Here is a 56,570-nt window from a genome sequence, read left to right on the forward strand (position 1 = left end):
GGCGGTGAACAGGCCGTCGCCACCGACCGCGCGCACGCGACGCAGCGAGCCGCGCACCGCCTTGTCGAACCGCTTCTCGTCGGAGAGCTCCTCGACCAGGTCATGGCCGGAGACGATGACGATCGGCGCACCCATCATGTCGAGCCAGAAGATCGGCCCGAGCTCCTTGGAAAGCCGCACCAGATCCTGCACCGGCGCGGTCGAATCCAGCGACAGCATGTTGCCGACAACCGGCTTCGTCGGCGGCTGCGGGATCGGACTCAGTCTGTTGCCGGACGCCATGTGTAGGATTGCCCCTGTCTTTTCCCTCTAGCCGTCATTGCGAGGAGCGAAGCGACGAAGCAATCCATCTCACCGTGTATGCGAGCCGACGGATTGCTTCGCTTCGCTCGCAATGACGGCGTTAGTGTCTCGTCGTCACCCAAACCGCTTTCTACGCCACTCGATCAGCTTGGCGCTGACTTCTTCGGGCTTTTCCTGTTGCGTCCAATGGCCGCTGTCCTTGACCAGGTACTTCTCGAGATCCGGCACCAGCTTCTCCATCCCGTCGGCGGCAGACGGCGGCAGTACCGCGTCGTTCTCGGCCATGATCATCAGCGACGGCACCCGCACGGTATGGTCCAGCCCCGCTGAGCGTTCCCAGTTGCGGGTGAAGTTGCGGTACCAGTTGATGCCGCCGGTGAAGCCCGTCCTGGTGAAGGTGTCGACGAACACCTTCTTCTCCTCCACTGAGAGGATCGGCGTCCGCGGATCGTGCTTGGCGTCGTAGTTCGCGATCATCTGCGGGAACGCCAGATTGAGCCGCGCAGAGGCACCAACGCCGGCGATCGGCGTTTCCTCCGGTGTGCCTGGCGGACGCGCGACCGGCTTGCGCATGAAGGCATCGAAGGTCTGCTCGACGCGGCTGCCGAAGATGCGGTCGGGCTCCCGCGCCGGATCCTGGAACTGGACGATGTACATCTGGTCGCCGAAGCGCTGGCGGAACAGCGCGATCGGGTCTACCGGCGCACGATCCCAGTGCGGCGTGTTGACGCCGACGACGCCGGCGACCCGCGACGGGTGCCGCAGCGGCATCTGCCAGACGACGAAACCGCCCCAGTCGTGACCGACGAAGATCGCCTTGTCGATCTTGAGGTGGTCAAGCAGGCCGACGAGATCGCCGGTCAGATGCTCCATGTCGTAGGCCTCGACCGGCTCCGGCCGGTCGGTCGCGCCATAGCCGCGCTGATCCGGTGCGATCACGCGGATGCCGGCTTCGCCCAGCGCCTTGAGCTGGTGACGCCAGGAAAACGCCATCTCCGGCCAGCCGTGGCATAACACCACCGGCGGTGTGTCGGTCTTGGGGCCGGCTTCGTAGAACCCCATACGGATGCCGTTCGTCTCGGCGAATTGCAGCGGCGGCATTTCAATCATGGACAGAACCCCTATTCGGCCGCGCCCTTGATATCGGCAGGCGGGGGCGCGAACGCCGCCTCGAGCACATCGAACTCAAGTGGCAGCATGTCGCACAAAACCTGCACATGGGGAATGATGTTGGCGCCCACGATGAAGCCGAAATCGAGCTGGTCGCGATAGCTCTGCACGGTGATGTTGAGTGCGATCCCGTGGGTCGAGATCGAGACCGGGAAGATGTGCAGCAACTCGGCGCCGGCGGCATACAGCGTCTGCCGCGGCCCCGGTACGTTCGACACCGTGATGTTGGTCGCCGGCGGCAGCACGTTGGACAGGTCGGAGCGGCTGTACAGCAGCGCCATGACCTGCACCAGGATCGGCGTGCCCAGCATCGAGATGTTGGAGATCTGCGGCATCAAAGCGCGCAGGGGATGCGACATCTCCTTGGACTTGGTGGATTGGGCGATAATGGTTTCCAGCCGCTTTCTGGGGTCTTCGATGTCGGTGGCGATCGAGCAGATCATGCCGAACACCTGGTTGTTGGAGTCGGCGTTGCCCTCCTCGCGCAGCGAGATCGGGACGCCTGCCGTGAGCGATTTGTTCGGCAGCGCGCCCTGGCTGATCAGATAGCGTCGCACCACGCCGGAGGCGAGCGCGAGTACGACATCGTTGAGCTTGCCGCCGGACGCTTTCGCCAGCGCCTTGGCGCGCGACAACGAGATCGAGGTCCCCGCAAAACTGCGCTCCGACGAGATCGCCTTGTTGAGGATGGTCGGCGGCGAGGACATCGCCTGCAGGCTCTCGCGCGACCTCGGATCGGCGACCTTGGCGACGACGTCGGACAGGCTCTTCAACACGGTCGGCATGCTGCCGGCGAATTTCACCGCGCTCTCGATCTGGAACATGGCGTTGTCGAACAGGATCGAGCCGAGGTCGCTTTTGCCCGAGCGCGGCAGCTCAAGGCTCTTCTGCGCGGCAGAAGCCGCCTCGAACGGCTGGGTCCAGAGCTGCTGATAGGCGTCGATCAGATTGGCCGCGATGTCGCGCGGCTCCGGCGCCACCTTCTTCGCCGCCGGCGGATCGATCTCGCGCGGCACCGGCGTCAGGTCGTAGATCATGCTGGTCAGCGCAGCGCCCGCGCCGCCGTCGATGCAGGCATGGTGCATCTTGGAATAGAGCCCGATCTCGTTGTCCTTCATGCCCTCGAAGACGTAGAACTCCCAGAGCGGACGTGCGCGATTCAACAATTTCGCATGCATCCAGCCGACGATGCGTTCCAGCGTGGCGCGGTCGCGCGGCGCAGGCAGGCTGGCGCGGAAGATGTGGCGATCGATGTCGAACTGGTCGTCCTCGACCCAGGACGGATGGTCGATGTCGAGCGGCGCCTTCTGCAGGCGCGCTTTGAGGATCGGCGCAACGTGCAGCCGCGCCGCGATCATCGCCTTGAACTCCTCGAAGAAATCGCCCTGGTAGCCCTCGGGCAGACGGAAGATCGCCATGCTGCCGACATGCATCGGCATTTCCGGCGTTTCCAGATAGAGAAACGATGCGTCCAGCGAGGACAGCTTCTTGGCGTCGCTCATGATTTCCTCCCGAGAATCGACTGATGCGGGCGCCTTGGCGGCGCTTCTCGTCATTCAGTCAGGATAGTGCCTGCAGTCACGATAGTGCCTGCAGTCAGGATAGTGCCTGTTCCGCAGGCCCATAGGCAATGGCAAAGGGGCCGGACCGGTCAAAATGCCGGAACTCGCCCTCCGGCTGCGCCAGGCGGTCGGCGATCGCCCACAGCGCCGCCGGGTTGACGCCAAGCCCGACATGGCTGGCGAAATGCACCTCGATGTTCTCCGCGGTCGCCGAGGGCCGCACCTGGGTGGTACGCCAGTTCACGACGCCGTCGGTGCGGGAATAGATCGAGGTCGCGGGCACCGGCATGTCGCCGGCGATCGCCTCGCGGATCTCGGGAATGTTGTCCACGACTTCACCGGACAAGAGCTCGTAGAGCCGCGTCGCATTGGTGGCGCGGATGTCGCCGGCAAACGGACTGCCGAGCGTAATGACCCCGCGCACCAGCTCCGGCGTGTGCAACGCGAGATCGCGCGCATAGACGCCACCTAAGCTCCAGCCGATGATCGAGACCTTGCGGCCGCTGCCATCGTGGATTCGCCTCAGCAGATCGCGCAGCGCGGCCCGCCTGGAGGCGACACCGCCGAAATTGCGGCCCATGTTCCAGGCATGGGCGTCATAGCCGAGCTCTTTTAGATAGCGCCGCATCGGCGCCATCGACAGGTCACTCGCCAGAAAGCCCGGCAGCGCGAGCACCGGATGGCCGTCGCCCTTGGGCGCCTGCATCAGCAGCGGCGACAGCAGCAGGCTCGTATTGAATTCGAAGACACTGCGCGCCTCAGCCAGCATCAGGAACAGGCCCGGCGGGCGCAACCGGCGTTCGGTCACCTCGGCGCTCCCGTCCGCGGCAGCCACTATTTCTTGTCCTTCTTGCCGATGCCACCGAGGCCGGCCATCGTCACGAACATGTCCTGGAAGCGTTCGGCGATCTTCGGGTCGAAGGTGAACCAGCTCTGGATCAGGGCTTCGGGCGAGACCTTGTCGATGTTCGAGATCATCTGCTGCTGCAGCCTGTCCATGACCGCGGTTTGCATCGGCGCCACGTCCGGCAAACCGAAGAACTGTCGCGCTTCGAGCGGCGTACAATCTATCTCGACATTGACCTTCATGTCCGCCTCCTCAAATGCGCCTGACCCGCGTCAGTATCACCGCGACAGGGTGAGTCATGCAAGCGACCAACCTGCCCCTCGACCCAGTCAGCCTCAATCATCCGTTATGGTCAACCAAACCGCTCCGCCGGCCCGCGGTTCGGTGACCCGTCCGAGCGTCGGGCAATGTTGCTGATGACCGAATTCCGACCCCGGCACTCCGAAAGTTGAATGTCACGCGCTTGCGCCGACCGCGTATCCTCAAATCCTAGTCGTTGCGCTGCGGCCACGCAAACCGGTTAACCCTTTGGGAAATCGCGCTTGCGCGTCGGGCAAACTCTGGCAACATGGACAATAATACCGGCCGGACGCGTGTAACCGGCGGACAATAACGGGAACGGGGTCAGATGTCGGTACGTTGGAGTGTGTTTGCAGCGACAACAGTCGCGCTGGTCGCATGGGCGCTGCCGGCATCAGCCCAGACGTTACGCTACGCCAACCAGGGCGAGCTCAAATCGCTGGATCCCTACACGCTGAAGGAAACCACCACGATTGCGCACCACGCTCATGTCTACGAAGGCCTGACCGCGCGCGACAAGGACCTGAAGATCATCCCGGCGCTGGCGGAAAGCTGGGAGAATCTGAGCCCGACCAAATGGCGCTTTCATCTGCGCAAGGGCGTCAAATTCCACAATGGCGATCCCTTTACTGCCGACGACGTGCTGTTTTCCGCCGATCGCGTCCGCGCCAAAGGCTCCAACTTCCTCAGCAACGTCCCGGCCGACGCCAAGTTCACCAAGGTCGACGACTACACGGTTGACGTGACACTGGACTCGCCCAATCCCATCCTGACTTCGCAATGGGATAGCTGGTACATCATGGACAAGAAGTGGTGCGAGGACAACAACGCAGTCGCACCGACGCCGGCCTCCGCAACGACGCCGAGCTATGCGGCGCTGCATGAGAACGGCACCGGACCCTTCACGATCGAGAGCCATCAGCCCGGCGTGAAGACCGTGTTCAAGGTGTTTCCGGGCTATTGGCGCAAGCCCGAGCATAATCTCAAGGAGATTATCTTCACCTCGATCGGCTCCGACGCCACCCGCGTTGCCGCGTTGCTTTCTGGCGAGGTCGACGTCATCGAGCCGGTTCCGCTCCAGGACATCCAGCGCGTCAATTCAAGCGGCGTCGCCACCGTCATGACCGGGCCCGAAATCCGGACCATCTTCATCGGCATGGATATGGCGCGCGACGAGCTGCTGTATTCCAACGTCAAGGGCAAGAATCCGTTCAAGGACATCAAGGTCCGCGAAGCCTTCTACAAGGCGATCGACGTCGATCTGATCAAGACCCGGGTCATGCGCGGCATGTCGACGCCCTCGGCGCTGATGATCGCCCCCGAGCTCTATCCGCTATCGAAGGATTTCACCCGGCCAAAGCCCGATCCCGACGGCGCCAAGAAGCTGCTCGCCGAGGCCGGCTATCCCAACGGTTTCGAAGTCACCATGGACTGCCCGAACGACCGCTACGTCAACGACGCCGCGATCTGCCAGGCGGCCGTCGGCATGCTGGCCCGCATCGGCGTCAAGGTGAACCTGTTGGCGCAACCGAAGGCGCAGTATTTCGCCAAGGTGCTGAAGCCCGGCGGCTACCAGACCTCGTTCTTCATGCTGGGCTGGACGCCCGCGACGTCTGACTCGCATAACGTGCTGCACGACATCCTCGGCTGCCGAGACGATCCAAAGGATTCGACCAGAGGCGAGGCCAATCTCGGCGGCTACTGCAACAAGGAAGTCGACGCGCTCACCGACAAGATTCTGGTCGAGAGCGACACTGCCAAGCGCGACCAGTTGATCAAGCAGGCCTACGAAATCGTCATCAAGGATTACGGTTACATTCCGCTGCATCAGCAACCGCTGGTGTGGGGCGTATCGAAAAAGGTCAAACTGGTCCAGCGCGCCGATAACCAGGTCCTGCTCTACTGGGCGACCAAACAGGGTGAGTGAGTGACGCCAGCGAGTTCGGTCCCGGAAGCCCATGCTTCCGGGACTTGTCGTTTTCCGTCCGCGCAATGCCGCGCGTCGGGTCTGAACACAAGTCTGAAAAGCAGTGAAAGGTAGAGATGCTCGCTTTCACTCTTCGTCGCGCGCTTCAGGCCATCGGCGTGATGCTTGCCGTCGGCGTCATTGCGTTCGCGATGTTCCGCTTCGCCGGAGATCCGGTGAACCAGATGGTCTCGATCGACACCTCGGCTGCGGAACGCGCCTCGATCCGGCAATCGCTTGGCCTCGACGATCCCGTCCTCGTGCAGTTCGGCCACTACCTCATCAATGCGGCGCAGTTCAAGTTCGGCGTGTCCTATCAATTCCGCCTGCCGGTCTCCTCGCTGCTGGCCGAGCGCATGCCGGCGACGCTGGAGCTTGCGATCTGCGCGACGCTGTTCGCCATGGGGGCCGGCATCCTGATGGGGGTCTATTCGGCGCTCAGACGCGACACCATGCTGGCCAAATTATTCCAGGCCGTTTCGCTGATCGGCATTTCGCTGCCGACCTTCCTGATCGGCATCTTGCTGATCTACCTGTTTGCGGTGACGCTGGGCTGGCTGCCCTCCTTCGGCCGCGGCGAGGTGGTGAAACTCGGCTGGTGGACCACCGGGCTCCTCACCCTCTCCGGCCTGAAAGCGCTGATCATGCCATCGATCACGCTCGGATTGTTCCAGATGACCCTGATCATGCGGCTGGTTCGCGCCGAGATGCTGGAAGTGCTGCGCACCGACTACATCCGCTTCGCCCGCGCCCGCGGGCTGACCACCCGCGCGATCCATTTCGGCCACGCGCTGAAGAACACGCTGGTTCCCGTCATCACGGTCGCCGGGCTGCAGTTTGGCTCGGTTATTGCATTTTCGATCATCACCGAAACCGTGTTCCAGTGGCCGGGCATGGGGCTTCTCTTCGTGCAGGCGGTGCAGAATGTCGATATTCCGATCATGGCCGCGTATCTGTTGATGGTCTCGCTGATCTTCGTCACCATCAATCTCGTGGTCGATTTGCTCTACACGGTGGTCGATCCGCGCCTGCGCGCGACCGTCAGCCGCGCGTCCTAGGGCAAGAGGGTGAACCATGTCTGACGCGGTCGTTCCCCACCACGGCGAAGAGGACGCACCGGCCCGGCCCGGCGCCGGCAGGTTGCGCCGAGCGCTCGACAGCGACATCTTCTATTCGTTCCGCCGCTCCAAGCTGACCATGGCAGCCGCCGTTGCGACGCTGCTGTTTTTCCTGCTCGCGATCTTTGCGTCCTGGCTCTCGGTGCAGAACCCGTTCGATCCGGCGCAACTGCAACTGATGAACTCGCGGATCCCGCCACTGTGGACCGCCGACGGCGCGAGCCCGTTCCTGCTCGGCACCGACGAGCAAGGCCGCGACGTGCTCTCGGCGATCCTCTACGGCCTGCGCATCTCGCTTGCCGTCGGCGTGCTCGGCGTCATCGTCTCCGGCGCACTTGGCATCGTGCTCGGCCTGGTCGCCGGCTATTTCGGCGGCGCGATCGACAGCGTGATCATGCGCATCGCAGATGTGCAGCTCACCTTCCCCGCGATCCTGATCGCCCTTCTGGTCAACGGCATCGCCAAATCGCTGCTCGGCAACCGGCTGGACGAAACCAGTGTGCTCGGCGTGCTCGTGGTCGCGATCGGCCTCAGCTTCTGGGTGCAGTATGCCCGCACCGTGCGCGGCTCGGTCATGGTCGAGAAGAACAAGGACTATGTGGCAGCAGCGCAGTTGATCGGCCTGCCCGCGCCGACCATCATGCTGCGGCACGTGCTGCCGAACACCACCGGCCCGATCCTCGTCATCGCCACCATCAACCTCGCGCTCGCGATCATCACCGAGGCGACGCTGTCGTTCCTCGGTTCCGGGATGCCCGACACCATGCCCTCACTCGGCACCTTGATCCGGATCGGCAACAACTATCTGTTCGCGGGCGAATGGTGGATCGTCGCCTTTCCGGGCATTGCGCTCGCGAGCCTGATCCTGTCCATCAACCTGCTGGGCGACTGGCTGCGCGACGCGCTCAATCCAAAGCTCCGATGACCCAGCCCGTCCTCTCCGTCCGCGACCTCGAGGTGGAATTTGTCACCCGCCGCGCAACCTTGCGCGCGATCAACGGCGTGTCGTTCGATATCGCCAAGGGCGAAGTGCTCGGCGTGGTCGGAGAATCCGGCGCCGGCAAGTCGGTGACGGGCCTTGCCGTGATCGGGCTGATCGATCCTCCCGGCCGTATCTCTGCCGGCCAGATCGAGCTCTCGGGCATGCGGATCGACCATCTGCCGCCGGAAGAAATCCGCCGCATCCGGGGCAAGCGGATCGGCATGATCTTCCAGGATCCGCTGACCAGCCTCAATCCGCTGTACCGGGTCGGCGATCAGATCATTGAGACCATCCGCACCCACACCAATCTCGGCGAGACCGCGGCGCGCAAGCGCGCCATCGACCTGCTCGCCGAGGTCGGTATTTCCGCGCCGGAAAAGCGGATCGACGGCTACCCTCACCAATTCTCCGGCGGCATGCGCCAACGCGTTGTCATTGCGCTGGCGATCTGCGCCGAGCCCGAGCTGATCATCGCCGACGAGCCGACCACCGCGCTCGACGTCTCGGTGCAGGCGCAGATCATCGCGCTGATCAAGCGGCTCGGGCGCGACCATGGCACCGCCGTGATGCTGGTGACCCATGACATGGGTGTGATCGCCGAAACCTGCGATCGCGTCGCCGTGATGTATTCGGGCCGCATCGCCGAGATCGGCCCGGTGCAGGACGTGGTCCGCAATCCGCTGCATCCCTACGCCAAGGGCCTGATGGGCGCGATCCCGACGCTTGCGGGAGACGACAAGCGGTTGGTGCAGATTCCCGGATCGATGCCGCGGCTGTCGGCGATCCCGCCGGGTTGCCCGTTCAATCCGCGTTGCGCCTTTGTCTTTGACCGCTGCCGCGTCGAACGGCCCGAGCCGATCAGGCATGGCGCACAAGCCGTCGCCTGTCATCTGTTCGAACCCGCGAAGGCAACGGCGGCATGAGCGCGGCACTGATCGACGTCAAGAACCTGCGCCGCGTCTTCGACGTCTCGAAGCCGTGGCTCAACCGCGTGATCGAAGGCGGTCATCTCGAATTCCTGAAGGCGGTCGACGGTGTCACCTTCGACGTCAAACGCGGCGAGACCTTTGCGCTTGTCGGCGAGTCCGGCTCCGGCAAGACCACGGTCGCGCGCATGGTCGTCGGGCTGCTGCCGCCAAGTTCGGGCGAAGTCGTCATTGATGGCGTCTCCATGACCGACCCGCGGCAGGCACAGGCGCGCCGCCGCCTGCGCCGCCGCATCCAGATGATCTTCCAGGATCCCTATGCAAGCCTCAATCCGCGCTTCCGGGTCGACGCCATCGTTGCCGAGCCGATCCGCGCCTTTGCGCTGATCCAGGGCGAGCGCGATATCAAAGCGCGCGTCGGCGAATTGCTCTCGCTGGTCGGATTGCACCCCGACGACGGCCTGAAATTCCCGCACGAATTTTCCGGCGGCCAGCGCCAGCGCATCGCGATCGCCCGCGCGCTGGCTTCCGAGGCCGAGTTCATCGTCTGCGACGAGCCGACTTCGGCGCTCGATGTCTCGGTGCAGGCGCAGATCCTCAATCTGATGCGCGACCTGCAGGACAAGTTCGGCCTGACCTATCTCTTCATCAGCCACAACCTGGCCGTCGTCCGCCATATGGCGACCCGGATCGGCGTGATGTATCTCGGCCGCATCGTCGAGATCGCCGAAGGCCGCAAGCTGTTCGACGACCCGCAAATGCCCTACACGAAGATGCTGCTCGGCGCGGTTCCCGATCTTGCGATGTCCGGCCGCCAGCGCATTCCGGTCAAGGGCGAAATTCCGAACCCGATCGATCCGCCGCCGGGATGCGCTTTCAATCCGCGCTGCCCGCTGGCGTTCGATTTGTGCCGCGAGAGGGCGCCGGACCTGATCGATGGCGTGGCCTGTCACGCCGTCAACAACACGGCAGCATCCGTTCCGGCCTGATCACGCGGATGCGAGGTGCCATGTCCACCAGACGGTTGGCATCCCAGCCCGCCTGTGATCAAGTGCGCGCGCTAGGAAGCCCGGATAATCGACTGTCATGAGCAACATCAATCCCGATCCGTTCACCACCCGGCCTGAAATCGAAGGCACATTCGGTGTCGTCACCTCGACGCACTGGATCGCCACCGCGGTTGGCATGGGGATATTAGAGAAAGGCGGCAACGCCTTCGACGCCGGCGTCGCGGCCGCCTTCACGCTGCAGGTGGTCGAGCCGCATCTGAACGGCCCCGGCGGCGATGTTCCTGTGATCGTGCACGATATCAAGCGCGGCAAGACCGAGGTGATCTGCGGCCAGGGTCCGGCGCCGGCCAAGGCGACCATCGCGCATTACCGCAGTGAAGGCCTCGAGATGGTGCCCGGCACCGGCCTGCTCGCCGCCTGCGTGCCCGGCACATTCGAGACCTGGATGCTGCTGCTGCGCGACTACGGCACTGTGAGACTGCGCGACGTACTGGAACCGGCGATCATCTATGCGCGCGACGGCTATCCGCTGGTCGAGCGCGCCGCCGCCACCATCCAGACCGTCGAGCAGTTATTCCGGAAATACTGGACCACGTCGGCTGATGTCTATCTGCCTGATGGCGAGGTACCGAAGCCCGGCTCCATCTTCACCAACAAGAAACTTGCCGAGACCTACACCCGCATCCTCAACGAGGCCGAAAGCGCCGGCGGCGACCGCGTCGCGCAGATCGAGCGTGCGCGGCAGTCCTGGTCAAAGGGTTTCGTCGCCGAGGCGATCGACAAATTCTGCCGCACGCAGGAGGTCATGGACGTCTCGGGCTCGCCGCATCGCGGCGTGCTGACCGCCGATGACATGGCGCGCTGGCAGCCGACCATCGAGGCGCCGCTCACCTATGATTACGGCCGCTACACCGTGCAGAAAGCCGGTGTCTGGAGCCAGGGCCCGGTGATGCTGCAGCAGCTCGCACTGCTGAAAGGCTTTGACCTCGACGGGCTCGACCCTGTCGGTCCCGACTTCATCCATCTGCAGATCGAAGCCGCCAAGCTCGCCTATGCCGACCGCGAGACGTTCTACGGCGATCCCAAATTCACCGAGATCCCGATCCAGACGCTGCTGTCGGACGCCTATAATGACGAGCGCCGCAAGCTGATCTCAAAGGACAAGGCGTCGCTCGACTTCGTTCCCGGCTCGGTCCAGGGCTTCGGCGCCGTCGTCAAGCTGCGCCGCGCCGAAGGCCATCGCGAGGCGGTCGGCGCCATGGGGGCCGGCGAGCCGACGGTCGGCCGCTTCGGCGAGGTGCGCGGCGACACCGTACATTTCGACATCATCGACAAAGACGGCAACATGATCTCGGCGACGCCGTCCGGCGGCTGGCTGCAGTCCTCGCCGGTGATTCCAGAGCTCGGCTTCTGCCTCGGCAGCCGCGCGCAGATGTTCTGGCTGGAGGAAAACCACCCCGCTGCGCTCGCGCCCGGCAAGCGTCCGCGTACGACGCTGTCGCCGACCATGGCGCTTCGCGACGGCGAGCCGTATCTTTCATGGGGCTCGCCCGGCGGCGACCAGCAGGATCAGTGGATCACGCAATTCTTCCTGCGCCATGTCCACGCCAAGATGAACCTGCAGGAGGCGATCGACGCGCCGGCCTGGCACTCCGAGCATTTCCCGATCTCGTTCTGGCCGCGCACCGCGCGACCCCGCGTGCTGGTGCTGGAAAATCGCGTGCCGAAATCGACCATCGACGAATTGAAACGTCGCGGCCATGTCGTGGAGATTGGCCCGGATTGGTCCGAAGGCCGCCTCACCGCGGCCTCGAAAGTCGGCCCCCGCCGCCGCGCCGCCGCCAACCCGCGCGGCATGCAGGGCTACGCAGCGGGCCGCTAGAGACGAGATGATCGCCAGGGCATGATGACGTCGCATCGAACCTCAGAGCGAGCCGCAAACTCCACCTCGCCCCGCTTGCGGGGAGAGGTCGGATCGCATCGAAGATGCGATCCGGGTGAGGGGGAGTCTCGGCGAACTCGATTTTTATCGTCTTCGCCGAACCAGCCCCTCACCCCACCCTCTCCCCGCGAAGAGCGGGGAGAGGGTGAAGAGACGTGAGATGACCTGGTCGATCATCGCCCGCGACAGCGCTACCGGCCAGTTCGGCATCGCCGTCGCGACGCGGTTCTTCGCGGTCGGCGCGCGCGTGCCCTACATCGCGGCCGGCATCGGCGCGATCGCGACCCAGGCGATGGTCAATCCCTATTACGGCATCGACGGCATCGCACTGCTGCGCGACGGCACCAGCCCACATGACGTCATCGCCACGCTGCTCGCCGCAGATAGCGGCCGCGAGAGCCGGCAGGTGCATGTCATGGACACCAAGGGCCGCATGTCAGCACATTCCGGCAAGGACTGCGTCGACTGGTTCGGCAACATCTCGGGCGATGGTTTTTCGATCGCCGGCAACATGCTGGTTGGTCCCGCGGTGCTCGACGACACCGCAAAAGCTTATGCCGCCAGTGAAACGCTGCCGTTCGCGCAACGGCTGATCAAGGCGATGCTCGCCGGCGAGGCCGCCGGCGGCGACAAGCGCGGCAAGCAATCGGCGGCGCTTTTGATCCACGGCGCGGAGGAATGGTCCGATCTCGATCTGCGCGTCGACGACCACACGGATCCCTTGCGCGAACTGGAGCGGCTGGAGGCGGTCAGCCGTGAGCGCTGGGTGCATTTCCGCAAGTTCATGCCGACCCGCGACAATCCCGCCGGGATCACCGACCGCGCGATCATTGACGCCACCATCGACGCCGCAACGAAGAGCCAAGGATGACGGCGGGCCCGCTGATCGAGATCGAGGGCCTGCGCGTCATCTTCCACGGCGACGATGGCCGCACCACGCATGCCGTCGACCAGGTCGACCTCAGCGTCGCCAAGGGCGCAACGCTCGGTCTGGTCGGCGAATCCGGCTGCGGCAAGAGCGTGACCTCGCTCGCGATCATGGGGCTGCTGCCGAAGCAATCCGCTGATGTTTCCGGCGCGATCCGCTTCGACGGCTTCGATCTGCTCGACGTGCCGGATCAGACGCTGCGCGATTTGCGCGGCAATCGGCTGGCGATGATCTTTCAGGAACCGATGACCTCGCTCAATCCGAGCTTCACGATCGGCGACCAGATCGTCGAAACCATTTTGCGTCACCGCGGCGGCTCGCGGCGCAGCGCCCGCGAGCGCGCCATCGAGCTGCTCCGCCGTGTCCACATCCCCTCGCCCGACAAGCGCATCGACGACTATCCGCACAGACTGTCCGGCGGCATGCGCCAGCGCGTGATGATTGCGATGGCGCTGGCCTGTGATCCGCAGCTTCTGATCGCGGACGAACCGACCACCGCGCTCGACGTCACCCTGCAGGCGCAGATCCTCGATCTGATGCGCGAGCTGAAGGACGCCAGCAATGCTGCGATCATCCTGATCACCCACGACCTCGGCGTCGTCGCCGAAGTCTGCGACGAGGTCGCGGTGATGTATGCCGGCGAGATCGTCGAACGCGCAGCCGTGGACGAGCTGTTCGCCAATCCGCAGCATCCCTATACGGTCGGCCTGCTCGGCTCGATCCCGCGGCTCGACCGCCGCACCTCGCATCTTGCCACCATCGAGGGCATGGTGCCGAACATGGCGAACCCGCCCGCAGGCTGCCGCTTCGCCGCACGCTGCCCCTTCGTTGAAGACAGCTGCACGAAGGCGCCGCCGCCGCTGGCGATTCTGAGCGCAACCCACGCCTCCCGCTGCATCAGGGCGCCGCTGGAACGGCTGGTGTCATGACCGCGCTGCTCGAGGTCGACGGCCTGGTCAAGCATTTCGTCGCCGCGCGCTCGGTGTTCGGCCGGCCGACCGCTCACGTGAAGGCGGTCGACGGTGTCAGCTTCACGGTGGACGCCGGCAAGACGCTGGCGTTGGTCGGCGAATCCGGCTGCGGCAAATCCACCGTCAGCCGGCTGGCGCTGCGGCTGATCGAGCCGGATGCCGGTACTATCAGCTTCGACGGCCGCGATCTCGGCACGCTCAATGCCGCGCAGTTGCGCGCCTTCCGCCGCGATGCGCAGATCATCTTCCAGGACCCCTACGCCTCGCTCAATCCACGCATGACGGTGAGCCAGATCCTGACCGAGCCGCTGGCGCTGCACGAACTGGTACCGCCCGCACGGCGCCGCGAACGGGTCGAGGAGCTACTGCGTCTGGTCGGGCTCGAGCCGCGCTTTGCGCGGCGCTACCCGCACGAATTCTCCGGCGGCCAGCGCCAGCGCATCGCGATTGCCCGCGCGCTCGCGGTCGAGCCGAAGCTGATCATCTGCGACGAGCCGGTGTCGGCGCTCGACGTCTCGATCCGCTCGCAGATCCTCAATTTGCTGCGCGACCTGCAGGATCGACTAAAGCTCGCCTACATCTTCGTCTCGCACGATCTTGCGGTGGTCAAACACATCGCCGACCGCGTCGCGGTAATGAACCTCGGCACCATCGTCGAGACCGCAGACGCCGAGGCGCTATTCGCCGCGCCGCGCCATCCTTACAGCCGCGCGCTGCTGTCGGCGATCCCGGTGCCTAAACCGAAGGCGAAACGCAGCCGCATTGTGCTGCAGGGAGACATGCCGAGCGCGCTCGATCCGCCCTCCGGCTGCCGCTTCCACACCCGTTGCCCCTATACGATCGCGCGCTGCCGCGCCGAGGTGCCGCAGCTCGACCAAGATGGCACCGGACATGCAACGGCCTGTCACCGGACCGCGGAGCTGCCGCCGGCCGATACGATCGTTCCGTCGGATGGCGGCTTCTCGCCGGTGCTGGAAAAATTGGTCGCGGCCTTCAGCGCGCCTGCGGAAGGGGCCGGACGTTCCGAGGTTGGAACAGTCGGGACATAGGCCGGCGCGTGAAATTGGGGAGAGCAGTGCGATGAAGATGTTTCTGAAGGTGGTGACCGCCGTGGTGCTGGCGCTCGGCGCCAGCGTCCTAAGCCAAGCTCAGGCCCAGACCACTCTGCGTATCGGTCTTGCTGAGGACCCCGATATACTCGATCCGACGGTCGCCCGCACCTATGTCGGCCGCATCGTGTTCGCCGCCTTCTGCGACAAGCTGTTCGACATCGACGCGAAGCTCAACATCGTGCCGCAGCTCGCGCTCTCGCACGAGACCTCGGCCGACGGCAAGGAAGTGACGATCAAGCTCCGCCCCGGCGTCAAGTTTCAGGATGGCGAGCCGTTCGACGCGGAAGCTGCGAAATTCTCGCTGGAGCGCCACATGACGCTGGCGACCTCGTTCCGCAAGTCCGAGCTTGCCAGCGTAGATCACGTCGAGGTCGTCGATCCGCTCACCATCAAGCTGGTGCTGAAGACCCCGTTCTCGCCCTTGATCTCACAGCTCACCGACCGCGCCGGCATGATGGTATCGCCGAAGGCGGCAAAGGAGGAAGGCGACAAGTTCGGCCTGCATCCGGTCTGCGCCGGGCCGTACAAATTCGTCGAACGGGTGCAGCAGGACCGCATCGTGTTCGAGAAGTTCGCCGACTATTGGAACAAGGACAACGTCTTCATCGACCGCATCGTCTACCTGCCGATCGTCGACGCCACCGTGCGGCTCGCCAATTTGAAATCCGGCGGACTCGACCTGATCGAGCGCGTGCTGGCGACCGACATCAAGACGGTGCGCGCCGATTCCAATCTCACATTGTCGACAGCACTCGAGCTCGGGTACTGGGGCCTGTCGATCAACATCGCCAACGACAAGGCCAAGGGGCCGCTCAGCCAATCGGAGAAGGTGCGTCAGGCGCTCGATCTCTCGATCGACCGGCAGGCGATCAACGAGGTCGTGTTCAACGGCGAGTTCACGCCCGGCAACCAGTGGGTCAGCCCGCAACATCCCTACTACCAGTCGGCATTCCCGATCCGGCCGCGCGACGTCGCCAAGGCCAAGGCGCTGTTGAAGGAGGTCGGCGTCACGCCGCCGGTGTCAGTCGATTACATGGTGACCAAGGGGGCCGAGAACGAGGCGGTCGCGCAAGTCATCCAGTCGATGGCAGCCGAAGCCGGCTTTGACCTGAAGATCCGCGTGATCGAGTTTGCCACCTCGTTCAAGCAGGCCCAGGCAGGCGAGTTCCAGGTCTTCCAGATTCCGTGGAGCGGACGGATCGATCCCGACGGCAACTCCTACGTCTTCCTGCACAGCAAGGCGCCGCAGAACGACGGCGGCTATTCCAATCCGGAGGCCGACAAGGCGATGGAGGACGCCCGCCTCGTCACCGATCCGGCGCAACGCAAGGCGATCTATGAAAAGCTGACCAAGATCGTTCTGAACGACGAACCGCTGATTTACATCATGCACCGCAAGATCCTGATCGCCCACACCAAGAAGCTCGAAGGCTACGCGCAGATGCCTGATGGCATCGTGCGCGTTATCGGACTGAAGCTGAAGTGATTGCATTGACGCACGCCATGCGGGGCTGACGATGCTGAACTTTCTTGCCAAGCGGCTGGTCCAGATCGTCCCGACGCTGTTCTTCGTCTCGGTCCTGATCTTCTCGCTGCAGCATCTGCTGCCGGGCGATCCCGCGCTCGTGATGGCCGGTGAGGAACGCGACCCCGCGGTGATCGAGCAAATCCGTCATCAGTATCACCTCGATCAGCCGATACCGGTGCAATATGTCTACTGGATCAAGGGCGTGCTGTCGGGCGACTTCGGCGAGTCCTTGCGCAACAAGATGCCGGTGCTGAGCCTGATCGCGCAGAAGCTGCCGGTGACGATGCAGATCGCCGGCATGGCTATCGTGATCGCGTTCCTGATCGGCATCCCCGCCGGCATCATTTCGGCGGTGAAGAAAGGCACGGCCTGGGACTACGGCGCCAATCTGTTCGCGCTGTGGGGCATCTCGACGCCGAACTTCTGGCTCGGCATCATGCTGATCTTCCTGTTCTCGATCGAACTCGGCTGGTTGCCGGCCTCCGGCTACGTGCCGCTGACGGAGAATTGGCGCGCCAGCCTCGCCGCGTCGATCATGCCGGCCTTCGTGCTCGGCAACGCGATCGCGGCGGTCCTGATGCGGCATACCCGCAGCGCCATGCTGCAGGTGCTCGAAAGCGATTATGTCCGCACCGCGCGCGCCAAGGGTCTGTCCGAGCGCTCGGTGATCCTCAAGCACGCGATGCGCAATGCGCTGACCCCGATCATCACGCTCGGCGCGCTCGAACTCGGCACGCTGTTGTCGGGCGCGGTGCTGACCGAGCAGATCTTCTCGATCCCGGGCTTCGGCAAGCTGATCGTCGACGCCGTGTTCAACCGCGACTACGCCGTCGTGCAGGGCGTGGTGCTGACCACGGCGACGATCTACATCGCGCTCAATCTGATTGCCGACATCGCCTACGTCCTCGTCAACCCGCGGCTGAGGGGCTGACACCATGACCGGCACCGCCCTCGGCACGATCGCCCTCGCCGCAACAGAGGAGCTGGAGAGCCCGGCCCGGCGCGCCTGGCGGCGGCTGATGAAGCGCAAGGGCGCGGTCGCGGGTCTCATCGTGATCGCGATCTTCGCCCTGCTGGCGATCTCGGCGCCGCTGATCCTGCCCTACGATCCGATCGCAACGAGCTGGTCGCTGGTACGCAAGGCGCCGTCGATGCAGCACTGGTTCGGCACCGACGATCTCGGCCGCGATGTGCTGGCCCGCGTCGTGTTCGGCGCCCGCGCCTCGTTGCTTGCAGGCCTGATCTCGGTCGGCATCGCTCTCACAATCGGCGTCCCGCTCGGTCTGCTCGCGGGCTATCGCGGCGGCTTCATCGACGCGCTGATCGGCCGCATCACCGATGCGATGCTGGCTTGCCCGTTCCTGATCCTCGCGATCGCGCTCGCGGCCTTCCTCGGCCCGAGCCTCGGCAATGCGATGATCGCGATCGGCATTTCCGCAACGCCGGTCTTCATCCGCCTGACCCGCGGCCAGGTGATGGCCGTCAAGGTCGAGGACTATGTCGAGGCGGCGCGCGCCATGGGCAATCCGCGCTGGCGCATCGCGTTGTTCCACATCCTGCCGAACATCATGCCGGCGCTCCTGGTGCAGGCGACGCTCTCGATCGCGGCTGCGATCATCGCCGAGGCCGCGCTCTCCTTCCTCGGCCTTGGCCAGCAGCCGCCATTGCCGTCCTGGGGCAGCATGCTCAACGCCGCGCAGCGCTTCCTCACCAACGCGCCCTGGATGGCGATCTGGCCGGGGCTCGCGATCTTCCTGGTCGTGCTGTCGTTCAACCTGATCGGCGACGGCCTGCGCGACGCGCTGGACCCGAAGGCGCGGTAGGCACGCAGACTTTCACCGCGAGCGCCTATCGCTCCCCGTCATCCTGAGGAGTTGCGAAACAGCGTCTCGAAGGATGCACGGCCCCGCCGGTGGCCGTCGATCCTTCGAGGCTCGCCCAGCGGTGCAAGTGCACCGCAAGGCTCGCACCTCAGGATGACGGATTGGAGAGTGGCCGCCTCGACAGATCAAATCACCACTTCCCGGAGCACCCTGCGGCAATCCATCTCGTATTCGAGGTCGACCACCGGCGGGCGGGCGAAGTGCCAGGTCAGGCCTGAGCGCGTGGAGCCGCGGCGGACCAGTTCGTCGGCGATGACGGGATGGATGTCGTGCACAGTGTAGGCCTGCACATTGGCCGTCTCCTTCCAGGTGAAGCCAAATTCGGCAAGGCGGCGCTCCATCTCGCCTGTGGTGAAGCGAACCTTGTCCCGCCATCCGTCCGGGCTGAGGTCGCGATAGCGCACGATGCGCTCCGGATAGCTGCCGGCGCCGCCGCGTGCCTCCGCGCCGCCCGCGATCACGAAGGACGGCGATGCGTTCGCGTTCGGCCGCGTGAACGAGAACGCGTAGAACGACGGCTCCGACGGTGGATCGATCTCGAGACAGACATTGCTGCGCGCCACCGGATTGGTGGTGCCGTCGAACAGGCCCCATTCGGCGAGCGTCTTGACGTAATGCTGGTTGAAGGCGCGGAAGCCGTCTTCGGTGAAGGCGGCGGGCGAGCGCAATTCACAGGCGCAGAACGATGTCAGCGGTCGGCCGGCGCCCTGGATGATGGCCGCGATCCGCGCAAAGCCTTCGGCGAGCGGCATCAGCTGATCGAACCGCACCCGCTCGATCTCATAGCCGGGGCTCGCCTGCGCGCCGCTTGAATATTGGAAGACGGCGGGAATGAACCGGTAATTGCCAGCCGCGAAGTCGCTCACCATGTCTGTTCCTCCAGATCTTGCGAGCCGACGATATCATGGCAGAAAGAAAAGGCGGCAATGGCTTTCGCCACTGCCGCCTTTGCTGCGAGCATGAGCTTGGAGGGCTCAGGTCGGTTTCAGTGCGCCGTGACCACCGCCGCCGCCGAGATCGAAATCGGCGATCTGCTTGGCCCGCTCGGAGCCGGCCGCCGCCTGGTGGTCGGTCGCGATCGTCATGTAGACCGCCGGCAGCACGAACAGCGTAAACAGCGTGCCGATCGTCATGCCGGCGACGATAACGAGACCGATCGAGAAACGGCTGGCGGCGCCGGCGCCCGAGGCCGTCAGCAGCGGCAGCAGGCCGGTCACCATCGCCGCCGTCGTCATCAGGATCGGACGCAGACGGATGCGGGCAGCCATCTCGATCGCCGAACGGCGGTCCAGTCCCTCGTTGAGCTGCAGCTCGTTGGCGAATTCCACCATAAGAATGCCGTGCTTGGTGATCAGTCCGACCAGCGTCAGCAGGCCTACCTGGGTGTAGATGTTCATGGTCGCGACACCGAAGAACAACGGAATCAACGCCCCAACGATAGCCATCGGCACACTGATCATGATCACGCAAGGGTCACGCAAACTCTCGAACTGCGCGGCCAGCACCAGGAAGATGATAATCGCTGCGAATATACCGGTGACAAGCAGCTGACCGCCTTCGCGGACATATTGCCGGGAATCAGCGAGGAAGTCGTAGGTGAAGCCGGCCGGCAGCTTCTTGGCTTCGCCTGTCAGGAAGTCAACGGCCTGCCCCATCGAGACGCCCGGCATCGGGACGGCCTGGAAGGTCGACGAATTGAGCTGATTGTAATGGGTCAGCGCGTTCGGATCGACGCCGGTCTCGACCGAAACCACCGTCGACAGCCGCACCAGCTTTCCGGTCGCGGTCGGGACGTAGTAGTTGTCGAACGATTCCGGCGCGAGCCGGCTGACGCGAGGCACCTGCGGGATCACCTGATAGGAGCGTCCCTCCAGATTAAATCGGTTGACGTAGTTGCCGCCGAGCAGCGTCGCCAGCGCGCCGCCGACCGACTGCATGGTGATGCCGAGATCGCTCGCCTTGGAGCGGTCGACCTTGACGCGGACCACCGGCTGGTTGAAGTCGAGATCGCTATCGGTGACAATGAACAGGCCGCTCTTGCGCGCCGCATCCTTCAGCTTGTTCATCTGGTCGAACACTTGCTCGAACCCGGCCGTCGAGCTGATGACCATCTGGACCGGCAGACCGCCGGGTCCGCCGGGCAACGGCGGCAGGCTGAACGCGAACGCGCTGACGCCCTCGATCTTGGACAGTTCCGCCTGAACCAGCGGCTGTATCGCTTGCGCCGAACGCTTGCGCTCATCCCACGGCTTGAGCAGCATGCCCGCGAAGCCGCCCTGCGGACCGGTAATGCCATTCAGGATGAACCGCAGGTCGGTCTCGGGAAACTTCTGGAACTCCTTGTCCATCTTGTCGCCGTAGAAATCGATGTAGTCGATGTTGGCGTATTTCGGCGCCTTGGTCACCGCGAACACGATGCCCTGGTCTTCCTGCGGCGCCAGTTCGCTCTGGGTGTGCATGAAGAGAAAGCCCACGAGGCCAAAAATGGTCAGCGCGAACAGGGCCGTGATCGGGCGGTAGTCGAGCGAACGGTCGAGCTGGCGGCCATAGGCGCGCGTGATCGCGCCGAACACGCGGTTGACCAGCTTGGCAAAACGCCCCTCTTCCGTATTCTTGAGGAACACCGAGCACATCATCGGCGACAGCGTCAGTGCGATCACGCCCGACACGATCACCGAGCCGGCCAACGTGAAGGCGAATTCGCGGAACAGCGTCCCGGTCACGCCGCCTAGGAAGCCGATCGGTGCGTACACCGCCGCGAGCGTGATCGTCATGGAGACGACGGGGCCGACAATTTCGCGGGCGCCTTTCAGCGATGCCTGTACTGGTGGCAGGCCCTCCTCGAGATGGCGATGGATGTTCTCCACCACCACGATGGCGTCGTCGACCACGAGGCCGATCGCCAGCACCATCGCCAGCAGCGTCAGCAGGTTGAAGCTGAAGCCGGCGGCCAGCATCAGGATACAGACACCGATCAGCGACAGCGGAATGGTGACGACGGGGATGATCACTGACCGGAACGACGCCAGGAACAGGAAGATGACGACGACGACGATCAAGACTGCTTCCGAGAGTGTCTTCTCGACCTCGTCGATCGACGATTGAATGAACTTGGTGGAATCGTAGGCCACCTTCATCTTCATCGACGGCGGCAGGTTACGCTCGAGGCTGGGGAACAGTTCGCGCACACCCTTCACCAGGGTCAACGGGTTGCCCTGCGGCGTCGCCTTGATGCCGATGAAGATCGCATGCTCGCCGTTGAAGGCGACGCTGGCATCCGTGCTCTGCGCGGCAAGCTCTACGGTCGCGATGTCCTCGATGCGCACGAAGCCGCCGTCCTTCGACTTCACGATCATCCGCTTGAATTGATCGATATTCTGAAGGTCGGTGTTGGCCGAGACGTTGGAGACGATGAAGAAGCCCTTGGTCTGGCCGGCGGCCGCCTGGAAGTTGTTGGCGGCGATCGCGGCCGCCACGTCGTTGGGCGATACGCCACGCCCGGCCATCCGGGTCGGATCGAGCCAGACCCGCATCGCAAAGGTCTGGCCGCCCAGGATGTCGGCGGAGGCGACGCCATCGACGGTCGACAGCACCGGCTGCACGACGCGGGTCAGATAGTCCGAGATCGCCGATCCGGTCAGCTCTTCACTGGAGAAGCCGAGATACATCACCGCGATGGTGTCACCCGTTGCCTTGCTGACCACCGGGTCGAACGCTTCCTTCGGGATCAAATATTTCACCGAGTTGACCTTGGCGAGCACCTCGGTCAACGCCTGGTTCGGATCGTGATTGAGCTTGACGAAGACCTGGATCGTCGAGGTGCCGAGCACCGAGTTCGACGTCATGTAGTCGACGCCCTCGGCCGAGGCGACGGCCTGCTCGATCGGCGTGGTGATGAAGCCATTGATCAGTTCGGGCGACGCGCCGGGATACGAGGTGGTGATCGTCACGACGGTGTTCGACAGGTTCGGATATTGCCGGATCGGCAGCACCATCGCCGCGCGCAGGCCGATCAGGAGGATCAGCAGACTGACGACGACCGACAGCACCGGGCGCTTGATGAAAAGATCAGTGAAGGACATCGCCAACTCTATTCTTTGTTGTCTGCCATTCAAGGCAGCGCATGGCGGAGGGCCGCAATCGGCCCTCCTGATCTTAAGCGGATCGCGTCAGTAGCGCGGCGGCTCGGCCGGAATCGGCGGTGCCGGATCAGTCGAGATCGCGACCGGCATCCCCGACTGCAGCTTGATCTGGCCGACGGCGACGACCTGGTCGCCGGGCTTCAGACCCTTGAGGATCTCGACACGCCCTTCGACACGGTTGCCCGTCTTCACGAAGGTGCGCACCGCGGTCAGCGTCGTCTTGCCGTCATCGCCCTTCTTCTCGGTGATCAGGAACACCGAGTCGCCGTACAGCGTGTAGTCGACAGCCGTTTCCGGAACGGTGACGACCGCCGGCTTCTCGGGCAGCACGACCGTGGCGGTCGCGAACATGCCGGGCTTGAGGATGCTGTCGGGATTCTGGATCGTCGCCTGCACCCGAATGTTGCGGGTGTCGGTCGCGATCTGCGGCTCGATGGTCGTGATCTTGCCCTCGAAGGTCTTGCCCGGATAGGCATCGACCGCGATACGCACGATCTGGCCGGCCTTGACCTGCGAACTCTGCTTCTCGGTCACGGTCAGGTTCGCGTACAGCACCGACAGATCGGTCAGCGACACAATCTGGGTCCCGGCGGTCAGGTACTGGCCGACTTCGATCATACGCACGCCGAGGTCACCCTCGAACGGCGCGCGCACCAGCTTCTGCGAGATCAGTGCTTCGGTCTTGGCGATTCCCGCCTTGGCCTGATCGTAAGTCGCCTGTGCGGTGTCGACGGTCGATTGCGGCCCGAACTGGCGCGCCGCAAGTTGCTTGGCGCGGTCGAGCTGCTGCTCGCCGACAATCGCCTGCGCCTTGAAGCTGGCGAGGTCGCCTTGCTCCGGCGCATCGAACAGCTGCACGAGCGGCGTTCCCGCCTTCACATGGCTGCCGGCCATGAACAGGATGTCGGTGATACGGCCCGACACGTCGGTGGTGACGTTGACCTGATGCACGGCGACGAGATCGCCGACCGCGGTCAGCAGGTTCGGAATCACCTCGGACTTTGCCGTGGCCACGCTCACATTCGACGGCGGCGGCTTATTGTTGGCAAAGAACTGTGCGATCATATGGCTGCGGAAGGCATTGAAGCCGACCAGCCCGCCGACCAGCACCGCCAGCAGCAGCGCCACGATGATGAACCAGCGCACCATGCGGACGGGGCGCTTGGCCTGCTTTTCCCTGAGCGGTTGCCCTGCGATATGGCTTTCGGTCTGAATATTCATGTCATGCACTTTCTGCAGTTACCGACGGTCCCTGACTCGGTGACGGCTGGCGGCCCAAATGGGTAGCGATGGCGGCGTCGGTCAACCCGATACCGCGCAGGATAAATTGGCAAAGCTGCCGTTCGGCGGCGGCAGCATCGCCGTAGGCGAGACACGGTGTCGCAGGGAGCTGCGTCAGCGCCCCCATCAGCACGGTGTGATGAGCGAACCAGAACAAATTGAGCGGCTCTTCACCGATCTGCGAGGCGTCGCCCGCTGTGACCGCGCGCTCGATCGAAGCAGCGAAGGCCGGCCCGATCAGCTTGCCGACCTTGTCGTAGAGCAACCGCGCAAACTCGCCGTCGTCGAGATGGCTCGTCACCATCAGCCGCATCCGCTGCGCCTCTTCCTGATCCGGCGCGTCGCGAAGCTGCATGAAGTGACCCACCATGCCCTGCACCAGCTCGACCAGCGTCGCGGTGGAAGGCTCCTGGCCGAGCAGATGCGCGAGATCGGGATCCGCCTCGCACTCTTCGGCGAGGATTTCGGCGTACAGCGCAGCCTTCGACGGGAAGTGCTTGAACAACAGCCCTTCCGAAATGGCAGCCGCGGCCGCCACGCTCTTGGTCGTGGTGCCGGCAAAGCCGTTGCGGGCGAAACACCGCTTGGCGGCGCTCAGGATTAACTGACGCCGCAAGTCACTCGTCATGCGTAAGGTTGACATTTGGGATCGTGAGTAATCACTCACCTTAACGGATGTCAAGGTTCTACTGCACCGCGAAAGTCATTTTATATCGGAGTGTGTCCGAGAGACCCTCTGATCCGATTGACGGTGTAGGTCCCGTCGCGGCTCGACAGCACCCGCTCCAGATTGGCTCCGTCGATCTTCGCGCTGGCGAACCGGGGTCCCGTCGTAACGTCCTGCAAAAACGAAGCAAAAGCCTCGACCTCGGCCATCGTGCTGATCGCCCTGCTGTCCTTGATTCCGCAGGCTTTGGCAACCCCCACGAGGTCGGCATAAGCAGCAGTATGGCTGACCTGACCCCCGGTTTCGCCATAGGCCTCGTTGTCGAGCACGATGATCGAGAGATTGGCCGGCTTCTGCAGGCCGACGGTGGCAAGGCTACCCATGCCCATCAGCATCTCGCCGTCGCCGGTGATCACGACCACCGGCAGCGTCGGCTGCGCCAGCGCAAGCCCGAGCCCGATCATCACGGCGCCGCCCATGCCGCCCCACAGATAGAAGTTGCGGTCGTGGTCGCCGGCGGCAGCGATGTCGTAGGTCGAGGCGCCGAGGCCGCCGACGGCGATGGCGCCGTTGCGATCCCTAAGCAGTTGCGCAACGACGGCGCGGCGGTCGAGGAGGTTGGCTTTGCTCATTTGGTGAAGACCTTTGCCCCGATCAGGCGCTGCGACAGCAAAACGGCGGTCGGCGTGCAGGCGTTGTAGGCTTGCGCCGCACCGGCCTCGACGACCTCGCTGACCTCGCCGGGGTGCGAGGCACGCAGCACCTTGATTCCCGACAATTCGAACACCGCCTGGGTGCTCGAACCCATCGGCACCTGCCAGGGATTGAACTCACCCCATTCGCCGCGCATCGTAACCAGCGTCAGGAACGGCAAGCGGAAGATCTGCGTCAGCGACAGCATGTTGATGCAATTGCCGACCCCGCTCGACTGCATCAGCAGCACGCCGCGCTGGCCGCCGGCCCAGGCGCCCGCGAGCAGCGCAACCCCCTCCTCCTCGGTCGTCAGCGAGACGCCCCTCATCGACGACGAGCCCAGCACGCGCTCGATCAGCTCCGAGTGGCCGGCATCCGGCACATAGGGAACCTGGCGCACGTCGAAGCGCTGCAATATCGCAAAGATCTCCTCGGGCCAGGAGGCCGCAGTTTCGGCGCGGGCATGCATCGGCGTTTCCAGTCACAGATTGTTTGGCCGCGACTGTAGAGGGGCCGGCGCTTTTCATCAAAGCGCAAAACCGCATATGGCTCTGCGATTTCCTCACCGCATCGCGCCGCAGTGCAGGCTTGCGCACGCACCGCAAATTGTGTTGCGCGGCATCGGCAAGCGGCTTACGATAGTTGCAGGTGAAACTAATAAGGGTTGGAAACTCCGGCATGAACGGGCACGCGCGCGAGCTGGCTGACGGGTTCGATCTGGAACATCTGATGCCGGAATTTTACGCCAACCCCTACCCGACCTATCGTGCATTGCGAGAGAACGCGCCGGTCAAGCGCCTCCCGAACGGCTGCTATTTCCTGACCCGCTACGACGATCTGGTCACGGCCTACAAGAACACCAAGGCGTTCTGCTCGGACAAGAAGAAGGAGTTCCTGCCCAAATACGGCAACTCCCTGCTCTACGAGCACCACACCACAAGCCTCGTCTTCAACGATCCGCCTGCGCACACCCGCGTGCGGCGCCTGATCATGGGCGCGCTGTCGCCGCGCGCGATCGCCGGCATGGAGCCGGATCTGATCGCGCTGGTCGATTCCCTGCTCGACCGCATCGCCGCCAAGGACCGCTTCGAGCTGATCGGCGATTTCGCGTCAGCCATCCCGGTCGAGGTGATCGGCAACCTGCTCGACGTGCCGCACGACGAACGCGAGCCGTTGCGCGACTGGTCGCTGGCGATCCTCGGCGCGCTGGAGCCCGTGATCGGCAAGGAGGTGTTCGAGCGCGGCAACACCGCCGTAAAGGACTTCCTCGCCTATCTCGAAACACTGGTCGAACGCCGCCGCGCCAGGCCGGGCAATCCCGAACGCGATGTCCTGACGCGGCTGATCCAGGGCGAAGAGAATGGCGAACGCCTGACGGCAAAGGAGCTGCTGCACAATTGCATCTTCCTGCTCAATGCCGGCCACGAGACCACGACCAATCTGATCGGCAACGGGCTCGTGACGCTATTGAACTATCCGGAGCAGAAGACGCGCCTGATCGAGCAGCCCGACCTGATCAAGACCGCGGTTGAGGAAATGCTGCGCTATGAGAGCTCGAACCAGCTCGGCAACCGCATGGTAGTCGATGATCTCGAACTCGGCGGCGTGAAGCTGCCGCCGGGTACGCTGGTGACGCTGTGCATCGGCGCCGCCAACCGCGATCCCGCGCAATTCCCCGATGCCGAGAATTTCGACGTTGCGCGCGCGCCGAACCGCCATCTCGCCTTCGGCACCGGCGCGCATCAATGCGCAGGCATGGCGCTGGCGCGGCTCGAAGGCGCGGTCGCGATCTCGCGCTTCCTGGCACGCTTGCCAAACTACGTACTCGATGGCGAGCCGGTGCGCGGCGGCCGCGTCCGCTTCCGCGGCTTCCTCAGCGTACCGTGCCGGCGCGACGCGTGATCCGATGAGCATCGCGCAACTCCGCGAGCGCTGGGGTGACTCGCTGCTGACGGTCCTGACCGCGCTGATCCTGGTCATGATGTTCGTGGTGGCGCCGCTGCAGGCGCTCGGGTTGTTCGAGTTCCAGATCTTCGAGCTGTTGCTGGCGCTGTTCCTGGTCGGCGGCGTGTTCCTGATGTCGGGCAGCGCGCTCGCCGTCGGCGCGATGCTGGTCGCGCTTGTCATGATCGTGGTCGGCGCCGTCCTGCGGCTGCGTTCGCCATCGATCCTCGATCTCAATTTGTTCGCCGGCTCCTGGCTGATCGTCGGCGTCACCATGGCGGTCACGGTGGCGCGCGCGACGTTCGCGCCCGGACGCGTCACCTATCATCGCGTGATCGGCGCCGTCCTGCTCTACCTCACAGTCGCGGTGATCTTCGCGGCGCTCTACACCTTCATTGGCACGCTGGTGCCGACAGCCTTTTCCGGCATGAAGGTGCAGGACAGCCCGACGCTCGCAAGCCAGCTGATCTATTTCTCATTCGCCACGATGACGACCACCGGCTATGGCGACGTCGCGCCGCTGCACCCGATTGCGCGCAGCCTGTGCAATCTCGAGGCGATCTTCGGTCAGCTCTATCCCGCGACGCTGCTGGCGCGGCTGGTCACGCTGGAGATCGCGCATCGGGATCAGGAGTGACGCGCGAGGATCAAGCGAATTTTGCCGGCACCCGCACTTTAAGTCCGGTGGACCGCCCCCAGATCAGATAGAGTGCGATCAGGCCTCCACTGGTGCCGGCCCGCTAACTACTGGAGCGACGAAACATGCGTCCGCCAGTCACCGATTTCATTGCAAGGGAAACGCAGTTCGGCGCCCAGAACTACGCGCCGCTCGGCGTCGTGCTGTCGCGCGGCGAAGGCGTCTGGGTTTGGGATACCGATGGCAACCGCTATCTCGATTGCCTGTCCGCCTACTCGGCAGTCAATCAGGGCCACTGCCATCCAAAAATCCTCGCCGCCATGGTGGCGCAGGCGGGCCGGCTGACGCTAACCTCGCGCGCCTTCCACAACGACCAGCTCGCCCCATTCTACGAGGAGCTCGCCGAGCTGACTGGCTCCCACAAGGTGCTGCCGATGAACAGCGGCGCCGAGGCGGTGGAGAGCGCGATCAAGTCGGTGCGCAAATGGGGCTATGAGGTCAAGGGCGTGCCAGACGGCGAGGCCGAGATCATCGTCTGCGCCGACAATTTCCACGGACGCACGCTCGCGATTATCGGCTTCAGCACCGATCCGGCGAGCCGCGCCGATTTCGGACCGTTCGCGCCGGGCTTCAGGATCATCCCGTTCGGCGACGCCAAGGCGCTGGAAGACGCGATCACGCCGAACACCGTTGCGTTTCTGGTCGAGCCGATCCAGGGCGAAGCCGGCGTCATCATTCCGCCGTCGGGCTATTTCACCCGAGTCCGCGAGCTCTGCACCAACCATGACGTGATGCTGATCCTCGATGAGATCCAGACCGGACTTGGCCGCACCGGCAAGCTGCTGGCGGAGCAGCATGAGGGCATCGAAGCCGACGTGACGCTGCTTGGCAAGGCGCTGTCCGGCGGCTTCTATCCGGTCTCCGCGGTGCTTTCGAACAACGAAGTCCTCGGCACGCTGAAACCCGGCCAGCACGGCTCGACCTTCGGCGGCAATCCGCTCGCCTGCGCGGTGGCACGCGCGGCGCTGCGCGCGCTGGTCGACGAAGGGATGATCGAGAACGCCGCCACCGAAGGCGCGCGCTTCCTCGAGGGCCTGCGCAACATCCGCGCAAACACGGTCCGCGAGGTGCGCGGACGCGGGCTGATGCTCGCCGTCGAGCTTCACCCCGAGGCCGGTCCCGCCCGCCGCTACTGCGAGGCGCTGCGGGGGAGCGGTATCCTTGCCAAGGACACCCACGATCACACCATCCGCATCGCCCCGCCGCTGGTGATTACGCACGATCAAGTCGACTGGGCGCTGGAGCGGATCGACGCCGCGTTGAAGCAGGATTTCTCGTGATGGTGGCGCGTATTCAAACCACTGTCCGGTGCCGCTCGATGCAGGTGCGCAACACGTCATCCATCGACCGGCCCCACCAATCGTTGGAAAAAATCTCGATCTCCGAATAGCCGGCAAAGCCCTGCGCCTCGACGGCGGATCGCACCGATTTGATGTCGATGACGCCGTCGCCCATCATGCCGCGGTCGTTGAGGATGTCCCTGGTCGGCACCAGCCAGTCGCAGACATGGAACGCGAGCAGGCGATCCGCGGCCGCGCGCGCGATCTGGGCGTTCAGCTCCGGATCCCACCAGATGTGATAGACGTCGAGCGCGACGCCGATCGCGCCGGTCCTTTCGGGGTCGAGCGCGTCGCAGATGTCGAGCGCGTGCTTGGTCGTGTTGACGCAGGCGCGGTCCGCGGCATAGGCCGGATGCAGCGGCTCGATCGCGAGCGGCAATTTTGCCTGCGTCGCATATTCCAGCATCTCGGCGATGCCGTCATGCACCTGCGTCCGCGCCGCCGCGATGTCCTTGGTGACAGCGCTGCCCGGCCGCGAATATTGCGGCAGGCCGCCGACCACGAGCACGATGCAGGGCGCACCGAGCGCCTTGGCCTCGTCGACCGCACGGCGGTTGTCGTCGCGCGCTTCGCTGCGATGGGCGCTATCGGCCGTGAACATGCCGCCGCGGCAATAGCCTGACAGTTCGAGCCCGGCGTCCTTCACCGCGCGGACCGCGCGCTCGAGGCCAACGGCAGCGACCTGGTCGCGCCACGGATCGATGGCGCGGATGCCGTGACGGGCGCAGGCCTCGATGATTTGGACGAGATCGCCCTGCTTGCGAATGGTGGCCGTGTTCAGCGATAGCCAGTCGTGATCGTTGGAAAAGTCGCGCATTAGGCCTCGACGCCGCGGGTGGCAAGGATCGTCGTCATGCGGCGCGTCGCGGCTTCCGGATTGGCGAGCAGTCCGGCCTTGTCGGCGAGACGGAACAACTCGGCCAGATGTAGCGTTGAGCGCGCGCTTTCCTGGCCCCCGACCATCGTAAAGTGATCCTGGTGGCCATTGAGATAGGCCATGAACACGATGCCGGTCTTGTAGAACCTCGTCGGCGCCTTGAAGATGTGGCGCGACAGCGGCACCGTCGGGCCGAGCACGTCGTGGAAACCGGTCTCGTCGCCGGCCGCGAGCCGCGACAGCGCGTAGGATGCCGCGGGCGCGATTGCATCGAAAATGCCGAGCAGCGCGTGTGAAAATCCCCGGTCGTCGCCGGCGATCAGTTCGGCATAGTTGAAGTCGTCGCCGGTGTACATTTTCACGCCTGCGTCGAGCCGCCGCCGCATGTCGATCTCGCGCTGCTTGTCGAGCAACGAGACTTTTACGCCGTCGACCTTGGCCGCATTGGCGTTGATGATCGCAACGGCCGTGTCCATCGCCTTGTCGAGATCGGCGGTGCCCCAATAACCCCTGAGCGCCGGATCGAACATATCGCCAAGCCAGTGGATGATCACGGGCTCGCGGACCTGCGCCAGCACCCGGTCATAGACCCTGGCGTAGTCCTCCGCATTCTTCCCGAGCTTGGCCAGCGCCCGCGACGCCATCAGGATGATGCGGCCACCGGCCTTCTCGACGGCGGCGACCTGCTCCTCGTAGGCCTGGATCACGTCGTCGATCGACTTGGCGTCTTCCACCGCGAGGTGATCGGTGCCCGCGCCGGAGAACACGAGCGCTTTGCCCTTCGCTTTCGCAGCCTTCACCGAACGCTGGATCAGCTCCAGCGACGTCGGCCAGTCGAGCCCCATGCCGCGCTGCGCGGTGTCCATCGCTTCGGCGACGCCGAGGCCGAGGTCCCAGATATGCTCGCGGAATGCGATCGTGCGGTCCCAGTCGATCGCAGCCGTGAGCCACGGATCGACGTCGGCGCTGACATCGGCCACCACATGCGCCGCGGAAAACGCGACGCGATTCAGCGTGCCTTCAAGTTTCGCCGGAAAAATCCGCGACGCCGCAAGGCGATAGGTCTCGAGGCCCCCATCGGCTGTCGGCAGCTTCAACGAGAGAGATGACATCGGCAGGACCGGCTTGTTCATGATGATCGCCCTTCCTCAGACCACGATCGGCGCGACGTCGATCCAGCGCCGCTCCTTCCAGCTCTTCAACGCGCATTCGGCGAGTTGCACGCCTTTGGCGCCTTCGAGCAGCGTATACTTGTACGGCGCGTCCTCGCAGACATGGCGGATGAACATCTCCCACTGCTCCTTGAAGCCGTTGTCGTAGACGACGTTCTCTGGGACTTTCTGCCAGTCCCCATAGAAATCATGCAGCCGTTTCTCGTCCGGATTCCACACCGGACGCGGCGTCGCCTGGCGCGCCTGGATCACGCAATCGGTCAGCCCGGCAACCGCCGAGCCGTGGGTACCGTCGACCTGGAAGGTGACGAGGTCGTCGCGATAGACCCGCGTCACCCAGCTCATGTTGATATGCGCGATCACGCCGCCCTTGAGCTTGAAGGTCGCATAGGCGGAATCATCCGCCGTCGCCGTGTAGGGCTTGCCCTGCTCGTCATAACGCTCGGGGATATCGGTGTTGCCGATGCAGACCACGCTCTCGACCTCGCCGAACAGATTGTCGAGCACGTAGCGCCAGTGGCAGACCATGTCCAGGATGATGCCGCCGCCGTCCTCGGTGCGGTAGTTCCACGATGGCCGCTGTGCCTCCTGCCAGCCGCCTTCGAACACCCAGTAGCCGAACTCGCCGCGCACCGAGAGCATGCGGCCGAAGAAGCCGGAGTCACGCAGGAAGGCGAGCTTCTTCAGGCCGGGCAGGAACAGCTTGTCCTGCACCGTGCCATGCTTGAGACCTTTTGAATTGGCGAGCTTTACGACTGCGACCGCCTCTTCCAGATTGGTCGCGATCGGCTTCTCGCAATAGACGTGCTTGCCGGCATTGATCGCCCTGGTCAGGAGCGAGGGCCGCGCCTGCGTGGTCGCGGCATCAAAGAACACGGTGTCGCCCTTGTCCGCCAGCGCCCGGTCGAGGTCGGTGGTGTGGCGCTCGATGTTGAAGCGTTCGGCAAGGCTCGCGACCTTCTCGGCATCGCGGCCGACCAGGATCGGATCGGGCATGATGCGGTCACCGTTCCCGAGCAGCACGCCGCCCTGGTCACGGATCGCGACGATCGAGCGGACCAGATGCTGGTTGAGCCCCATCCGGCCAGTGACGCCGTTCATGATCAGGCCGAGGCGTTTGGTCGTCATAGTGCTTGCTCCTGCAAAACAAATGGTGGTGGCCGCTTGAGCGGCTGCATGGTGGACCAGTCCGGATGAACGGAACTGGCAAAGCCCGGCGCGATCAGCGATCCCGTCACGAGATCGCCGTCATGGATCGCGAGGCGGACCTTGCCGCCGGCGCGCGTGTAGAGATCGGGATGTGCGGCGAGGAAAGCGTCAGCCTCGCTCTCCGGCGTCTCGGCAAAGCCGTCGACATAATGATGCCCGTTGCGCTCGGCATGGGTGACACCGATCAGCGCGCCGAGCGCGAGATCCTGCTGCACGGCAAGCCCGGCCTGGCAGGTCAGATCCTCACCGCTGATGAAATACTTGCCGCCATCCGCGCTCCACGCCGCGGCACGGGCCGCGTTGACGATCGACTTGTAGAGGCCCTTGCAGGATTTCGAGGAGATGCCGCGATAACCGAGCGAGCGCGCCGCGGGGAACGCGTCGTAGGAGTCGTCTGCCTCGTCGATAATGAAGTTACGCGCGGCGAGCGGCCCGAGCGGCGAGGTTTTGGTGATGTCGCGCGGCATCGGCTGTTCGATATAGAGCAGGTGTGAGGCGATCGTCGCGAGCGCGGAGTCATGGTCGAGCCGATCAACCAGCGCGTTGAGCGCCGCGAGATCGGCATATTGTTCGTTGGCGTCGAGCGTTACCTTGGTCGGGTAAGGCAGCCTCGCAAGCTCATTGCCGATCCGCACCAGCCGCGCCGCATCATGCGCGGGATCGCCGTTCAGCTTCAGCTTGAAATAGCGCGCCCCGGCGTTTTCCCCGGAATCGGCGACACCACCCTTGCCTTCGATCCGGTCGTCCATGCCGACCGTATGCCTGATGGCAACGCGATCGAGCCGCTTGCGGGTCGCGAGGAAGTGCGCAATGGCGGCGGCGTCGAGATCGGGCGTCAGCCGTGCGTCGAGCCCTGCGATATTCTGCGCCATGCCGTCGAAGACATTCACGCCGGCCGCGCGCAACAGCGCATCCAGGATCGCCTTGTCGATCTCCGCCGGGCCAAGCGCCGCGGCGAGCGGCGGGATGTCTTCCCTGGCGCAGGCCGCGACTTGCGCCCGGCTGCACGCGGCGTGCAGGCCGAATGCGGTGTCAAATCCCCTGTTCGCCAGATAGAGCTCGCGCGCGATCAGCAGCGAGCGGCGCAGTTCGTCGATCGTCTCCTCAGGCGTCAGCTCGGGCCGCTTGTCGAACCATTTGGGCGCCAACAATTCGGCGCTGCCACCGGTCGCACCGCCCTTGCCCTCCACCTCGATCTCGACCCGCACGAACACCTGCGTTGCCGCACTCATCGTAACAGCGCCAAAGCGGAACGGCCGGGCGAAGGCGACCGGGCGCTCGAAGAAGGCGATATCCCTGACAGCGAGGCGAAGCGGCATCGGAGGTCTGGCCTAGTCCAGCGTACCCTGCGTGAAGAAATGCTTCCGGATCCGCTTCACCAGTTCGGTGAAGACGGGATCGGACATCGAGTCGAGCGAGCGGGGCCGTGGCAGCGGCACGTCGTAGATCGCGGCGATCGCGCCGGGCCGCTCGGTCATGACGAGCACGCGGTCGGCAAGGAACACGGCTTCCGGAATCGAGTGCGTGATCAGCAATACCGTCTTGCCGGTCTCGCGCTGGATCCGCATCAGTTCGACATTCATGCGCTCGCGCGTCATGGCGTCGAGCGCACCGAATGGTTCGTCCATCAGCATGATCTTGGGATCGTGCACCAGCGCGCGGCAGATCGAGGCGCGCTGCTGCATGCCGCCGGAAAGCTGCCACGGCAGCTTCTTCTCGAAGCCTTCGAGCCCGACCATCTTCAGCAAATCCTTGGCACGGGCAAGATATTTGGCCCGCGGCAACTCTTTCATGTCGATCGGCAGCATCACGTTGGAGAGGATGTTGCGCCACGGCAAGAGCAGCGCGTTCTGGAACACGATGCCGACATTGCCGTGCGGTTTCGTCACCGGCTCGCCGTCGACCAGCACCTCGCCGGTCGTCGGCGGCAACAGCCCCGAGATCATCTTGAGCAGCGTCGACTTGCCGCAGCCGGACGGGCCGACCACAACGAAGAATTCGCCGTCATTAATGGTGAAGTCCAGCGGCCGCAGCGATGGCACGTCGCCGTCGCGGGAACGGTAGGTCTTCGATACGCCTGACAGTTTGATGCCCGGCGTGGCGCCGGCCGCGCGGTCCGACACCAGGCGCAGGTGGGCGCCGGGCTGGTCGGCATAGGCAGGTTCCGTCGCAGCGTTCATCGCAGCTTTCTCCACCCGTCGTCCCTGCGAAAGCAGGGACCCATACGCCGTGCACTTTCATCGGGGCACGCGGGGAGAGACCTTCCGCAACGATCGGGGCCAGTGGTTATGGGTCCCTGCTCCGTGCGCAATAACACACTCGGCAGGGACGACAGCGGAGTGCGGTTCACGAGTCGCCCTTCGGCAAATAGTCGTTGGTATAAAACGCCTTCGGATTGTCCTTGGCCTTGGCATCGAGGCCGCCATATTCGACCATCAGATTGACCGAGTCGGTCATGTTCTGGTCGGTGACCTGGAACGGCCGCTTGCTCTTGGTTTCCGGCGTCCGGTAGAGCGGGATCGTCAGCTCAAAGCCTTGCGTCAGCGTGTCGATCTTGCCGCCCTTCGGGTTGGCATCGAGGATCGACTGTGCCGCGGCCTTCGGGTCCTTCTCGGCCGCTTCCACCGCCTTGGTGGTCGCCGACATGAAGCGGCGGACCAGATCGGCATTGGCCTTTACATAGTCGGAGTTCGCGATGATGCCCGACGACACCATGTTGATGCCGTAGTCGGCGAACTTGATCGGATAGACGTCCTTGCCGGTGGCGTCCTTGATCTTCATCGACTGGTCCATGACGTAGCCGAGCAGCAGATCGGCCTGACCGTTGATCACGGCATTGAGCTTGGTCTGGCCATCACCCGCGACGGTGTGGAAGTCGCTCTCCTTCAGGCCGGTCTTCTTCAGGAACAGCGGCCAGATCTGCGTCATCGAATCCGCCGGCGTGATCGCGACCGTCTTGCCCTTGATGTCCTCGGGCTTCCGGATGTTCTTATCGGCAAAGCTCATCGCCGACATCGGACTGGTCTGCAGCAGCACGCCGGTGGCGATCACGGGCGCGCCCTTCACCGCCGCGCGCATCATGGTGGGAATGTCGACATAGCCGAAATCGGCGGTCTTGGCGGTCACGGCCTGCGTGGTCGCGGCCGAGCCGCGGCCTTCCTGGATCTCGAGGTCGATGCCTTCGGCGGCATAAATGCCCTTGGCCTTGCCGTAATAGAACGGCGCGTGCTCGCCATAGACGTACCAGTTCAGCATGAGCACGACCTTGTCGGCCGCGGCAGCCGGCGCCACCGCCAGCGCGGTCCAGGCCAGTGCGGCACTAACGACCGCAATCAAACGCATCATTGTTGTTCTCCCTGCAAGTTCTCCGCGGCCCTTGTACGGACCGCTTGTTCAGCTGCTGTCTTACGAAGCAAAAATGATGTCCTCGCGCTGGCTGACGTGCCAGGGGATCACCAGCCGCTCGATGCGGTCGACGATCCAGAACAGGATCACCCCCAACAGCGCCAGGATCACCAGCGCGGCGAACATCGTCGGCAAATCGAACGTGCCGATCGAGCGCTGCAGCACATAGCCGATGCCGGAATTGGAGCCCACGAACTCGCCGACGACGGCGCCGACCACGGCGAGCGTCACCGACACTTTCAGGCCGGAAAAGATCGCCGGCATCGCATGTGGCAGGTTCACCGCGCGGAACACCTGGAAGCGGCTGCCCTGCATCGCGCGCGCCAGATCCACCATGTCGGGGTCGACGGACTTGAAGCCCTGCACCGCGGAGACCACCACCGGGAAGAAGCCGAGCAGGAACGCCGAGATCACCTTCGGGATGATGCCGAAACCGAACCACACCACGAACAGCGGCGCGATCGCGATCTTCGGCACCGACTGCGAGAACACCAGCAGCGGATAGACGTAGCTCTCTACTGTCTTCGAGCCCGCTATCAGCATCGCCACGGGAATGCCGAACAGCGCCGAGAGCAGGAAACCGCAGATCGTCGCGTACGTGGTCGGCCATGACTGCTGCAGCAGCTCCGGCCAGTCGGTCCACAGCACCGCGACGACGTCCGCGGGCGCCGGGATCTGGTAGGCCGGGATGTGGAACAAGCGGATCGAGAGATCCCAGCCGGCCACGATGACGACCAGGAACAGGAATGGGCGCAGCCATGCCGCGTTCAGCACCCTCGACACGCCTGAAGGGCTCTTCGCCTCCGCCACGTCACGCTCCCTTGCATTTCAGCTCTTCGGACGGGAAATTAACCCGTTGGATAAATACTGTCCAGCCCCTCACACGCGGCAAATCGGCCGGAAATCTTCGACTTTCGTCAGGTGAAATTTTGGATGTCGTAGCGCGGATGAGCGCAGCGACATTCGGGGCAGCTCAATCCACGGATGGACCATCCCGGATGTCGCTTCGCTCATCCGGGCTAGGGGACCGTCGTCCCGGGCCAACGCTGCGCCTACACCACCCGCTGTTCCGCCGACAGCAGTGCCGGCATCTTCGCCTTGCCGAACGCCGCCGTGGAATTTCCGGTCAGCGCCGCCAGCACCAGCGCGATCATGTGGTTCAGGCGCTCGTCGCGCGCGTCCTTCTTCAGCAGGTCGCGGCCGAAGATCACGCTCAGCGTGGCGCAGTTCGAGAGATAGAAGAAGCAGAGCCCGGCGATCGAGATATAGAGTTGCACCGGATCGACCGCGACGCGGAAGTCGCCGCTCTCGACACCCCGTGTCACCACCGTGCGGATCATCTCGACGAACGGCGAGTGCATCGACTTCACCTTGGTCGACCGCTTCAGGTGTTTTGCCCTGGCGAGGTTTTCGGTGTTGAGCAGCGCCAGGAACTCGGGGTTGCGCAAAAAATAGTTCCAGGTGAAGTCGATCAGGCACGCGATCGCTTCGGGCGGATCGAGGTGTTCGAGGTCGAGCGTACGCTCCTCAGCACGGATCTTCTCATACGCGCGTTCCAGCACCTCGAGATAGAGATCCTCCTTGTTGCCGACGTGGTAATACAGCATCCGCTTGTTGGCGTCGGCGTTGGCCGCGATGCGGTCGACACGCGCTCCGGCGAGGCCATGGGCGGCAAATTCCTGCTTCGCCGCCTCGAGGATGCGCTGCCGCATGCCCTCGGGATCGCGCTGCCACTTCAATATTCGCTTTCCCTTGGCCAAATCGACTGCTCGTGATGCTGGAGGGGGTAATGTAGCACGACGCGCAACGTTTGAGAACGAATGTTGTCGTGTTGGTCGGGCGGATATGGCGCGCTCTCGCAACTGCGACAGACGCCCACTCCCGGCCCGGGTCGCGCTCTTGGCACTGATTTGCCCGACGGCGCAAGCGTTCCCGCAAAGAGGACGAGACGAAAAGCAAAGCTCGGGCAAATCATGTCGCGAGAATGCGAAGCTGCGTCCACACGCCCCGCTGTCATCGCCCGCGCATGCGGGCGATCCAGTACGCCGCGGCCCATCGGTTCATCAATGACTGCCTCTGGAATACTGGATCGCCCGGTCAAGCCGGGCGACGACAGATCCAACGCATGACAGCCCCTGCCCCTACTCCCCCTTCTCCGCCGAAGGCTGCACCAGCAGCGTCGGTACGCCACTGGTGCCGTTCCGCACCGTCATCACGCGGGTGCCCGGCTTGCGGCCGGTTCTGATCTCGGAGACGTCGACGCCGGCGGCAGTGAGCCGCGCATGGGTCGCCTCGATGTCGGCGACGCGCCAGCAGAGGCCGCGGAGGCGATCCGGCGCGTCGGCCTCCACCTTGTTCTTATCCTTGCCCGGCCGATGCGTGATCTCGACGATCAGGTCGCCGCAGCGGAAGAACATCAACCGGCCCCAGTCCGGATGCGACCGGTCGAGCGCCATATCGAGCCCGAGCCGCGCGCCGTAAAGCGCGGCGGCACGTTCCGGATCGGCCGTCGAGACCACCACGTGGTCCATCGCGGCGATCGCGGCGGGCGTGGTGCGCACCGAGAGCGGCCGCTCTTTCTCCCGCTCCAGGAAAAACATGCGGATGCCCCGCGTCGCGTCGGTCGCGGCGCGGGTGCGCTTCCACGACAGGGTGGCGCCGCTGGTCTCGTCGCGGCTCTCGACCTCGGCCACCGGCTCGGGCTTCAGCGTCAGCCGCTCGAGCCGGCGATGCGTCGTCGCGATGTCGCTGGTGCGGAAACAGAGGCTCGCCAGCCCCTCGCCTTGCGTCGCGAGCGCGCTACGGACGCGCTGGGCCGCGGCATCGTCGCCGCGCGGCGCCATCAATTCCAGCGTGGTGTTGTCGAGCGTGAACAGCACGCGGTCGGCGCCGTCGCCGCTGTTGCGCCAGGCCGGCGCCCGCGCAAACAACGTCTCATAAGCGGTGCTGGCAGCAGCGATGTCGCCGGTCAGGACGACGACGTGATCGAGACCGGTGATCATGACTGCCGCGTCCCCGAATCTGCCGTCATTGTGCTCTCCCATGGGTACAATCAGGAACCGCGGACAACGGGCGACCGTTTCAACGACTGCCAGAACAGCCGTCAGTCCGCCCCTCGATTTCTAGCCGCAAACCGAGCAGGATTGCGAATATTTTCAGCGATATCGGCGGATCAGCGGTGCTAGTCTGCGATCGCCGGCCGGGATCGGATCACCCCAAGCCACGACGGGAAGCGAATGCAGGCTCTCTTCATCGGACAGACCTATATCGACGTCACCTTCATCACCGACCACATGCCCGTTGGCGACGAGAAACACGTCGCGGACGCCTATGCCGTGTCCTTCGGCGGCAACGCCGTGACCGCGGCATTTTGCTGCGCCAAGCTCGGCATCGTGCCCGACCTGGTTGCCACCGTCGCCAATGACTGGCTGGGGCGGATGTTCTGGGACATGAGCGCGAAATACGGAATTTCCGTGCACCCGCGCAAGGTCAACGCCTCCTCGCTGTCCTTCATCATGCCGAAGGACGGCAAGCGCGCCATCGTGCGCTGCCGCGACGACGAACACATCCATCCGTTTCCGCTGCTCAATTTGAAGGGCTGCCGCGCGCTGCACATCGACGGCCACCAGCCGGACGCCGCGATCCACTATGCAAAACTCTGCCGCGAGGATGGCATCCTGACCTCGCTCGACGGCGGCGGGCTGCGCACCAACACCCATGAGCTGCTCGAGTTCATCGACGTCGCGATCGTCGCCGAGCGCCTGTGCGAGCAGATGGACAAGACGCCGGAGCAGATGCTGGACTATCTCAGGAGCCGCGGTTGCCGGGTCGGCGGCGTCACCATGGGCGAACGGGGGCTGCTCTGGTATGACGAGGCGGGCGCGGTGCGCCAGATGCCGTCATTGCCGATCACGCGCGAGCGTGTGATCGACACCAACGGCGCCGGCGACGTCTTCCACGGCGCCTATGTCTATTCCTATCTCGCAAACCCGAGCAAAGCCTGGCATGAGCATTTCGAGTTCGCGCGCGCCGCATCGACTTTCAAGATCCAGAAGCTCGGCAACGAGGCCGGCCTGCCGACGCTGGCCGACATCGAGGCGGTCAAGCAGGAGTTTTCCGCCGCGGTCTGACGTCCCTGAATACTCAGCCGCATACTTGGCCGTGCGGGGCTAGCCATGGGACGCGTCTTCGTCGCCGGCAGCATCAACATGGACGTGGTGGCGACCGCCGAGCGCCACCCCCGGATCGGCGAGACCGTCGCGGGCGAGGCCGTGCTCTACTTTCCCGGCGGCAAGGGCGCCAACCAGGCGGTGGCCTCAGCCAAGCTCGGCGCGCGCACCACACTGGTCGGGCGTCTCGGCAGCGACGCCTTCGGGCAGGAACTGAGGACGTTCCTCGCCGCGCAGGGCGTCGACCTCACTTTCGTGAAGGATACAGCCGGCACGCATTCCGGTACCGCGATCATCACCATCGCCGATGCCGACAACACCATCGTCGTCGTGCCGGGCGCCAACGCGCAGGTCGACGCCGACGACGTCGCCGGGCCTTCGTTGGCCAAGGGCGACGTCGCTGTCAGCCAGTTCGAAATCCCGCTGCCGACGATCGCGGCCTTCTTCAAGCGCGCCCGCGCCGCCGGTGCCACCACGATCCTCAATCCGGCGCCGGCGAAACAGGCCGATACCGCGCTGCTCGATCTTGTCGACGTCCTGATCCTCAACGAGACCGAGCTCGGCTTCCTGACCGGCACGGAGCTCAGCGACAGCGACGCGCCCGCGCGGTTCGCCGAAGCGGCGCGAAATTTGGCGCAAGGCAAGATCGTCTGCGTCACCCTCGGCAGACGCGGCGTGCTGGCACTGGTCGAGGGCGAGCCACTGCTGGTGGCGGGGCGCGAGGTGAAGGCCGTCGACACCACAGGCGCCGGCGATTGCTTCGTCGGAGCGCTGGCTTCACAGTTCGCCAGCGGCAAGCCGCTGCGCGATGCGCTCGCCTACGCCAACGTCGCCGCCTCGATCTGCGTGCAGCGGATGGGCGCCGCACCGTCGATGCCCACGGCAAAGGAAGTGGAGGATGTGCTCGATGCGTAGGGTGGGCAAAGGCGCGACAGCGCCGTGCCCACTATCGATAGCAACGCAAGAAGTGGTGAGCTCGCTATCGCTTTGCCCACCCTACGCGCTGGTCGAACTAGCTCAGCGCACCCTTGAGATCGAACCCCGGATCGGCTGCCTGCTCCGGCGTGATCGAGCCGCCGGCGCCAAGCAGCCTGCGGCCGAACATGTGATCTCCGGCGCGGTTGACCAACTCGATGCCGAGCAGCCTGTCGCCGCGGTAGCAGAACGCCGAGAAAGCCCCCTGCGCGCGGTCGCCGCGCACCACGACGCGGTCGTAGCCTGTCGTAAGGCCGACCATCTGCAGCTTGTCGGGGCCCTGGTCGCTCCAGAACCACGGCAGGCCGTCATAGACCTCGGTCTTGCCGGTCAGCCGGGCCGCCACGCAGCGCGCATGGTCGGTGGCGTTCTGCACCGACTCCAGCCGCAGCGATCCGCCAAAGCGCTTGCTGGTGTAGAGCGCGCAATCGCCGATCGCGGAGACATCAGGATCGGCGGTCAAGAGATGCTCGTCGACGATGATGCCGGAGGCTACCGGCAGCCCGGCCTCCGCAGCCAGCTCGACATTCGGCAGCACGCCGACGCCGACCACGACCAGATCAGCCGGGATATGGGTGCCGTTGCTCAGGCTGACGCCGGTGACCTTGGCGCCATCGGCCTCGATCCCGGTGACCTGCACGCCGAGATGGATGCGGATGCCCGCCGCGGTATGCCGGGACTGAGAGAACTCGGAAATCTCGGCGGTCACGGCCCGCGCCATCACGCGCGAAGCCAGTTCGACCACGTCGACTTCCAGACCCTTGCCGCGCGCGGTCGCGGCGAATTCAAGCCCGATAAAGCCGGCGCCGACCACAGCGACGCGCATGCCGGGCACCACCAGCTCACGCAGCGCCTGGCTCTCGTCGAGCGTGCGCAGGTAACGCACCGCGTCGAGCTGCGCGTTCGGAATGTCGAGCAATCGGTTCCGCGCCCCGGTCGCAAGCACCAGATGGCCGTAGTCGAGCGAAGAGCCGGAGGCGAGCGCGACCTTCCGCGCGTGGCGGTCGACCGCATGGGCGCGATCGGTGACCAGCTCAATCAGGTTGTCCTGGTAGAATTTGTTGGGCCGGAACATCAGGCTGTCGGGCCCGCCGGTTCCCTTCAGATAGGCCTTGGACAAAGGCGGCCGCTGGTACGGCAGATGCCCCTCGTCGTTGAGCAGCACGATGCGCTCGGCGAAGCCGCTCTGGCGCAGCGACGCCGAGAGCTGGAAGCCGGCGTGTCCCGCGCCGGCGATGATGACCGCACCCGTCGTCATCGGAATAGCCCGACCACGAGCGCACAGGAATGACCCATGTCGTCTCCCCTCACAGCCGATTTTGGCTTGCTCGCCGCGACGTTTGGAGAGCGGCGCTCGTGTCCGCGTCCCGAACGAAGGGCGATCCATTTGGCCCCATAGATTTGCGGGATGCAAGAGCATCCCGATCCAGGAGTGTGCCAAATGTTGCAGAGTTGGACGGGATTGTCACCCCTCCCCTCAGGGACTTAAATGCCCGGAAACAACAAGCCCAAGGTCTCCAATATGCCAGAACCCGCCATCACCCCCGCCGCTGACCCGGCCCTGCTCCGGATCGACGGTCCGGTCGCGACCATTACGTTGAACCGTCCCGCCGCGTTCAATGCGATCGACATGTCGATCGCCAGGAAGCTCGAACAGCTCGGCGCCGAGGTCGAAGCCAACAAGGACATTCGGGTGCTGGTCATCGAGGGCGAAGGCCGCGCCTTCTGTGCCGGCGGCGATTTGCAGACCATCGGTGCCGCGGCCGAAGCCAACAACATCCCGTCGGTGGTCGGCGAGATGCTCGGGCATTACCACACCTTTATCACCGCGCTGCGACGAATGCCCAAGCTCGTGCTGGCGAGCGTGCATGGCTCGGCGGCGGGCGCCGGCCTGTCGCTCGCCTTCGTCGCCGATCTCTGCATCGCCGCCGAGGACGCCCGTTTCACGCCGGCCTACGCCAAGATCGGCGTCTCGCCGGATGGCGGCGGCACCGTCGGCCTCGCCGCCAGCGTCGGCCCGCGCCGCGCCCTGCAGATCTTTCTCGCCGAGGACAGTTTTACCGCGCAGCAGGCCCAGCAATGGGGCCTCGTCGCCAAGGTCGTGCCGGCGGTCGAGTTGAAGGCCGCGACGCGCGAGTTCGCGCTGCGGCTGGCGCAGAACGCACCCGCCGGTCTCGCCGCCACCAAGGCGCTGATCCATCAGGCGCCGACCACGCCAATCGAGGCGCAGCTCGATGCCGAGCGCGACGCGATCATCGGCTGCATGAATACTCAGGAGTTTCGCGTCGCGGTGAAGAAGTTTACCAGCAAGTCGAAGTGACCGCGTTGGCCTTGCCGTCACGCTCCTTCCTCTGCCTCCGACACGGTGTGACCGATTGGAACCGGCAAGGCCTCTTTCAGGGCCTGACCGACAACGCGCTGAACGACGACGGCATCGCGCAGGCGCACGCCGCCGCGCGGCGCCTCGAGCGCGTAACGCTTGGCGCCATCGTCGCAAGCCCGCTCCGCCGCGCGATCCAGACCGCTGAGATCGTGGCGGCCGCGCTGGTGAAGGACGTCCGCATCGACGCCGGGATCATCGAGTGCGATTTCGGCAGCCTCGAGGGCCAATCGATCCGTGAGGCCATGCAGCGACATGGCATCACCGCGATGAAGGACATCGTCTCGATCCTTGCCGACGATGGCGAGCCGTGGGCTGCCGTGTCGGAACGCGCGCTGCGTTGCGTGGCGACCTGGCAGGATCGACATCCGGGCGCGGACATCCTGTTCGTCTGCCACGACGGCGTCATGCAGGCGATAGCGGAAGTGCTGTGCGGCAGCTTCTTCGCAAACCACCAGGACACGCCGTTCCGCTACGCGCGGATCGGCGACGCCTGGGCGCTGGAGGAGATCGGCTAATTCGGACAGATGTACCCGTGGCCGCTGGGCGATTTGAAGCAGCCGACCGATTCCGGGATCACCTGCTTGGGCAGCCACAGCACGACCTTCGGGAAGTAAATCGTGAAGCAGATGGTCACCAGGAACACGACATAGATCGGCAGCGCCGCACGCAGCGCTTTTGCAAAGCTGACGCCGACGAATTTCGAGGCCATCAGCAGCACCAGCCCGTAGGGCGGCGTGATCAGGCCAAAGGCGAGCGTTGCGATCAGCACCACGCCCATATGGACGCCATTGATGTCGCCGGCCTCGGTCAGCGCATTCACCAACGGCATGAAGATGATGATGGTCGGCACCGGCTCGATGAAATCACCGACCACGGTGAACAGCAGCACCATCAGCAGCATGATGAGGTGCGGATCATTGCCGGCGATCGAGGTGATCAAGTCGGCGATGTAGATCGCGCCACGCAGGTAGGCGAGCATCCAGCCGAACGCATTCGCCGCGCCGATCGTGATCAGCGGCAGCGAGAAGATCAGGCCGGCGAGGCAGAAATCGTAAGGGATCTTCTTCAGGTGCCCGCAATTCACCGCCGGGATCACGACGATGATGATATAGGCGACCGCGACCACGCCGGCCTCGGTCGGCGTGAACCAGCCGGTCAGGATGCCGCCGAGCAGGATCACCGGGATCATCAGAGGCAGCGCTGCGTCACCGGCGGCGAAGGCGATCTGGCGCAGCGGCGCGCGCGGCTTGCGCAGGCCGGATGGGCCGAAGAAATAGCAGTAGATCATCAGCCCGAAGCCGATCATCAGCCCGGGCACCACACCCGCCATGAACAGGCCTGCGATCGAGACGTTGCCGACGGCGCCGTAGACCACCGCGGTGATGCTCGGAGGCACCAGCGCCGCAATCGTGGATGCGGACGCGATGATCGCGGCGATGAACGCCGGCTCGTAGCCCTCCCGCTTCATCGGGCCGCCGAGTGCCCGGCTCATCACAGCGACGTCGGCAGTGGTCGACCCCGACATTTCCGAAAAGAACATGCTGAAGACCACGACGACCTGCGACAGCCCGCCCCTGATATGGCCGACCAGCGAGACCGACAGGTTGGCGATGCGCACTACGACGTTTGCCGAACTCATGAGCTCGCCGACCAGGAGGAAGAACGGGATCGCGAGCAGCGCCTCGGAATCCACGCCGTCGAAGATCTTCTGGATGATCGCGGCCAGCGAGACATCCGACAGCAGCGCGCCGATAAACACGCCGGCCATCAACGAGAACGGCACCGGGACGCCGAGATAGCCGAAGAACAGGAAGCAGAACGACATCAGCGCGAGGATGACGGGCGCACTCACGGCCGCGCTCCCGTCGGCGTGCTGGTGTTGATCGCTGGGATCGCAAGGTCCTCGTCCGGCGGCTCCGGATGATCAAATCCGTTGCGGATACCGTTGACGAGTTGCTCGATCGTAAACAGGCCGATCAGGATGCCGGACAGCGGGATCACCGCATACAGCGATGCGATCGGCGTACCCGACGGCAGCCGGAAACTGCCGAAGCCACGGAGGTAATTCAGGTAGCCATACCAGATCAGGCAGAACGCGACGCCCAGCACGACGAGGCGAATGACGATCTCGACAAACAGCCGCGGCGTGCCGTGCATCGCCTCCGAAATGGCGGTGAGATAGAGATGATCGTTGCGCCGCGTCGCGGTCGCCGCACCGATGAAGATCGCATAGATGAACAGCGTCGAGGTCACCTCCTGCAGCCACAGCCAGGGATGGCCGATGGTGCGGGTGACGATGTCGGCGGCAACCGAGAGGGAAAAGCCGAAGCACAGCAGGCCGCACAGCATCATCAGGACGAGTTCGAGCCGATCCAGCGCCCGCCATTTCAGATGCCGCTGCCGCTGCAGCACCAGTTTGTCGGCGATGGCCATCGAATGCTCCGTCGTCCTCGTTGGCCGTCCCGGCGACGCGTGAAGCGAAGCTCAGTTGATCGAGCGGATCAGGTTCTTGATCTTCTCCGCATGCGGGCCGAGCTGCTTGGCGAGCTTGTCGAGATAGGGATCGGCGATCGCGGTGAAGCTCCTCTTGTCCACGTCATCGACCACCTTGACGCCGAGCGACTTCAGCTTGGTCAGCGCGGTCCGTTCCAGGTCGAACGCTTTCGCCGGCTCCTTGGCGCTGACCTCGTTGGCGGCCGTCTGTACCCACTGCTTCTGCTCGGCGGAGAGGCTCTGCCACAGCTTGTCGGAGACGAACACCAGCGCGTTGTTGGCTTCATGCTCGGTGATGTTCAGCACCGGCGCAACTTCGTAGTGCTTGTTGACGAGGTAGACGTTGATGCTGTTTTCGGCGACGTCGACCACACCGGTCTGCAGCGAAGTGTAGACGCTGCCGAAGGGCATGTGCACGGTTTGCGCACCATAGGCCGGGAACATCGTGTCCTCGGTCGCGGTCGCCTGCACCCGGACCTTCAGTCCCTTGACGTCGTTGACGTTGTGGATCTCCTTCTTGCTGTACATGTGCCGCACGCCCTGGGAGCCGGTCGCGATGAGATGCAGGCCCTGCGTCGTCTCGTCGATCATGGTCTTGAGCGCTTCGAATACCCTTGGATCGGCAAGTCCGTTGATCACGTGCTTTTCGTCGCGAAACAGGAAGTGCAGCGACATCACACCGGCCTCCGGCGAAATCGTCGCCGTGTTGGCCGAGGAGATGATCGCGAACTCGATATCTCCGGACTTGACGAGCTGCAGAAGCTGCGGCTCCTGGCCAAGCTGCGCGCCGGGATATTGATCGATGATCATGGTGCCCTTGCTCAATTCCTTGAGCTTGTCGGCGAACAGATCGCCTGCGATCGAATAGCCGGTGTTGCGCGGCTGATCGTAGGCGAAGCGGTAATGCTTGACCTCCTGCGCCCCGGCACTCGCGGACAGCAGCAGCGCTGCCGCGGCCATGACGACCCCAACGATTTTGGCTGGATAGCCCATCGCGACGTTCCCCCTGTTTTTGATTGTCGCGATCATCCCATCAGTTCTGCGGGATTGTCAATAAAACAGGAGGATATGGTCAGCCGTGGCGCCGATGAGGCGCGGCGCAACGGGGATTATCGACAATTCGACGGCCTCGTGCAGCGAAGCCGACTATTTGCCCTTGGCGCGCATGAAATCGAAATCGCAGCCTTCGTCGGCCTGCAGGATCGTTTCGTTGAAGAGATGCGCATAGCCGCGCCTGGCCCATTCAGGCGCCCCTGCCGGCACCAACGCCGCACGGCGTTTCTGCAGCTCGGCCTCGTCAACCAGGAGATCGATGCTGCGCCTTGCGACATCGAGCCGGATCATGTCGCCGTTTCGTACCAGCGCCAGCGGACCGCCGACGGCGGATTCCGGCGTGATGTGCAGCACGATGGTGCCAAACGCGGTGCCGCTCATCCGCGCATCCGATATCCGGACCATATCCTTGACGCCGGTGCGCGCAAGCTTCTTCGGGATCGGCAGATAACCGGCCTCCGGCATGCCCGGCGCACCCTTCGGGCCGGCATTGCGCAGCACGAGGACGTCGTCGGCCGTGACTTCCAGCGCGGGATCGTCGACCCGCAGCGTCATGTCCTCGACGGAATCAAACACCACCGCGCGGCCGGTATGCTGCAGCAGCCTCTCGCTCGCCGCCGACTGCTTGATCACGGCGCCGCGCGGCGCGAGATTGCCGTGCAGAATAGCCATCGCACCTTCGGACTTGATCGGGTTCGCCGTGGAGCGGATGGCCTCTTGTCCCGGCACCTCCTCCGCGCCGGCAACGACGTCGCGGAGGGTCTGGCCTGTGATCGTCCTGGCGTCGAGATCAAGCAGGCCGCCGAGTTGCGCCATCAGTTTCGGCACGCCGCCGGCATGATGGAAATGCTCCATGTAGTGCTCGCCCGACGGCTTCAGGTCGATCAGCACTGGCACCTCGCGGCCGAGCTTGTCGAACGCGTCGAGATCGATCTTGTACGGCGTGCGGTTGGCGATGGCCGTCAGGTGAATAAGCCCGTTGGTCGAGCCGCCGATCGCCTGCATGACGATCTGGGCGTTGCGGAACGAGGCCGGGGTCAAAATCTCGCTGGGCTTCGGCCCCTTGGACTTCGCCATCGCAGCGGCGACGCGGCCGCTTGCTTCGGCCAAGCGAAAACGTTCGGCATGGGGCGCCGGGATCGTCGCGCTCATCGGCAGCGACAGGCCGAGCGCCTCGGTGACGCAGGCCATCGTGGAGGCTGTGCCCATCACCATGCAGGTGCCGACCGACGGCGCGAGACGGCCGTTCACCGCTTCGATCTCGACGTCGTCGATCTCGCCCGCGCGATATTTGCCCCACAGCCGCCGGCAGTCCGTGCAGGCGCCGAGCACCTCGCCCTTGTGATGGCCGACCACCATCGGCCCGACCGGAATGACGACCGTCGGCAGGTCGGCGCTGACGGCAGCCATGATCTGCGCCGGCAATGTCTTGTCGCAGCCGCCGATCACGATCACCGAATCCATTGGCTGGGCGCGGATCATCTCCTCGGTTTCCATCGCCATCAGGTTGCGCAAATACATCGAGGTCGGATGCGCAAAACTCTCGGCGATCGAGATTGTCGGAAACACGAACGGCATCGCGCCCGACAGCATCACGCCGCGCTTCACCGCCTCGATGATGTCAGGCACATTGCCGTGGCACGGATTGTAGTCGCTGTAGGTGTTGGTGATACCGACGATCGGGCGGTTGAGCGCATCGTCCGAATAGCCCATGGCCTTGATGAAGGCCTTGCGCAGGAACAGCGAGAAGCCGGCGTCACCATAGCTCGTCAGTCCCTTGCGAAGTCCATCAGCCATTTTCTTGTGTCCCGTGGTTGTTCGCTGGCACTTAAGGAGCGGCTGGAATTATTGTCAATACAAGATAATCCGAGCCTAAGTGATCGCCTCCTTGAGCCAAAATGGCCCCCATTATTGACAATATCCGCCGGGCCGTGCTGACATCGGATAAGCATGAAAGCCCAGCCGATATCCCCGGACATCCAGCCCTCCTCGCGCGAGGAGGAGCAGGCCGCCGTCATCCGCCGATTGGAGGAGGACATCATCTTCGGCCGGTTCTCCCCGGGTTTGCGGCTGGTCGAGGACACGCTGATGCAGCGCTATGGCGCCAGCCGGCACTTTGTTCGGCAGGCGCTGTTCCAACTCGAGCGGCAAGGCATCGTGCTGCGCGAGAAGAATGTCGGCGCCACGGTGCGGTTCTATTCGGCGGACGAGGTACGGCAAATCTACGAGGTGCGCGAGATGCTGACGCGCCAGGCGGCGCTGATGATCGCCCTCCCAGCGCCGGCCAGCCTGATCGATCATCTGAGCGAGCTGCAGCGGCAGTATTGCGCCAAGGCGGACGCGCAGGACATGCGCGGCATCCATGAGACCAATGATGCGTTCCACATCGCGCTGTTTTCGGCGTGCGGCAATCCCTATCTGGTCCGCTCGCTACAGGACTACATGAGCCTGACCTTGCCGATGCGCGCGAAAAATCTCGCCGACCGCGAAGGCCTCGCGCTGTCGCGCCGCCAGCACGAATTGATGGTCGAGCTGCTGAAGGGCCGCGACAGCTGGGCGCTGGCGCAGCTCTGCGTCGATCACATGCAGTACAGCAAGGCGGATTATCTCGATCGCATCGCCAACGACAAAAAGCCGCAATAGCGCGCGATACGCGGCCCCGATCGTGAAGGAGGCGGCGATGCGCCATGTTGTTATCTTGCTCGGGTCGCTCGCCGCGCAGCTTGCGCTTGTTGGAAGCAGTGCCGCGGCCGATCCACGTGCGACAGAACTGACCTACGAACCCTGGACCAAGACCTGCCTGACCCAGGCGAGCTGCTTCGTCGGCGCCGCTGCACGCGGACAATGTGCGCCGTCGGGGGGCACCATCAACGTCTCGCCGCAGACCGGCAAGCGTGCGCTTCTCACGGTGAATGTCGGCACGCGCACCATGCTGGATGGCACGATCAGCCTCCGGATCGATCAGGACGAGCCGATCCAGATCGCCAGGACGCATTGCTACACGCTGGGCTGCGGCGGCACGCTCGAGGCCAACGGCGAGTTCATCGAGCGGTTGAAGCATGCGCAAGCGATCGCCGTGGAGGCCAAGAACCTGACTGGCCAGGCAATCAGCCTTTCCTTTCCGCTTAGGCATTTTGCCCAGACCTTTGATGGGCCCGGAAGCGCACCCGCGGGATCCGAGCACGACGCGAAGGAGCCGCAGCAGCACACCGAGGCCGTGAAGCAACTCCCGCAATGCGACGACTGATTACGTCTTCCAATCGATGATCCGATCCTTGTCGCCATCGAACTCCATGCCGCAGAACGCGCCGCCCTGGTAGTAGTCGCCGACCGCATCTGGCGGCAGCTTGGCCTGCTCGGGAAAATCCTCGGCGCGGCCGGTCGGTCGATAACCGAGATCGTAGGCGCGGTGGTTGTCCCACCATGAACGCTCGTTGTAGGACGCGCCGTAGAAGATCTCGAAATGGATGTCGGGATGCTCGAGCCCGATGCGGCAGAGCTGGACCAGGTCTTCCGGCTTCAGCCAGATCGACAGCCTGCGGTGGTCGAGCGGCGCCTCGCCGAAATTGCCGATCCGGATGCAGGTAACCTCGAGCCCGTGCTTGTCGGCATAGAGCGCGCCGACCGCCTCGCCGAACACCTTGCTGACACCGTAACGGCTGTCCGGCCGTGCGGTGACGTCGGTGCCGATGCGGTGATGGCGCGGGTAGAAGCCGACGGCGTGGTTCGAGGAGGCGAAGATCACGCGCTTGACGCCCTGCTTTCGCGCCGCCTCGAACAGATTGTAACACCCGATGATGTTGGACTGCAGGATGGAATCCCAGGGCCCTTCAACCGAATAGCCGCCGAAATGCAGAATGCCGTCGACACCCTCGCAGATCGCCTCGACCTGCGCGAGGTCGGCGAGATCGGCGGCCTTGAAGGTCTCGTCCTTGCCGAGATCGGCCGGCGGCCTGATGTCGCTCAAGACGAGGTCCGGATAGATCGGCGGCAGCAGTTTCCGCAGGCTCGTGCCAATTCCCCCCGATGCGCCGGTCATCAATATGCGTGGCATTCCGTCCCTCGCTTGTGCTGTTTGCCCAAAGCAATCATTGGGCCGAATTGCAGTCGCAGGCTGACAATGATAGCAAACCAGGCGCTCAGGAAACACAACAACGAGAACAGCAAATGTCCGATGCCCATTCCGCCGGCTGGCGTCCCGCGACCTGTTATCCCGATCCTGCGATCCACGCGTTCGATCCGCGCTTCGAGAAATACTGGCTGAAGCTCTCCGCCGTGGAGCGCCTCACCACCGGCTTGCGCTGGGCCGAAGGTCCGGTGTGGTTCGGCGACGGACGCTATTTGCTCTGCAGCGATATTCCGAACCAGCGCATCCTCAAATGGGAGGAAGAGACCGGCGCGGTCAGCATCTTCCGCAAGCCCTCGAACTTCGCCAACGGCAACACCCGCGACCGCCAGGGCCGGCTGGTCACCTGCGAGCACGGCGGCCGCCGCGTGGTGCGCACCGAATATGACGGTTCGATCACAGTGCTGATCGACTCCTTCGACGGCAAGCGGCTGAACTCGCCGAATGACGTCGTGGTGAAATCCGACGGCTCGGTCTGGTTCTCTGATCCCACCTTCGGCCTGCTCGGCAATTACGAGGGCTACAAGGCCGAGCCCGAGATCGACGCCAACGTCTACCGGCTCGACGGCGCAACCGGCAAGGCCACCATCGTCGCCGAAGGCGTGCTGGGGCCGAACGGACTGTGCTTCTCGCCGGACGAGAAAATCCTCTATGTCGTGGAATCCCGCGGGGTGCCGAACCGCAAGATCCTCGCTTATGATTTGTCGCCAGACGGCACCACGATTTCGAACAAGCGCGTGTTCATCGACGCCGGCCCCGACACGCCCGACGGCATGCGCTGCGACATCGACGGCAATCTGTGGTGCGGCTGGGGCATGGGCGATCCCGAACTCGACGGCGTCGTCGTGTACGCACCCGACGGCGTCCTGATCGGCCGCATCGCGCTGCCGGAGCGCTGCGCCAACCTCTGCTTCGGCGGACCGAAACGCAACCGCCTGTTCATGGCGGCGAGCCAGTCGATCTATGCGCTTTACGTCAACACCCAAGGCGCGCTCGGCGGTTAGTTGTTCAAAGGGGACAAAGAGCCGTCCCTAAACGTCTGACGCCGGGGCGGTGATCCGCCCCGGCGTCAGTAATCGTGTGTCTCTCGCAGCCTGGCTTACGCCGCGTTGTAGCCCGCGACGGCCTTGGCTTCGAGATACTCTTCCAGACCATAGCGGCCCCATTCGCGGCCGTTGCCGGACTGCTTGTAGCCACCGAACGGAGCGGAGCGCTCGTTCGGCACGCCCTGCAGGTTGACGTTGCCGGCGCGGATCTGGCGGCCGACGCGGCGCGCGCTTTCCAAGGTGTCGGCCGAGACGTAACCGGCGAGACCATAGGGCGTGTCGTTGGCGATCTTCACCGCCTCGGCTTCGTCCTTGGCACCGAGGATGGTGAGCACCGGCCCGAAGATCTCTTCACGGGCGATCGTCATGTCGTTGGTGACGTCGGCGAAGATGGTCGGGCGAACATAGAAGCCCTTGTTGACGCCCTCGGGCAGGCCCGGACCACCGGCAACGAGGGTTGCGCCCTCGTCGATGCCCTTCTGGATCAACGCCTGGATCTTGTCCCACTGGCCACGGTTGACGACCGGACCGATCGTGGTGCCATCGGCGCGCGGATCACCCGCCTTGGTCTTGTCGGCGACGCCCTTCGCGATCGCGGCCACTTCCTTCATCTTGGAGAGCGGCACGATCATGCGCGACGGTGCGTTGCAGGACTGTCCGGAGTTGTTGAACATGTGCATCACGCCGCCGGTCACCGCCTTGGCGAGGTCGGCACCGTCAAGGATGACGTTCGGCGACTTGCCGCCGAGTTCCTGGCTGACGCGCTTCACCGTGGGCGCCGCGCGCTTGGCGACGTCGACGCCGGCGCGGGTCGAGCCGGTGAACGAGATCATGTCGATGTCGGGGTGCTCGCTCATCGCAGCCCCGACCTCCGGGCCGAGGCCGTTGAGGAGGTTGAACACGCCCTTCGGGACGCCGGCTTCATCGAGGATTTCAGCGAAGATCAGCGCCGAGGTCGGGGTGAACTCGGAGGGCTTCAGGATCATGGTGCAGCCGGCGGCGAGCGCGGGCGCGACCTTGCAGGCGATCTGGTTGAGCGGCCAGTTCCAGGGGGTGATCATGCCGATCACGCCGACCGGCTCGCGCACGATCACGGCGGTACCCATGGCCTCCTCGAACTCGTACTTCTTGAGCACTTCGAGGGTGTTCATGAGGTGGCCGAGGCCGGCGCCGGCCTGCAGCTTCTCGGCCATCGGCAGCGGAGCGCCCATCTCGTCGGAGACGGCGGCGCCGATCTCCTTCATGCGGCCCTTGTAGACCTCGATGATCTTGCTGAGCAGCGCGACGCGCTCCTCGCGGCTGGTCTGGGAAAATGTTTCGAACGCGCGCTTGGCGGCCGCGACTGCCTTGTCGACATCGGCCTTGGAGCCGAGCGCAACCTCATACATCGCATCTTCGGTCGCCGGATTGACGACAGGGGTGGACTTGCCTTTGACGACCGGATCGACCCAGGCGCCATCGATGTAGAATTGCATGCGATTGACCATCGGAAACCTCTTGTAGGGGGCGTATGGATAGGGGGAACGGAAGCGTTCGGCAGGCATCCTTGCACGAAAGCCCCACGAATTGAACCCGCCATATGCGGATGTCGCCGGTGCGACAGACGGTGGATATAAGGTCCGGGCCACGGGGGTGGCAAGGCTTCCGCTGTCAAGGCTTCCGCTGTCAAGGCTTCCGCTGTCAAGGCTTCCCCTGTCGCAGCTTCCGCTATCACCCCCTTGCCCGCGACATCACACCGCCATCTTGCGATGCCGCACCGGGGCGCCTGAGGTGAGCCCCTCCGCCGCGTCGATGATGGCGTTGGCGTCGATGCCGTGGTGGCGGTAGAGGTCGCCGATCATGCCGGTCTGGCCGAAATGCTCGACCCCGAGCGCCTCGACGCGATGACCACAGACGCCGCCGAGCCAGCCCAGCGCGGCCGGATGGCCGTCGATCACGGTCACAATGCCGCAGTCGCGGCCGAGTGGCGCCAGCAACCGCTCGATATGACTCAAATGCTGCACACCGCGGCGGTCGCGGCGCAAATTCCGCGCGGCGGACCATCCGGCATAGAGCCGGTCCGCGGAGGTGACCGCCAGCAAACCGACATCGCGATGGCTCTCGCCGATCAGGCCGACCGCCTCGATCGCCTCCGGCGCCACCGTGCCGGTATAGGCGACCACCAGGTCGCAGTTCGGACCTGGCTTGCGCAACCAATAGGCCCCATCGGTGATGTCGCGTTGCAGATCCGGTGTCATGATCCGCTGCGGCTGCTCGAGCGTGCGCGTCGACAGCCGCAGATAGACCGAGCCGCCCTCGGCGCCCTCGTACTGCATGTGGCCGAAGCCCCAGCCCATGATCACGGCAAGTTCATCAACGAAGGCCGGCTCGAACGAGGCGAGCCCATCCTGCCCGATGCCGATCAGCGGCGTCTTGATCGACTGGTGCGCCCCGCCTTCCGGCGCCAGCGACACACCCGAGGGCGTCGCCGCGACCATGAAGCGGGCGTCCTGGTAGCAGGCGTAGTTCAGCGCATCGAGACCGCGCTCGATGAAGGGATCATAGAGCGTGCCGACCGGCAGCAACCGCGCGCCATTGATCTGGTGCGACAGGCCGAGCGCCGAGAGCATGATGAACAGGTTCATCTCGGCGATGCCGAGCTCGAGATGCTGACCCTTCGGGGAATATTCCCAGGTAAAGGCCGACGGAATCTTCTCCTGCCGAAACAGATCGTGGTTCTCCGCCTTGGCGAACAGGCCGCGGCGGTTGACCCAGGCGCCGAGATTGGTCGAGACGGTCACGTCGGGCGACACGGTCACGATGCGCGAGGCCAATTCGCTGTCGCCGCGCGCCAGCTCGTGGAGCAGCAGGCCAAATCCCTGCTGCGTCGACATCTGTGCCGAGGGCTTGAACGCGAGCCGCTCCGGCACCTCGATGCGAGGCGCCGACAGGCGGCGGCGCCCCTCGCGGTTGAACGGCGCTTCCGCCAGAAATGCTTCGAGCCTGGCAGCCTCCTGCGGCAGGCCCTCGAACTTGTCCCACTCATGGCCGACGCGGATGTTCTGGCTCGCGCGCCACTTCTCCATCTGCGCCACCGTCATCAGGCCGGCGTGGTTGTCCTTGTGGCCCTGCATCGGCAGGCCGACGCCCTTGATGGTATAGGCGATGAAGCAGACCGGGCGATCGTGGTCGATCGCTTCGAACGCCTCGATCATGCTCGCCATGTCGTGGCCGCCGAGATTCGACATCAACGCCAGTAATTCTTCGTCGCTGCGGCGGTCGATCAGTTGCGACACGGGTCCTTGGTCGCCAATGTCGTCCTGCAGATGCTTGCGGAACGCGGCTCCGCCCTGGAAGCACAGCGCCGCGTACATCTGGTTCGGGCAATTGTCGATCCAGCGCTTGAGCGCCTCACCGCCCGGTTCGGCAAAGGCATCCTGCATCAGCTTGCCGTATTTCACGATCACCACGTCCCAACCGAAATTGCGGAACATGGATTCGAACTTGGCCCACAGCCCTTCGCGCACGACAGCGTCGAGCGACTGCCTGTTGTAGTCGACCACCCACCAGGTGTTGCGCAGGCCGTGCTTCCAACCCTCGAGCAGCGCCTCGAAGATATTGCCCTCGTCCATCTCGGCGTCGCCGACCAGCGCGATCATGCGCCCCTCGGACCGCTCCTTCATCCAGCCATGCGCCTTGACGTAATCCTGCACCAGCGAGGCGAACAGCGTCTGGGCCACGCCGAGGCCGACCGAGCCGGTGGAGAAATCAACGTCGTCGGTGTCCTTGGTGCGCGACGGATAGGATTGCGCGCCCTTGTAGCCGCGGAAATTCTCCAGCTTGTCGCGGGTCTGGTGCCCGAACAGATACTGGATCGCGTGGAACACCGGGCTTGCGTGCGGCTTCACCGCGACGCGGTCTTGCGGGCGCAGCACCGAGAGGTAAAGCGCCGACATGATGTTGGCGAGCGAGGCCGACGAGGCCTGATGGCCGCCGACCTTCAGCCCGTCGGTGCTCGACCTGACATGGTTGGCGTGATGGATGGTCCATGACGACAGCCACAGCACCTTGCGGGCCAGGGCGGACAGCAGTTCGAGGCGGGCCGGTTCGATTCCCATGGCAATGCTCCGGAGAAATGTATCGGCCATGTTACTGCCGCCGCGCCGGCCAAAAATCTCAATTCCTCGCGACAGCACCGGAAAAATTGGGATAACTTCCCACGATCCGGCCACAAACGACGAGTTCATCCCAATGCCTGCCCTCGACGCCATCGACCGTAAGATCCTCAGCCTATTGCAGACCGACAGCCGCATGACCATGCAGGAGCTCGCCGACAAGGTCGGGCTGTCGGTGTCGCCCTGCCATCGCCGG

The 56,570-nt window shown here is 64.4% G+C and carries 51 protein-coding genes (2 of these 51 running past the window's edge); 23 read left to right on the forward strand and 28 right to left on the reverse strand.

The window, feature by feature from the left end:
- From ACP2YO_RS32070 to ACP2YO_RS32090, 5 genes are all read right to left on the reverse strand, one after another.
- Positions 1–282, reverse strand: partial view of a bifunctional cytochrome P450/NADPH--P450 reductase gene (locus ACP2YO_RS32070; RefSeq protein ID WP_426435139.1) — the start only. Its footprint begins 2,952 nt before the window's first position; the window shows 282 of its 3,234 coding nt (coding positions 1–282); it begins with the start codon at positions 280–282; the stop codon falls past the left edge of the window.
- Between the two features lie 135 nt (positions 283–417).
- Complete coding sequence (locus ACP2YO_RS32075) at positions 418–1,413, reverse strand: alpha/beta fold hydrolase (protein WP_426435140.1); 996 nt, start codon at positions 1,411–1,413, stop codon at positions 418–420.
- Positions 1,414–1,424: 11 nt separating this feature from the next.
- Entirely contained in the window at positions 1,425–2,975 is a 1,551-nt protein-coding gene (locus tag ACP2YO_RS32080; RefSeq protein ID WP_426435141.1) for a WS/DGAT/MGAT family O-acyltransferase, read from the reverse strand.
- A 94-nt stretch (positions 2,976–3,069) separates the two neighbouring features.
- Positions 3,070–3,804, reverse strand: a complete 735-nt coding sequence (locus ACP2YO_RS32085) for an esterase/lipase family protein (RefSeq protein WP_426443364.1) — start codon at positions 3,802–3,804, stop codon at positions 3,070–3,072.
- Between the two features lie 65 nt (positions 3,805–3,869).
- The gene (locus ACP2YO_RS32090) at positions 3,870–4,124 is read right to left on the reverse strand and encodes a DUF6489 family protein (protein ID WP_426435142.1); all 255 of its coding nucleotides are present in this window, start codon (positions 4,122–4,124) and stop codon (positions 3,870–3,872) included.
- Positions 4,125–4,510: 386 nt separating this feature from the next.
- On the opposite strand from ACP2YO_RS32090, the gene ACP2YO_RS32095 reads away from it, so the two are divergent.
- The 12 genes from ACP2YO_RS32095 (at position 4,511) to ACP2YO_RS32150 (ending at position 18,488) form a co-directional block, all read left to right on the forward strand.
- Positions 4,511–6,109, forward strand: coding sequence for an ABC transporter substrate-binding protein (locus ACP2YO_RS32095; protein WP_426435143.1), 1,599 nt, complete (start codon positions 4,511–4,513; stop codon positions 6,107–6,109).
- A 116-nt stretch (positions 6,110–6,225) separates the two neighbouring features.
- Entirely contained in the window at positions 6,226–7,206 is a 981-nt protein-coding gene (locus tag ACP2YO_RS32100) for an ABC transporter permease (RefSeq protein ID WP_426435144.1), read from the forward strand.
- A 16-nt stretch (positions 7,207–7,222) separates the two neighbouring features.
- Entirely contained in the window at positions 7,223–8,191 is a 969-nt protein-coding gene (locus ACP2YO_RS32105; protein ID WP_426435145.1) for an ABC transporter permease, read from the forward strand.
- Complete coding sequence (locus ACP2YO_RS32110; protein ID WP_426435146.1) at positions 8,188–9,171, forward strand: ABC transporter ATP-binding protein; 984 nt, start codon at positions 8,188–8,190, stop codon at positions 9,169–9,171. Before ACP2YO_RS32105 ends, ACP2YO_RS32110 begins: the two co-directional genes overlap by 4 nt.
- On the forward strand, positions 9,168–10,163 hold the full coding sequence (locus ACP2YO_RS32115; protein WP_426435147.1) for an ABC transporter ATP-binding protein: 996 nt from the start codon (positions 9,168–9,170) through the stop codon (positions 10,161–10,163). Before ACP2YO_RS32110 ends, ACP2YO_RS32115 begins: the two co-directional genes overlap by 4 nt.
- A 97-nt stretch (positions 10,164–10,260) precedes the next feature.
- Positions 10,261–12,066 (forward strand): gamma-glutamyltransferase family protein, encoded by a 1,806-nt coding sequence (locus tag ACP2YO_RS32120; RefSeq protein ID WP_426435148.1) that lies wholly within the window; start codon positions 10,261–10,263, stop codon positions 12,064–12,066.
- A 220-nt stretch (positions 12,067–12,286) separates the two neighbouring features.
- Entirely contained in the window at positions 12,287–12,997 is a 711-nt protein-coding gene (locus tag ACP2YO_RS32125; RefSeq protein ID WP_426435149.1) for a DUF1028 domain-containing protein, read from the forward strand.
- Complete coding sequence (locus tag ACP2YO_RS32130) at positions 12,994–13,983, forward strand: ABC transporter ATP-binding protein (protein ID WP_426435150.1); 990 nt, start codon at positions 12,994–12,996, stop codon at positions 13,981–13,983. Before ACP2YO_RS32125 ends, ACP2YO_RS32130 begins: the two co-directional genes overlap by 4 nt.
- Positions 13,980–15,074 carry an ABC transporter ATP-binding protein gene (locus ACP2YO_RS32135; RefSeq protein ID WP_426435151.1) on the forward strand — a complete coding sequence of 365 codons (1,095 nt, stop codon included), beginning with the start codon at positions 13,980–13,982 and terminating at the stop codon, positions 15,072–15,074. The genes ACP2YO_RS32130 and ACP2YO_RS32135 overlap by 4 nt, the downstream gene beginning before the upstream one ends.
- A gap of 37 nt (positions 15,075–15,111) precedes the next feature.
- A complete protein-coding gene (locus tag ACP2YO_RS32140) occupies positions 15,112–16,623 on the forward strand; it encodes an ABC transporter substrate-binding protein (protein WP_426443365.1) in 1,512 nt (503 codons plus the stop codon).
- 31 nt (positions 16,624–16,654) lie between these two features.
- Positions 16,655–17,596 carry an ABC transporter permease gene (locus ACP2YO_RS32145; RefSeq protein WP_426435152.1) on the forward strand — a complete coding sequence of 314 codons (942 nt, stop codon included), beginning with the start codon at positions 16,655–16,657 and terminating at the stop codon, positions 17,594–17,596.
- Positions 17,597–17,600: 4 nt separating this feature from the next.
- Positions 17,601–18,488 carry an ABC transporter permease gene (locus tag ACP2YO_RS32150; RefSeq protein WP_426435153.1) on the forward strand — a complete coding sequence of 296 codons (888 nt, stop codon included), beginning with the start codon at positions 17,601–17,603 and terminating at the stop codon, positions 18,486–18,488.
- Between the two features lie 185 nt (positions 18,489–18,673).
- Here ACP2YO_RS32150 and cnbZ read toward each other — a convergent pair whose 3' ends face one another.
- The 6 genes from cnbZ to ACP2YO_RS32180 all read right to left on the reverse strand — a co-directional run bounded on the left by cnbZ (position 18,674) and on the right by ACP2YO_RS32180 (position 25,800).
- On the reverse strand, positions 18,674–19,417 hold the full coding sequence (gene cnbZ / locus ACP2YO_RS32155) for a 2-amino-5-chloromuconate deaminase CnbZ (RefSeq protein WP_426435154.1): 744 nt from the start codon (positions 19,415–19,417) through the stop codon (positions 18,674–18,676).
- A 105-nt stretch (positions 19,418–19,522) separates the two neighbouring features.
- Entirely contained in the window at positions 19,523–22,630 is a 3,108-nt protein-coding gene (locus ACP2YO_RS32160) for an efflux RND transporter permease subunit (RefSeq protein WP_426435155.1), read from the reverse strand.
- Between the two features lie 87 nt (positions 22,631–22,717).
- On the reverse strand, positions 22,718–23,911 hold the full coding sequence (locus ACP2YO_RS32165) for an efflux RND transporter periplasmic adaptor subunit (RefSeq protein ID WP_426435156.1): 1,194 nt from the start codon (positions 23,909–23,911) through the stop codon (positions 22,718–22,720).
- Position 23,912: 1 nt separating this feature from the next.
- Positions 23,913–24,614 carry a TetR/AcrR family transcriptional regulator gene (locus ACP2YO_RS32170; protein ID WP_426435157.1) on the reverse strand — a complete coding sequence of 234 codons (702 nt, stop codon included), beginning with the start codon at positions 24,612–24,614 and terminating at the stop codon, positions 23,913–23,915.
- A gap of 65 nt (positions 24,615–24,679) precedes the next feature.
- Positions 24,680–25,270 (reverse strand): thiamine pyrophosphate-dependent enzyme, encoded by a 591-nt coding sequence (locus ACP2YO_RS32175; RefSeq protein WP_426435158.1) that lies wholly within the window; start codon positions 25,268–25,270, stop codon positions 24,680–24,682.
- On the reverse strand, positions 25,267–25,800 hold the full coding sequence (locus ACP2YO_RS32180; protein WP_426435159.1) for a phosphonopyruvate decarboxylase: 534 nt from the start codon (positions 25,798–25,800) through the stop codon (positions 25,267–25,269). The genes ACP2YO_RS32175 and ACP2YO_RS32180 overlap by 4 nt, the downstream gene beginning before the upstream one ends.
- 209 nt (positions 25,801–26,009) lie before the next feature.
- Between ACP2YO_RS32180 and ACP2YO_RS32185 the strand changes: the two genes are divergently transcribed.
- The 3 genes from ACP2YO_RS32185 to rocD all read left to right on the forward strand — a co-directional run bounded on the left by ACP2YO_RS32185 (position 26,010) and on the right by rocD (position 29,252).
- Positions 26,010–27,233: a cytochrome P450 gene (locus ACP2YO_RS32185; RefSeq protein WP_426435160.1), complete on the forward strand. Its 1,224-nt coding sequence runs from the start codon at positions 26,010–26,012 to the stop codon at positions 27,231–27,233.
- Between the two features lie 4 nt (positions 27,234–27,237).
- Positions 27,238–27,912, forward strand: a complete 675-nt coding sequence (locus ACP2YO_RS32190; RefSeq protein WP_426435161.1) for an ion channel — start codon at positions 27,238–27,240, stop codon at positions 27,910–27,912.
- A 125-nt stretch (positions 27,913–28,037) separates the two neighbouring features.
- The gene (gene rocD, locus ACP2YO_RS32195) at positions 28,038–29,252 is read left to right on the forward strand and encodes an ornithine--oxo-acid transaminase (protein ID WP_426435162.1); all 1,215 of its coding nucleotides are present in this window, start codon (positions 28,038–28,040) and stop codon (positions 29,250–29,252) included.
- 13 nt (positions 29,253–29,265) lie between these two features.
- Here the strand turns inward: rocD and ACP2YO_RS32200 are convergent, their stop codons facing one another.
- The 9 genes from ACP2YO_RS32200 to ACP2YO_RS32240 form a co-directional block, all read right to left on the reverse strand.
- Positions 29,266–30,129, reverse strand: a complete 864-nt coding sequence (locus tag ACP2YO_RS32200; RefSeq protein ID WP_426435163.1) for a sugar phosphate isomerase/epimerase family protein — start codon at positions 30,127–30,129, stop codon at positions 29,266–29,268.
- Positions 30,129–31,322 carry a dihydrodipicolinate synthase family protein gene (locus tag ACP2YO_RS32205; RefSeq protein WP_426435164.1) on the reverse strand — a complete coding sequence of 398 codons (1,194 nt, stop codon included), beginning with the start codon at positions 31,320–31,322 and terminating at the stop codon, positions 30,129–30,131. The genes ACP2YO_RS32200 and ACP2YO_RS32205 overlap by 1 nt, the downstream gene beginning before the upstream one ends.
- 15 nt (positions 31,323–31,337) lie before the next feature.
- Positions 31,338–32,489 (reverse strand): Gfo/Idh/MocA family protein, encoded by a 1,152-nt coding sequence (locus tag ACP2YO_RS32210; RefSeq protein ID WP_426435165.1) that lies wholly within the window; start codon positions 32,487–32,489, stop codon positions 31,338–31,340.
- Positions 32,486–33,889 (reverse strand): hypothetical protein, encoded by a 1,404-nt coding sequence (locus tag ACP2YO_RS32215; RefSeq protein ID WP_426435166.1) that lies wholly within the window; start codon positions 33,887–33,889, stop codon positions 32,486–32,488. Before ACP2YO_RS32215 ends, ACP2YO_RS32210 begins: the two co-directional genes overlap by 4 nt.
- A 12-nt stretch (positions 33,890–33,901) precedes the next feature.
- Positions 33,902–34,750: an ABC transporter ATP-binding protein gene (locus ACP2YO_RS32220; RefSeq protein ID WP_426435167.1), complete on the reverse strand. Its 849-nt coding sequence runs from the start codon at positions 34,748–34,750 to the stop codon at positions 33,902–33,904.
- Between the two features lie 166 nt (positions 34,751–34,916).
- Positions 34,917–35,915, reverse strand: coding sequence for an ABC transporter substrate-binding protein (locus ACP2YO_RS32225; RefSeq protein WP_426435168.1), 999 nt, complete (start codon positions 35,913–35,915; stop codon positions 34,917–34,919).
- 60 nt (positions 35,916–35,975) lie between these two features.
- Positions 35,976–36,785: an ABC transporter permease gene (locus ACP2YO_RS32230; RefSeq protein WP_426435169.1), complete on the reverse strand. Its 810-nt coding sequence runs from the start codon at positions 36,783–36,785 to the stop codon at positions 35,976–35,978.
- Positions 36,786–37,027: 242 nt separating this feature from the next.
- Complete coding sequence (locus ACP2YO_RS32235; protein ID WP_426435170.1) at positions 37,028–37,714, reverse strand: TetR/AcrR family transcriptional regulator; 687 nt, start codon at positions 37,712–37,714, stop codon at positions 37,028–37,030.
- 402 nt (positions 37,715–38,116) lie between these two features.
- Positions 38,117–38,977: a VOC family protein gene (locus ACP2YO_RS32240; RefSeq protein WP_426435171.1), complete on the reverse strand. Its 861-nt coding sequence runs from the start codon at positions 38,975–38,977 to the stop codon at positions 38,117–38,119.
- 234 nt (positions 38,978–39,211) lie between these two features.
- Between ACP2YO_RS32240 and ACP2YO_RS32245 the strand changes: the two genes are divergently transcribed.
- Both ACP2YO_RS32245 and rbsK read left to right on the forward strand, forming a co-directional pair.
- Positions 39,212–40,105 (forward strand): sugar kinase, encoded by an 894-nt coding sequence (locus tag ACP2YO_RS32245; protein ID WP_426435172.1) that lies wholly within the window; start codon positions 39,212–39,214, stop codon positions 40,103–40,105.
- A gap of 45 nt (positions 40,106–40,150) precedes the next feature.
- Positions 40,151–41,059 (forward strand): ribokinase, encoded by a 909-nt coding sequence (gene rbsK / locus ACP2YO_RS32250; protein ID WP_426435173.1) that lies wholly within the window; start codon positions 40,151–40,153, stop codon positions 41,057–41,059.
- Between the two features lie 97 nt (positions 41,060–41,156).
- Here rbsK and ACP2YO_RS32255 read toward each other — a convergent pair whose 3' ends face one another.
- The gene (locus tag ACP2YO_RS32255; protein ID WP_426435174.1) at positions 41,157–42,377 is read right to left on the reverse strand and encodes an NAD(P)/FAD-dependent oxidoreductase; all 1,221 of its coding nucleotides are present in this window, start codon (positions 42,375–42,377) and stop codon (positions 41,157–41,159) included.
- Between the two features lie 264 nt (positions 42,378–42,641).
- Between ACP2YO_RS32255 and ACP2YO_RS32260 the strand changes: the two genes are divergently transcribed.
- Both ACP2YO_RS32260 and ACP2YO_RS32265 read left to right on the forward strand, forming a co-directional pair.
- Positions 42,642–43,439 carry an enoyl-CoA hydratase/isomerase family protein gene (locus ACP2YO_RS32260; RefSeq protein WP_426443366.1) on the forward strand — a complete coding sequence of 266 codons (798 nt, stop codon included), beginning with the start codon at positions 42,642–42,644 and terminating at the stop codon, positions 43,437–43,439.
- A gap of 47 nt (positions 43,440–43,486) precedes the next feature.
- Positions 43,487–44,017, forward strand: a complete 531-nt coding sequence (locus ACP2YO_RS32265; RefSeq protein ID WP_426435175.1) for a histidine phosphatase family protein — start codon at positions 43,487–43,489, stop codon at positions 44,015–44,017.
- Here ACP2YO_RS32265 and ACP2YO_RS32270 read toward each other — a convergent pair.
- From ACP2YO_RS32270 to ACP2YO_RS32285, 4 genes are all read right to left on the reverse strand, one after another.
- The gene (locus ACP2YO_RS32270; RefSeq protein ID WP_426435176.1) at positions 44,014–45,354 is read right to left on the reverse strand and encodes a TRAP transporter large permease; all 1,341 of its coding nucleotides are present in this window, start codon (positions 45,352–45,354) and stop codon (positions 44,014–44,016) included. The genes ACP2YO_RS32265 and ACP2YO_RS32270 overlap by 4 nt on opposite strands.
- Entirely contained in the window at positions 45,351–45,935 is a 585-nt protein-coding gene (locus ACP2YO_RS32275) for a TRAP transporter small permease (RefSeq protein WP_426435177.1), read from the reverse strand. The genes ACP2YO_RS32270 and ACP2YO_RS32275 overlap by 4 nt, the downstream gene beginning before the upstream one ends.
- A gap of 51 nt (positions 45,936–45,986) precedes the next feature.
- Positions 45,987–46,988, reverse strand: coding sequence for a TRAP transporter substrate-binding protein (locus tag ACP2YO_RS32280; protein ID WP_426435178.1), 1,002 nt, complete (start codon positions 46,986–46,988; stop codon positions 45,987–45,989).
- Positions 46,989–47,141: 153 nt separating this feature from the next.
- On the reverse strand, positions 47,142–48,845 hold the full coding sequence (locus tag ACP2YO_RS32285) for an IlvD/Edd family dehydratase (RefSeq protein WP_426435179.1): 1,704 nt from the start codon (positions 48,843–48,845) through the stop codon (positions 47,142–47,144).
- 153 nt (positions 48,846–48,998) lie between these two features.
- Here ACP2YO_RS32285 and ACP2YO_RS32290 point away from each other — a divergent pair, with 153 nt between their 5' ends.
- Positions 48,999–49,691 carry a GntR family transcriptional regulator gene (locus ACP2YO_RS32290; protein ID WP_426435180.1) on the forward strand — a complete coding sequence of 231 codons (693 nt, stop codon included), beginning with the start codon at positions 48,999–49,001 and terminating at the stop codon, positions 49,689–49,691.
- 37 nt (positions 49,692–49,728) lie between these two features.
- Positions 49,729–50,295, forward strand: coding sequence for an invasion associated locus B family protein (locus ACP2YO_RS32295; RefSeq protein WP_426435181.1), 567 nt, complete (start codon positions 49,729–49,731; stop codon positions 50,293–50,295).
- Here ACP2YO_RS32295 and ACP2YO_RS32300 read toward each other — a convergent pair whose 3' ends face one another.
- Positions 50,296–51,102 carry an NAD-dependent epimerase/dehydratase family protein gene (locus ACP2YO_RS32300; RefSeq protein WP_426435182.1) on the reverse strand — a complete coding sequence of 269 codons (807 nt, stop codon included), beginning with the start codon at positions 51,100–51,102 and terminating at the stop codon, positions 50,296–50,298.
- Between the two features lie 113 nt (positions 51,103–51,215).
- Between ACP2YO_RS32300 and ACP2YO_RS32305 the strand changes: the two genes are divergently transcribed.
- A complete protein-coding gene (locus ACP2YO_RS32305) occupies positions 51,216–52,178 on the forward strand; it encodes an SMP-30/gluconolactonase/LRE family protein (protein WP_426435183.1) in 963 nt (320 codons plus the stop codon).
- Positions 52,179–52,273: 95 nt separating this feature from the next.
- Here ACP2YO_RS32305 and ACP2YO_RS32310 read toward each other — a convergent pair whose 3' ends face one another.
- On the reverse strand, positions 52,274–53,707 hold the full coding sequence (locus tag ACP2YO_RS32310; protein ID WP_426435184.1) for an aldehyde dehydrogenase family protein: 1,434 nt from the start codon (positions 53,705–53,707) through the stop codon (positions 52,274–52,276).
- A 243-nt stretch (positions 53,708–53,950) separates the two neighbouring features.
- Entirely contained in the window at positions 53,951–56,317 is a 2,367-nt protein-coding gene (locus ACP2YO_RS32315) for a transketolase (RefSeq protein ID WP_426435185.1), read from the reverse strand.
- Between the two features lie 133 nt (positions 56,318–56,450).
- On the opposite strand from ACP2YO_RS32315, the gene ACP2YO_RS32320 reads away from it, so the two are divergent.
- Positions 56,451–56,570, forward strand: the beginning of a protein-coding gene (locus ACP2YO_RS32320) for an Lrp/AsnC family transcriptional regulator (protein WP_024579268.1). Its footprint extends 342 nt past the window's final position; the window shows 120 of its 462 coding nt (coding positions 1–120); it begins with the start codon at positions 56,451–56,453; its stop codon lies off the right edge, out of view.

Source organism: Bradyrhizobium genosp. P, from assembly GCF_049949265.1.
In the GTDB taxonomy this organism is placed as follows: domain Bacteria; phylum Pseudomonadota; class Alphaproteobacteria; order Rhizobiales; family Xanthobacteraceae; genus Bradyrhizobium.

Excerpts from the sequence above, each read along its gene's own strand:
- ACP2YO_RS32095 (WP_426435143.1), top strand. The coding sequence starts at position 4,511 with ATGTCGGTACGTTGGAGTGTGTTTGCAGCGACAACAGTCGCGCTGGTC.
- ACP2YO_RS32100 (WP_426435144.1), top strand. The coding sequence starts at position 6,226 with ATGCTCGCTTTCACTCTTCGTCGCGCGCTTCAGGCCATCGGCGTGATG.
- ACP2YO_RS32190 (WP_426435161.1), top strand. The coding sequence starts at position 27,238 with ATGAGCATCGCGCAACTCCGCGAGCGCTGGGGTGACTCGCTGCTGACG.
- rocD (WP_426435162.1), top strand. The coding sequence starts at position 28,038 with ATGCGTCCGCCAGTCACCGATTTCATTGCAAGGGAAACGCAGTTCGGC.
- ACP2YO_RS32075 (WP_426435140.1), bottom strand. The coding sequence starts at position 1,413 with ATGATTGAAATGCCGCCGCTGCAATTCGCCGAGACGAACGGCATCCGT.
- ACP2YO_RS32140 (WP_426443365.1), top strand. The coding sequence starts at position 15,112 with ATGTTTCTGAAGGTGGTGACCGCCGTGGTGCTGGCGCTCGGCGCCAGC.
- ACP2YO_RS32200 (WP_426435163.1), bottom strand. The coding sequence starts at position 30,129 with ATGCGCGACTTTTCCAACGATCACGACTGGCTATCGCTGAACACGGCC.
- ACP2YO_RS32220 (WP_426435167.1), bottom strand. The coding sequence starts at position 34,750 with ATGAACGCTGCGACGGAACCTGCCTATGCCGACCAGCCCGGCGCCCAC.
- ACP2YO_RS32165 (WP_426435156.1), bottom strand. The coding sequence starts at position 23,911 with ATGAATATTCAGACCGAAAGCCATATCGCAGGGCAACCGCTCAGGGAA.
- ACP2YO_RS32290 (WP_426435180.1), top strand. The coding sequence starts at position 48,999 with ATGAAAGCCCAGCCGATATCCCCGGACATCCAGCCCTCCTCGCGCGAG.
- ACP2YO_RS32170 (WP_426435157.1), bottom strand. The coding sequence starts at position 24,614 with ATGTCAACCTTACGCATGACGAGTGACTTGCGGCGTCAGTTAATCCTG.
- ACP2YO_RS32305 (WP_426435183.1), top strand. The coding sequence starts at position 51,216 with ATGTCCGATGCCCATTCCGCCGGCTGGCGTCCCGCGACCTGTTATCCC.
- ACP2YO_RS32145 (WP_426435152.1), top strand. The coding sequence starts at position 16,655 with ATGCTGAACTTTCTTGCCAAGCGGCTGGTCCAGATCGTCCCGACGCTG.
- ACP2YO_RS32280 (WP_426435178.1), bottom strand. The coding sequence starts at position 46,988 with ATGGGCTATCCAGCCAAAATCGTTGGGGTCGTCATGGCCGCGGCAGCG.
- ACP2YO_RS32175 (WP_426435158.1), bottom strand. The coding sequence starts at position 25,270 with ATGAGCAAAGCCAACCTCCTCGACCGCCGCGCCGTCGTTGCGCAACTG.
- ACP2YO_RS32120 (WP_426435148.1), top strand. The coding sequence starts at position 10,261 with ATGAGCAACATCAATCCCGATCCGTTCACCACCCGGCCTGAAATCGAA.
- ACP2YO_RS32210 (WP_426435165.1), bottom strand. The coding sequence starts at position 32,489 with ATGACGACCAAACGCCTCGGCCTGATCATGAACGGCGTCACTGGCCGG.
- ACP2YO_RS32160 (WP_426435155.1), bottom strand. The coding sequence starts at position 22,630 with ATGTCCTTCACTGATCTTTTCATCAAGCGCCCGGTGCTGTCGGTCGTC.
- ACP2YO_RS32215 (WP_426435166.1), bottom strand. The coding sequence starts at position 33,889 with ATGCCGCTTCGCCTCGCTGTCAGGGATATCGCCTTCTTCGAGCGCCCG.
- ACP2YO_RS32240 (WP_426435171.1), bottom strand. The coding sequence starts at position 38,977 with ATGATCACCGGTCTCGATCACGTCGTCGTCCTGACCGGCGACATCGCT.
- ACP2YO_RS32180 (WP_426435159.1), bottom strand. The coding sequence starts at position 25,800 with ATGCATGCCCGCGCCGAAACTGCGGCCTCCTGGCCCGAGGAGATCTTT.
- ACP2YO_RS32255 (WP_426435174.1), bottom strand. The coding sequence starts at position 42,377 with ATGACGACGGGTGCGGTCATCATCGCCGGCGCGGGACACGCCGGCTTC.
- ACP2YO_RS32115 (WP_426435147.1), top strand. The coding sequence starts at position 9,168 with ATGAGCGCGGCACTGATCGACGTCAAGAACCTGCGCCGCGTCTTCGAC.
- ACP2YO_RS32260 (WP_426443366.1), top strand. The coding sequence starts at position 42,642 with ATGCCAGAACCCGCCATCACCCCCGCCGCTGACCCGGCCCTGCTCCGG.
- ACP2YO_RS32310 (WP_426435184.1), bottom strand. The coding sequence starts at position 53,707 with ATGGTCAATCGCATGCAATTCTACATCGATGGCGCCTGGGTCGATCCG.
- ACP2YO_RS32225 (WP_426435168.1), bottom strand. The coding sequence starts at position 35,915 with ATGATGCGTTTGATTGCGGTCGTTAGTGCCGCACTGGCCTGGACCGCG.
- ACP2YO_RS32185 (WP_426435160.1), top strand. The coding sequence starts at position 26,010 with ATGAACGGGCACGCGCGCGAGCTGGCTGACGGGTTCGATCTGGAACAT.
- ACP2YO_RS32275 (WP_426435177.1), bottom strand. The coding sequence starts at position 45,935 with ATGGCCATCGCCGACAAACTGGTGCTGCAGCGGCAGCGGCATCTGAAA.
- ACP2YO_RS32150 (WP_426435153.1), top strand. The coding sequence starts at position 17,601 with ATGACCGGCACCGCCCTCGGCACGATCGCCCTCGCCGCAACAGAGGAG.
- ACP2YO_RS32315 (WP_426435185.1), bottom strand. The coding sequence starts at position 56,317 with ATGGGAATCGAACCGGCCCGCCTCGAACTGCTGTCCGCCCTGGCCCGC.
- cnbZ (WP_426435154.1), bottom strand. The coding sequence starts at position 19,417 with ATGGTGAGCGACTTCGCGGCTGGCAATTACCGGTTCATTCCCGCCGTC.
- ACP2YO_RS32205 (WP_426435164.1), bottom strand. The coding sequence starts at position 31,322 with ATGAACAAGCCGGTCCTGCCGATGTCATCTCTCTCGTTGAAGCTGCCG.
- ACP2YO_RS32125 (WP_426435149.1), top strand. The coding sequence starts at position 12,287 with ATGACCTGGTCGATCATCGCCCGCGACAGCGCTACCGGCCAGTTCGGC.
- ACP2YO_RS32110 (WP_426435146.1), top strand. The coding sequence starts at position 8,188 with ATGACCCAGCCCGTCCTCTCCGTCCGCGACCTCGAGGTGGAATTTGTC.
- ACP2YO_RS32300 (WP_426435182.1), bottom strand. The coding sequence starts at position 51,102 with ATGCCACGCATATTGATGACCGGCGCATCGGGGGGAATTGGCACGAGC.
- ACP2YO_RS32135 (WP_426435151.1), top strand. The coding sequence starts at position 13,980 with ATGACCGCGCTGCTCGAGGTCGACGGCCTGGTCAAGCATTTCGTCGCC.
- ACP2YO_RS32080 (WP_426435141.1), bottom strand. The coding sequence starts at position 2,975 with ATGAGCGACGCCAAGAAGCTGTCCTCGCTGGACGCATCGTTTCTCTAT.
- ACP2YO_RS32130 (WP_426435150.1), top strand. The coding sequence starts at position 12,994 with ATGACGGCGGGCCCGCTGATCGAGATCGAGGGCCTGCGCGTCATCTTC.
- ACP2YO_RS32090 (WP_426435142.1), bottom strand. The coding sequence starts at position 4,124 with ATGAAGGTCAATGTCGAGATAGATTGTACGCCGCTCGAAGCGCGACAG.
- rbsK (WP_426435173.1), top strand. The coding sequence starts at position 40,151 with ATGGGACGCGTCTTCGTCGCCGGCAGCATCAACATGGACGTGGTGGCG.
- ACP2YO_RS32085 (WP_426443364.1), bottom strand. The coding sequence starts at position 3,804 with ATGCTGGCTGAGGCGCGCAGTGTCTTCGAATTCAATACGAGCCTGCTG.
- ACP2YO_RS32105 (WP_426435145.1), top strand. The coding sequence starts at position 7,223 with ATGTCTGACGCGGTCGTTCCCCACCACGGCGAAGAGGACGCACCGGCC.
- ACP2YO_RS32295 (WP_426435181.1), top strand. The coding sequence starts at position 49,729 with ATGCGCCATGTTGTTATCTTGCTCGGGTCGCTCGCCGCGCAGCTTGCG.
- ACP2YO_RS32285 (WP_426435179.1), bottom strand. The coding sequence starts at position 48,845 with ATGGCTGATGGACTTCGCAAGGGACTGACGAGCTATGGTGACGCCGGC.
- ACP2YO_RS32245 (WP_426435172.1), top strand. The coding sequence starts at position 39,212 with ATGCAGGCTCTCTTCATCGGACAGACCTATATCGACGTCACCTTCATC.